Here is a 55,960-nt window from a genome sequence, read left to right on the forward strand (position 1 = left end):
GCGGCGCTGGTCCAGCTCGCTCGGCAGGGCCTCGGGGCCTGGCGTGACGGGCATCGTGAACTGGTGCTCCATGCCCTCGTCCACGGTCTGGAAGGAAGCCGACATCTCGAAAATCACGCGCTCGCCCTGGCGCGCCACCACGTGCCGCGTCGTGAAGCTGCGTCCGTCGCGCACGCGGTCCACCGCATAGTCGATCGGCGCATGCACACCCGGCAGCAGGAAGTAGGCATGCATGGAATGGATCGGCCGGCCGGCATCGACCGTGCGGCTGGCCGCCACCAGGGACTGGCCCAGCACCTGGCCGCCGAACACCGCGGGCGTGCCGATGTCCTCGCTGCGGCCGCGAAAGCGATCGTCGCCCAGCGGCTCCAGCTGCATCAGGTCGACGAGGTCCCCGACGAGGCGGGCGGCGGTGGCGGAGTCTGTCATCTGGAAAGGCGTCGCAAACGAAACGATCCGGCGACGATAGCAAACAGACCGCCCGCCGGCTGTCTCCCGCCCGTCAGCGATCCAGGTCCGCGCCGTCCGCCGCGAGATTCTGTTGCAGCGCCGGCACGTCCACTTGCGCGAAGCGCGCGCCGCCCAGCGCAGCCGCCGCCGTGCCCGCCGCCTGCCCCATGACGAAGCAACCGCCGCTGGCCCGCGCGGCCGATTGGCCCTCGTGCGTCATCGAGGCGCAGCGCCCCGCCACCAGCAGGTTGTCGACGCCCTTGGGCACCAGCATGCGCCAGGGCAGCTGGTTGTAGGTGCGTTGCTCGTCGCGCGGGAAGGCCCACTCGATCTTCCCGGCGGCATGCATCTCCATCGGCCAGGCGTTGATGCCGATGCTGTCGTCGAAGCGCGCCGACGACAGGATGTCCTCGCCGTCCAGCGCATAGAGGCCCTCGATGCGCCGCGTCTCGCGGATGCCCACCTGCGGCGCGATCTCGACGATGGCCGATCCGGCGAAGCCAGGCACCTCGGCCTTGAGAAAGCGGAAGTACTCGACGATCTGGCGCCGGCCCTCGATCTCGCCCTCGCTCAGTTCGCGCGCGTCCACGCCGTTCATCGCATCGCCCCTGGCGTTGCGGATCTGCGTGACGTTGGCACGCCATTCGCGCGGATCGATCTGCGGCCGCAGGATCGCGCCCTCGCGCGGGAAACGGTAGGCCCCGGGATCGCGCGCGAGCGCCTTCGCCATCAGGTCGTTGATGGCCTTGAACTCGCCGACGGCCGCCAGCGCGCTCGGCGCATCCACGTGGCCGACGCGGAACATGGTCGAGGGGAAGAGCCCGCTGCCGTGCCCATCGCCCACCGCGAAAGGCACGCCGGCGAAGGCCGCCACGTCCGCGTCGCCGCTGCCGTCGACGAAGGCGTTGGCGCGAATCGCGACCCGGCCCGATTTGGTTTCGACCACCAGGGCGGCGATGCGCGGCCCCTCCATCACCACCGCGGCCGCCAGCGCATGGAACAGCAGTTCGACGCCGGCGTCGAGCAGCAGCTGGTCGGCCGCGCACTTGTAGACCGAGGTGTCGTACGAGCGCACACGGATGCGGCCCTGCATCCCGTCCTGCGGCTTGTTGAGGCCGCCCAGTGCATCGATGCGCGCCAGCAGCTCGTCGGCCACGCCATGCACCAGTTGCGTCATCTCGCCGCCGCGCTTGCCGTACAGGCCGGCGAAGTTGGTCACGCCGCCGGCCGTGCCCATGCCGCCGAGGAAGCCGTAGCGCTCCACCAGCAGCGTGCGCGCACCGTGGCGCGCCGCGCTCACGGCCGCGGCGATGCCGGCAGGCCCGCCGCCGACCACCACCACGTCGTACTCGCCGTAGACCGGCAGCCTGCGCTGCGGCTCGATGACGGTCGCGCTCATTGGAGTTTGATGCCCTGGCTGGAGATGATCCTGGTCATCAGCGCCGCCTCTTCCTTCACCCGCGTGCGCATGCCGTCGGGCGAGGTGCCCACCGCCTGCCAGCCCTGCTCGAACAGCTTCTGGCGCACCTCGGGCGACTTCATCACGATCGCCAGCTCGCGCGTGATGCGCTCCTGGGCCTGCTTCGAGAGATTGGCCGGGCCCAGCAGCGCGGTCCAGACCTCGAGGTTGAAGTCCTTCACGCCGGCATCGGCCAGCGGTGGGAGCTCGGGCACCAGCGCGCTGCGGCCACTGGTCACGCCGATGGCCTTGACCTTGCCGGCCTTGACCTGGGGCATGGCGATGCCGGGCGGGATCAGGGCCATCTGGATCTGGTTGCCGATCAGGTCGGTCATGACCTGCGGGTTGCCCTGGTAGGGCACGTGCACCGCCTTCATGCCCGGCACGCGGGTCTTGAGCAGCTCCGTGCCCAGGTGGCCCACCGAGCCCACGCCGACCGAGCCGTAGCTCCACTTCTCGCCGCTCTTGCGCGCCGCATCGAAGAAGGCCGCGCCGGCCGGCAGGCTGTTCTGCGCCACCAGCACCAGCGGCGCGGTGGTCAGCAGCGAGAGGTAGGTGAAGTCCTTGGCCGGGTCGTAGGGCAGCTTCGGATAGAGCACCTTCGACGAGGTGAGGTTGCCGTTGATCACCACGCCGAGGGTGTGATCGTCGGTCGCCTTGGCCACCTGGTCGGCTGCGATGTTGCCGGAGGCGCCCGGCTTGTTGTCTACCACGATCGGCTGACCCAGCGCCTTCGCCAGGGGCTCGGCGATGGTGCGCGCGGCGATGTCCGGCGTGGACCCGCCGGGGAAACCGACGACCAGGCGAACCGGCTTGGTGGGCCAGGTGCCCTGCGCGGCGGCAGCGAGCGGGAGGGCACAGGCGGCGATCAGGATGACTCTCTTGGACAGATGCATTGGGTTAGGAGCAGAACGAACAATGGAAGAGCTGAAGGATAAGCCCGTGCCGCGACGGGCCCTGTCCCCTTGCCTCGCAAGGTGTGAATGAATCCGGCGCGCCCGAGCAGGAATGAGCGGGCATGGCGGGTTCGTTCGCACCTTCTCACTCGAGGCTGATGTTGCCGCGCCGCACGAGTTCCCCGTAGACCTTGGACTTGGCCTCCGCCTGCCGCCGGATCTCCTCGGGGGACCAGGCCAGCGGCTCGAAGGCGAAGGTGTCGAAGCGGGCGCGGATCTCCGGGTCGGCGATGACCTTGGCGACGTCCGCGTTGATCTTCGCCTGGATGGCCGGCGGCACGCCCTTGGGCGTGAGGATGGAGACGAAGGAATTCACCTCCAGCCCGGCCGGTCCACCGGCCTCGGCCATGGTCGGCACGTCGGGCATCTGCGGCACGCGCTTGGGGGTGGCCACCGCGATGTAGCGCAGCTTGCCGGCCTTGTAGATGCCCTGGCTCGACGGGATGCTCGCGAAGGCCCAGGGCACCTCGCCGGCGCCCACGTTGGCGTAGAGCTGCGACACCTCGCGATAGGGAATGTGCTGCATCTGCACGCCGGTCAGCGCCTCGAGCTGCTGCGCGCCGAGGTGGCCCGGGCTGCCCACGCCCCACGAGCCGTAGCTCACCGGCGCGGCCTTGGCCGAGGCGACCAGGTCGCTCATGTTCTTCCACTTCGACTCGGTCGGCACCGCCACGAAGAAGGGCGTGCGGAACAGCGAGGCCACCGGATCGAAGTGCTGCAGCGTCACGAAGTTGCGCGACTTGTACAGGTGCGGCAGCGCGGCGATGTGCTCGCTGTCCAGCTGCAGCAGGGTGTAGCCGTCGGGCGCGGCGCGCCGGGCCTGGTCGATCGCGATGAAGCCGCCGCCACCGGGCTTGTTGTCCACCACCACGCGCTGGTTCCAGAGGCGGCCCAGCTTGTCGGCCACCAGGCGCAGCACCGCGTCGGGGCCGCTGCCCGCGGCGAAGGGCGTGACCAGCGTCACCGGCTTGCCAGGGTAGTCGGCCTGGGCCCAGGCGCCCGTGGCGAGAAGGACGCCGGCAACCAGCGAGAGGACGGACTTCATGAAGCTTGTCTCCTTGGACGTGAATGAGGAAGAGGGTTCATCCCGCGACGCGACGCGCGTCGGCAAGGCACTCGGACGGGTTCCAGGCGTACAGCCACTCGACGGCATCGTAGAAGCGCTCCGGCGTGCGCCCGGTCCAGAGGCTGTTGCGCACCAGCCGCTCCACGCCCTTCGCATGGTAGAGACGCCCCATCTCGCGCACCGACAGCACCACCCGGGCGGTGCGCGCCACGCGGGCCGACGAGTACAGCTGGAAGGCGGCCGGCAGGTCGTACCCGCAGGCCTCGACGGCCGCGCCGAGCGTGACCGCATCCTCCAGGGCCATGCAGGCCCCCTGCGCCAGGTACTGCATCATCGGATGCGCGGCATCGCCCAGCAGCGTGGCCGGGCCCTGGCTCCAGTTCTCGACCGGCTCGCGGTCGGCCGTGCTCCAGCGTCGCCAGGAGGTCGGCCGGTCCAGCAGCTGGCGGGGGCGCGCATGGATGCCTTCGAAGTAGGAGAGCACCTCTTCCTTGCTGCCGTCGGTCACGCCCCATTCCTCGTCGTAGCGGCTGTGGAAGGTCACGACCAGGTTGTATTGCTCGCCGTGGCGCAGCGGGTAGTGCACCAGGTGGCAATTCGGACCGGCCCACACCACCGGCGCGTTCCAGCGCAGGTCCTCGGGCATGTCGGCCGTGGGCACGACTGCGCGGTAGACCACGTGGCCCGAGACGCGCGGCGCGTCGCCGATCAGCCTGGCGCGCACCACCGACTTGACGCCATCGCAACCCACGACCGCATCGGCCTGGAAACGCCGCCCGTCGCGCGTGGCGGCGGTGACGCCGCGCTCGCCGATGTCCAGGTCCTGCACCTGCGCCGAGGTATGCAGGCGGATCAGGGGGTGCTGCTTCACTGCCTCGTAAATCGCCCCGTGCAGGTCGGCACGGTGGCTCACCGCGTACGGGTTGCGAAAGCGCGCCCGGAACGCTTCGCCGACGGGGATCGAGGCGACCTCGCTGGCGTCCACCGCGTCCATCATCACCAGGCGTTCGGTGAAGACCGAGCCGCGCCGCACGGCCTCGCCCACGCCCAGCGCGTCGAGCGCCGCGAAGGCATTGGGGCCGAGCTGCAGGCCGGCGCCGATCTCGCCGATGGCGGCGCTCTGCTCCAGCAACTCGACGGGCATGCCCAGGCGCGCCAGCGCCAGCGCGGCCGCCATGCCGCCGATGCCGCCGCCGATCAGCAGCACGGAGGGCTTCTCGTGTCGTGGGGTGCTCATGCTCGTCTGTCTCCGGTGAAGTCGTAGGCAAGGTCGCTCAGTCGACGCGGACGGAGATCGGGGCCAGTCCGTCGATCGCCACCTTCATGGTCTGGCCGCGCTCCACCGCGCCCACGCCCTCGGGCGTGCCGGTGAAGATCAGGTCGCCGGGCTGCAGTGCGAACAGGGTCGAGAGATTCGCGATCACCTCGCTGACGGACCAGATCAGGTTGCGGATGTCGCTCTTCTGCCGCGTCTGGCCGTCCACCTCGAGCGTGATCGCGCCGGCGTCGATCGCACCGCTATCGGCGAAGCGGCGCACCGGGCCGATGGGCGCCGAAAAGTCGAAGGCCTTGCCGATCTCCCATGGCCGGCCGGCCTCGCGCATCTTCATCTGCAAGTCGCGGCGCGTCATGTCCAGGCCGGCCGCGTAGCCGTAGATGTGCTTCGGCGCGTCCTCGACCGCGATGTCGCGGCCGCCCTGCCCGATCAACACCACGAGTTCCGCCTCGTAGTGGTAGTTGGCGGTCTGGCCCGGGTAGGCAATGCCCACCGTCTCGCCCGCCGGCACCGGCACGATGGAGGCGTCGTCGTTGGGCTTGCAGAAGAAGAAAGGCGGCTCGCGGTCCGGGTCGAAGCCCATCTCGCGGGCATGGGCCGCGTAATTGCGGCCGACGCAGTAGACACGGCGCACCGGGAACAGGTCGGACGAGCCGGCGATGGGCAGGCCGACGGTGGCGGGGGGCGTGACGACGTAAGACATGGAAAAAGCTCCTGCCGCAGCTGCGGCACATGGTTTCGAGGGAAGGAAGGAACGCGCGGCGCGCGCGCCGCGGGGTCACTGGCGTACCTCCGCCTGCGCAGCGGCCGTGCGGCTCAGGCGTCCTGCAGGAAGGCCTCGCGCAGCACGCCCATGGCCTGCTGCACCGGGCGGTCGGAGAAGCTGAACAGCACCGCCTCCTCCGAGGCCGAGAGCCGCAGCGGCGCCCACGACGGCACGACGAAGGTGTCGCGCGGGCCGAAGTCGAAGCGCTGGCCGCCGATCTCGGCCGTGCCGCGGCCTTCGACCACGCTGTAGACGGTGCCGTCCGTCGCGCGGTGCGTCTTGCCGGCGAAGCCCCTGGGCAGCAGTTGCAGGTTCGTGCCGATGGTGGGCATCGGCGCGCCGCCGGTCAGCGGGTTGACGTAGCGCAGCTTGTGGCCCAGCCAGGCATCGGGCGCTTCCTGCTTCTGCAGCTGGGCCAGGGCCTCGCGGCTGCGGACATAGGGGTAGTTGAAGATCGGTGAAGTCGGTGCGACGTGGTCGTGCCGCACCGGCACCATGTTGTGGCCGAAGCGGGCCAGGCTGTGGCCCTCGGGCCTGGCCACCTGCTGCACCTTGGCATCGTCGTTCTCGGCGAAGCCGGCGTCGAAGAAGCGCAGCATCGGAATGTCCAGGCCATCGAGCCAGACCACCGGCTCGGCCACGCCCTCGATGCCCTCGTTGCCGTGGTCATGCCAGGCCCACGAGGGCGTGATGATGAAGTCGCCCGGGTACATGGTGGTGCGCTCGCCGCCCACGGTCGTGTAGGCCCCTTTGCCGTCGACGATGAAGCGCAGCGCCGACTGCACGTGCCGGTGCGAGGGCGCGACCTCGCCCGGCATGATCAGCTGCAGGCCCGCATAGAGGGACTGGGTGATCGAGGAGCGGCCCGGGATGGCCGGGTTTTCCAGCACCAGCACGCGGCGCACCGCCTCCTCGGCCGTGATCAACGCGGCGGATTCCATCAGCAGCGGGCGGATCTCGTCGTAGCGCCACAGGGCGGGCACGCACGGCGTCTGCGGCTCGCGCGGCACCAGGGCATGCAGCGACTCCCACAGGGGTGTGAGGTTCAGGGGGCGGATGCGGTCGTAGTAGTCGCGGCGATCGGCGGTGGTGTCGGGCTGGGCCTGGGGGGCGGTGGTCATGAGGGCGTCTCCTGGGCGTCGGTCGCCCTGGAGAGGCATTGTTCGGCCGGACCAGTATTTTCTCAAGGGCTGGAGGCGATAGTTGTCATTGCGTTTTTGAATAGTGAGACGCCTCCCAATCTCAACCCGGGGCTGGACGCCGAGGCGTGAGCGTCCGGCCGTTCCCCTTGACCCACGTCGGAGCCCGATCCTCAAGAGGCGGTCGCGGATCCAACGAGGCAACGCACTCCACGAGGTTGAGGGCGACCATGAGCAGGTATTTCTCGGCCTCGGTGCGTACGCGCAGCAAGTCGTGGTCGCCGAGGTATCCGTAGACGAACGCGAGCAGGTTGCGCTCGAGATGCTCGTCGCAGAATTGCTGGACGACCTGTTGTGCCAGATCGTCCGGCAATCCTTCATTGAAGCGTGCGCGGGCCGTCAAGCGCTGCATGCACGTCTCCTGCATCGCCTCCGTGACCATCGGCCACGCATGACCGCTGCGCTTCATCGCCTGGAACGTCACCAGCAGGATGTGCAGCGGCACCTCCAGTTCCACCATGCCCACGCCCATGCGATGCAGCGCAAGGATCGAGGCGAGCATGTTGGGCTGCTGAGCGAAGACCTCATCGGCCAGGCGCACCTTCTGAGCCTGGTTCATGCCATTGACGTCGATGGCCGCCTGGCCCAGCACAGCCTGGGTGATCACGGCCATGGTCGTCCCACAGGGCTGCCGGCACTCGGCCAGGATCCGCGCCTTGAGCTCGGCACTGTGGACTCGGCGACTGGAAGTATTGGGATGCATAGGCGTCCGCCACAAATAGGTGGACGCCATCCTCGGAAGGCACGGCGTCGGGCGCAAGGTGGGATCGCTGGACGCTCACCCTTTTGCAGCCCAGCGAGACATCTGCGTCCATGAAAGCACTTCAGTTCGATTGCCATTCAGAAACATGCCCACGAAGCACTCAAATTGCCATCGCTGTTGCCTGAGACGATCAAGCCGCGGCCCGCATTGCGTCAGCAGAGCGTCCATCGCATCGATCGCTTCGGCAAGCGACAGATTCTTGTCAGCTTCGATGTCGTAACTCAGCAGCGTGTCCCGATGAGAAGAGCCCATTGCCTGCCATTGGAGGTCACTCGCGGGTCACCTGCCTTATACGAGCGTGACGGCGCGAGTCGCAGCGTCTTTGAGATTTGCTCGGATCTTCATGCGTGTGCCCAGCGCGCAAGGCGACATCGATATGCTCTTGCCTGTACCGTCAGATCTATCCCAGTCACTTGCATCCCCCCATTGAACGGCTTGCCCACCCTCATTGAACGGTTGCCCACCCTCATTGAACGGCTTGCCCACCCTCATTGATCCTGATGTTCCCTTGAGAATCAATTCCGACGCAGTCCTTCGCACCAAGCCCCGTCTTTATGTCGTGAATCAGCCCACGATCGACCCAACAGTCCTACAGGTGTTCGCACCGACACGTAGCTATTGGGAACTGAGGCTCGAACGGCTGCCCCGCCGAAAACGGCGCCCGCACGGACACCGAGCCAGGAGGAATTCCTGCGGCCACCACTACTTCTTGACCATGACGCCCACGAAGCAAGAGCCCACACTCGACAATTACGTCGTCGTCCTCATAGATCAGCTTTTCAGCAGCAACCATGTCGATCGCCGGGATCTTGATTTCGTTCTTCTCGGTCGTAGCAAAAACATCCGGTGGACGATGCGGCACGCAAATATTGAGACTGCCCACTTCCTGCCAGTCGCCCACCTGAGTACAGGCAGAGGAAAACTCAAGGACGAACCCGGAGCCGAAGACAAACGATAACTCCCACGCCGTCTGTAGCGTATGCGCTTCAGGGAGGACATACGCGATTAACTGCTGGCCCTTTAAGCGGGTCCACAGGCCCTTGCACTCCACACCCTCGCACTGATACGTAAAGACCTTTTTTCCGCTTGGCATGATCTCAGGGGTAATGAAGGGTTTCATGCCCGAATGGGTGTTCTGGGCGATCCACTGCGCGCCGATGACGGCCAGGGTCGAACCGAGCAGGGGCTCGGAGGTGTCGGCGGCGCCGCCGGCCTTGAGGTCGCTCAGGGCGCGGCGGTAGTTCTCGGCGGGGCCTCGGCCCGCGGGACCCCAGCCATTGGCAATGAGGAAAGTGTTGCTGCCCCCGCCCTTGATCTTCTGGGTGAAGCTGTGGTTGGCGAAGGTGGAGACGTAGGCGTTGTGGGTGACGGTGGCCGAGCAGAGACAGGACACCGCACACGTTGGCGGTGTTCACGCCCCACCACTCGGCCAACTGGGCGGCGCTGAGCTTGACGATGCCGCGCACGTAGTCGGCCTCGATGCTGGAGGCGCGCAGCAGTTCGACCATCAGGGTGGCCTGGTCGTGGGCGGTGGCCTGGTTGTCGAGAACCGCACCCAGGGCGCCCTTCTGGATGCCGAAGGTGGGGTAGTACTCGACGTTGTTGCGGACGTACTGGTAGATGAGGTCCGGGTGGTTGCGCAGGGACCGGGCCAGTTCGGCGATGGAGGCCGGGCCCAGGGGGCTGGCGTCGCCGGAGATCTTGGCGGAGCGCGTGGAGAGCTTGCCGATGTCGCTCCTGCGCGCCGCGGTGGTGCCCTGGTTGACGTTGGCAGGGAGGGTCCGCGAGGACAGCACGCGCTCGGCCTCGGCGAAGGTGACGGGGGGCATGTTGGCGCGCAGGACGCCGGGGGCGGGGGCGAACTCGGTGCTGGTCGACGTGGTGGCGCCTGTGCCTCGGGTGGTAATGCCAACATCTTTGGCACCCTCCTTGACGGCCTCGCGCCGCACGGGGTCCTTGGTGCTGGGCAGGTCGGCCGCCTGGTACTGCAGCGCCGGCTGACCGCTGGTGAAGGTCACGGGACTGCCCGAGCGTGTCGCCGTGCTGGAAGACGAGCGCTGGCTGAGGTGGGTCTTCGTTGTCGCATTGGAGTTCGCATTGGCAGCGGCTGCCGGAACACCAAGGGCAATGGAAGGCGCTGCAGTCTTGCGAGCATTGCCGCTCTGGATCTGCGCGGCAGCGATGCCGCCTGCAAGCGATGTGGCAACGGCCACGACAACGGCGCAGGCGCGCGCGAGCTTGGGCATGGGAACCCCCTGGAAGTTTTTGTTGGAGAACTGGCTGCACGCACCGCGCGTGCAGCAGCGAGAGCAAGACCAGCCGGTCTGCTAAGGCGTGGTGGTCACCACCGAGCTTCGATTGCCTGCAGCGTCGTAGCTGTAGGTGATCGTGGTGGTGGAAGCGCCGCCGGTGTAGACGGTGCTGGCCAATCGGCCCAGCGCGTCATACGTGAAGTTCACCGAGCCGGCATGGGCGGCGAGCACTGCGGTGCAAAGGCAAGCGGCAAGGACTGTGCGGCTCCACATGCGCGCCGGAAGACGGCGATGCAATGGCATCGATGCGTGCGATCTCGATGCGTGCGCTGGCGACTCAGCCGAGTTTTTGTTTCTCAAGGGGGTCCCTGTTTTTCGACGTGGCGCGGACTGTAGTCCAAACCTCGCCGAAGGAATCTCGCTTTTTGTCGCGCCAATCTCGCCGCAGCAGTCACTCCCTCGGACTCCCTCGCCTGTCTCGATTTTTGATAATGGGGTCCCGCATCCCCAAGGACTCCCCCGCCCCATGGCCAAGCTCGATCTCGAATGGCTCTGCGTTTTCGACGAGATCTACAAGACCGGCAGCGTCTCCCGTGCCGCCGAGCGGCTGGGCCTGGCGCAGGCCGCGGCCAGCACCATGCTGAACAAGCTGCGCGCGCATTTCGACGACCGCCTGTTCGCCCGCACCGCACAGGGCATGCAGCCAACGCCCTACGCGCAACGCATCCTGCCCCACGTGCGCGAGGCGCTCGCGCAGATCGAGCAGGCCCGCGGCAGCCGCAGCAGCTTCGACCCGGCGCGGGCGCAGCGCAACTTCCGCATCTGCATGACGGACATCAGCGAGGTGGTGCTGCTGCCCGGCCTGATCGACCACCTGCGGCGCACGGCGACGGGCGTGCACCTGGAGACCGAGATCATCTCCACCGACAGCGGCCGCCGCCTGGCGGACGGCGAGGTGGACCTCGCGGTCGGCTTCATGCCTCAGCTCGATGCAGGCTTCTATCAGCAGACGCTGTTCATGCAGAACTTCGTCTGCCTGGTCGCGCAGACGCACCCGCGCATCGGCGACCGGCTCACGCGCAAGCGTTTCGAGGCCGAGGCGCATGCGGTGATCTCCTCGTCCGGGACCGGCCATGCGATCGTCGACAAGACCATCGCCCGCCTGGGACTGAAGCGCGACGTGGTGGTGGCGCTGTCCAGCTTCCTGAGCGTGGCGCGCATCGTGGCGCACACCGAGCTGATCGTGATCGTGCCGCGCATCCTCGGCGAGGTGCTGGCCACGCAGGAGCCGGTGAAGCTGCTGGACCCGCCCTTCACACTGCCACCCTACGCAGTCAAGCAGCACTGGCACGAGCGCTTCCATGCCGACCCGGGCAATGCCTGGCTGCGGCGTACGGTGGCGGATCTTTTCTCGGGGGCGAAGGCGGCCGGACGCGCCGCATAATCCGCGGGCATTTTTCCACCGATCGCATGTCCCACGAGGCCCTCCCATGAGCACCATCACCCTGCGCTTCCTCGCCGAACCCAGCACCGTCAACTTCGGCGGCAAGGTGCACGGCGGCACCGTCATGAAATGGATCGACGAGGCCGGCTATGCCTGCGCGACCAGTTGGTCCAAGCGCTACTGCGTGACGGTGTTCATCGGCAGCATCCGCTTCCACCACCCGATCATGATCGGCGACCTGGTCGAGGTGGAGGCCAAGCTGGCCTACACGGGCAACAGCAGCATGAACATCGCCGTCGAGGTGCGCAGCGGCGACATGAAGGGTGGCGAGATGCAGAAGACGGCCGAGTGCCTGATCGTCTTCGTTTCGGTCGACTCGCACGGCCGGCCGCTGCCGGTGGCACCCTATATGCCCGGAACCGACGAGGCGAAGGCACTGGCCGCACAGGCCAAGGCGCACCTGGAAGCCTCGCGCGCGGCTGCCGGCACCGCCTGAGGCGGCTCGCTTTTCGCCGCCGCCGGCGTGCGATCCTGCGCCAGGCGGGCCACGGCGGGCTCACAGCTCATCGGCCAACGACGTGCCGCGTGTCTGCAGGCATACCCAGGCAGCGCGAGAAAGGGAGTCGCCGGCATCGATGCGGCGCGTGAAGCGAAAGCGCATTTCGACCTCGATGTCGCCCGCATCGCTGTTCGCCCTGTGCTGACGGATCAGCGCGTCATACTCAGGCAGGCAGTCCGATGCGAGGCCTTTTGGCCCAAGTTCGAGCACTTGCAGCGGTTCGTGCGAATGGCCCGGGCGGATGAAGGCCACCTCGATCCGGTCCGTTTCGAACCCTGCTGTGGCGGCCTGGTCGACGATGTCCTCGAGAGAATGCCTGCGGAACATCGGCACCTCGGTCTGGGACAGGTGGTACGCCGTGACGAACAGCGCGCCCTTGGGCTTGAGCAGATCGGCCGTGTCCTCGAAGAACTGCGCCAACTCTTCCTCGTTCAGATAAGGCACGACGCGTCTGGCGCGCACGTAGTCCACGCTGGCCGCGGCCTGGCCGGCGTCGCGAGGCCGTCGACCCCGCGCGAAGTGGAACACGCCGCCGAATTCGCTGCGCAGATGGCGAATGACTTCCGCACTCTGGTCCACCACGATCACGCGGCCGCGCGTCAGCACCCCCTGCAGCACCGGCAGCACATCGCCGATGCCAGCACCGAACTCCATCACCGTGGCATCGGGCGGCAAGCCCTCGATCGCATTCAGGTCGGCAGGCGACGGAAGCAGCCCCTCCGAGCGCCAGTACGGCACGACCTGCCACAGCGTCGGGGCGGGTTCGCCCGTTCGCTCGTCCCAGGGGTCCGTGCCGTAGTGGCGGGCCCTGGGCGTGCCAGCTGGGGATCGCAACACATTGACGGATAGGCGTGACAACAGGTGCATTCGAATCCTTTCGAAGTGATCGACATGATCGAGAAGGACATGGGAAGAGCCCCACATCCTTCACTTGTGTCACGAGCAAAAAGGGAACGCTCCATACGCAGTTGTGATATCGATATCCAGCCATCGAGGATCGCGAGTCCCGGTGACCGCGCCGGCGCATCCCGACAGGCCTTGCCAACGGCAGGCCACTGGAGAACCGCCCTGTGCGTTTCGTCTTACGCGGCGTCGGGACCGCGGTCGATACACTCCCCCGGCGAGCTCTGGCTCGACGCTTCTGCAGCGAGCCTATCCCGACAACACCGGAGGCGAAGAGATGAACGTCCTGGACAAATCCATTGCGACCGGGTCGCTCGAGGAAATGGCCATCCTGCTGGAAGCCCTCACGCGCCTGCGCAAGGGGGACGCCCGGGTGCGCCTGCCGCTGCACTGGACCGGCCTGTCGGGCAAGGTGGCCGACGTCTTCAACGACTTGGTCGAGCAGAACGCCATGCTGGCGGCCGAGCTGGTGCGGCTGCGCCAGGTGGTGGGCAGGGAAGGCAAGCTCCGGGAGCGGGCGGCTTTGGGCGAGGCGCGCGGTTTCTGGGGCGAATCGGTCGAATGCGTCAACGCGCTGATCGACGACCTGGTGCATCCGACCACCGAGGTGGCGCGCGTGATCGGCGCCGTGGCCCAGGGCGACCTTTCCAAGAGCATGGCGCTGGACGTGGACGGACGGCCGCTGGAAGGCGAGTTTCTGCGTACCGCCAAGACCATCAACAAGATGGTGGAGCAGCTGGGCAACTTCTCGGCCGAGGTGACGCGGGTGGCGCGCGAGGTGGGCACCGAGGGCAAGCTCGGCGGGCAGGCCAAGGTGAAGGGCGTGGCCGGCACCTGGAAGGACCTGACCGACTCGGTCAACTCCATGGCCGGCAACCTGACCGACCAGGTGCGCAACATCGCCGACGTGACGACCGCCGTGGCCAAGGGCGATCTGTCGAAGAAGATCGACGTGGATGTGAAGGGCGAGTTCCTCACGCTGAAGAACACCATCAACACCATGGTGGACCAGCTGCGCTCCTTCGCGTCCGAGGTGACGCGGGTGGCACGCGAGGTGGGCACCGAAGGCTCGCTGGGCGGGCAGGCGCGGGTGGAAGGCGTCTCCGGCACCTGGAAGGACCTGACGGACTCGGTCAACTCCATGGCCGGCAACCTGACCGCGCAGGTGCGCAACATCGCCGACGTGACCAAGGCGGTGGCGGCGGGCGACCTCTCCAAGAAGATCACGGTGGACGTGAAGGGCGAGATCCTGGAGCTGAAGAACACGGTCAACACCATGGTGGACCAGCTGCGCTCCTTCGCCGCCGAGGTGACGCGCGTGGCGCGCGAGGTGGGCACCGAGGGCAAGCTGGGCGGCCAGGCCGACGTGCAGGGCGTGGCCGGTACCTGGAAGGACCTGACGGAGTCGGTCAACTTCATGGCCGGCAACCTGACCTCGCAGGTGCGCAACATCGCCGAGGTGACGACCGCGGTGGCGGCCGGCGACCTGTCCAAGAAGATCACGGTGGATGTGAAGGGCGAGATCTCCGAACTGAAGAACACCATCAACACCATGGTGGACCAGTTGCGCTCCTTCGCCGCCGAGGTGACGCGGGTGGCACGCGAGGTGGGCACCGAGGGCAAGCTCGGCGGCCAGGCCGACGTGCAGGGCGTGGCCGGCACCTGGGCCGACCTGACGGACTCGGTGAACCTGATGGCTTCCAACCTGACCAGCCAGGTGCGCAACATCGCAGACGTGACGACCGCCGTGGCCCGCGGCGACCTGTCCAAGAAGATCACGGTGGACGTGAAGGGCGAGATCCTGGAGCTCAAGGCCACCATCAACACCATGGTGGACCAGCTTTCTTCCTTCGCGGCCGAAGTCACGCGCGTGGCGCGCGAGGTAGGCACGGAGGGCCGGCTGGGCGGCCAGGCGCAGGTGCGCGACGTCTCGGGCACCTGGAAGGATCTGACCGACAACGTCAACTCCATGGCCGGCAACCTGACCGGCCAGGTGCGCGGCATCGCCAAGGTGGTGACGGCGGTGGCGACGGGCGATCTGCAGCAGAAGCTGACGGTGGAGGCCAAGGGCGAGATCGCCGCGCTGGCCGACACCATCAACAGCATGACCGACACGCTCGCCACTTTCGCCGACCAGGTGACGACGGTGGCCCGCGAGGTGGGCGTGGAAGGCAAGCTCGGCGGCCAGGCCAAGGTGCCGGGCGCGGCCGGCACCTGGAAGGACCTGACCGAAAACGTGAACCAGCTCGCCGCCAACCTCACGACGCAGGTGCGCGCGATCGCGGAGGTGGCCACCGCGGTGACGCAGGGTGACCTGACCCGTTCCATCACGGTCGAGGCGCGCGGCGAGGTGGCGGCCCTGAAGGACACGATCAACGAGATGATCCGCAACCTGAAGGACACGACGCAGAAGAACACGGAACAGGACTGGCTCAAGACCAACCTCGCCAAGTTCAGCCGCATGCTGCAGGGGCAGAAGGACCTGCTGGCCGTCGGGCAGCTGATCCTGTCGGAGCTGGCGCCGGTGGTCGGTGCGCAGCAGGCGGAGTTCTACCTGCTGACACCCACCGGCGGCGCGCCGCGGCTCAAGCTCTTCGCCAGCTATGCCTCGGGCGGCCAGCACGTGCACGGCAAGGAGATCGCGCTGGGGCAGGGCCTGGTCGGCCAGTGCGCGGTGGAGAAGACGAAGATCCTGCTGACCAACGTGCCCAGCACCACCTTCCGCATCGCCACCGGCCTGTCCGAGGGCGCGGCCATGGACGTGATCGTGCTGCCGGTGGTGTTCGAAGGCGAACTGCGCGCGGTGCTGGAGCTCGCCTCGCTGGAGCGCTTCAATCCGACGCATCAGGCCTTTCTGGACCAGCTGACCGAATCGATCGGCATCGTCATCAACACCATCTCGGCCAACATGCGCACGGAAGACCTGCTCAAGCAGTCCCAGTCGCTGGCCGAGGAGCTGCAGAGCCGCCAGCAGGAGCTGCAGCAGACCAACGAGGCGCTCCAGGAAAAGGCACGCCTGCTGGTGCACCAGAACCAGGAAGTCGAGCGCAAGAACCAGGAAGTGGAGCAGGCGCGCCAGGCGCTGGAGGAAAAGGCGGAGCAGCTCGCGCTCACCTCCAAGTACAAGTCCGAGTTCCTGGCCAACATGTCGCACGAGCTGCGCACGCCGCTCAACAGCCTGCTGATCCTGTCGGACCAGCTGTGCAAGAACAACGAGGGCAATCTGACCGCCAGGCAGGTGGAGTTCGCCAAGACCATCCACCTGTCGGGCAATGACCTGCTGATGCTGATCAACGACATCCTGGACCTGTCGAAGATCGAGTCGGGCACGGTGGCGGTGGAGCTGTCCGAGCTGCGGCTGGACGACCTGCAGCGTTCGGTGGAGCGCAGCTTCCGCCACGTGGCGGAGGCCAAGCACGTGGACTTCGACATCCGCGCCAGCGCGCTGCTGCCGGAGACCATCGCCACCGACGTGAAGCGGCTGCAGCAGATCATCAAGAACCTGCTGTCCAACGCCTTCAAGTTCACGCACCAGGGCTCGGTGGCGCTGACCATCGCCGAGGTGGACAGCGGCTGGTCGCCCGACAACGAGAGCCTCGAGCGCGCCAGCCGGGTGATCGCCTTCTCGGTCTCGGACACCGGCATCGGCATCTCGCCCGACAAGCAGCAGATCGTGTTCGAGGCCTTCCAGCAGGCCGACGGCTCCACCTCGCGCAAGTACGGCGGTACCGGGCTGGGCCTGGCGATCAGCCGCGAGCTGGCACGGCTGCTGGGCGGCGAGATCCGCCTGGCCAGCGCGCCCGGGGAAGGCAGCACCTTCACGCTGTACCTGCCGCAAAGCGCCACGCGCAGCGCGCGTCTCGGCCGCCGTCCGACCGAGGGCCGGGCCGAGGCCCGCACGCCGCCGAGGCGCACGCCGGCCGCGACGCCGCCCGTGCCGGCCTCCCTCCCGGCGCCCGCCCATCTGGACGCCGACGGCGTGGCCGAGCTGCCCGCCGGGCTGAACGTCGCCGAGGACGACCGCGACAACATCCTGGCCGGCGAGAAGGTGCTTCTGGTGGTGGAGAACGACCTGGCCTTCGCGAAGATGCTGCTGCAGGCGGCGCGCCGCGGCGGCTTCAAGGGACTGGTGGCCACCAGCGGCGCGGCGGCCCTGGCGCTGGCGCACGACCATCATCCGGCGCTGATCACGCTGGACATCTTCCTGCCCGACATGGAAGGCTGGCGCATCCTCGACCGGCTGAAGGCCGACCTGGCGACGCGGCACATCCCGGTGTGCGTGGTCTCGACCGACGACGCGCGCGAACGCGCGCTGGACTCCGGCGCGATCGGCTTCCTGGCCAAGCCGCTGCAGTCCATCGACGAGGTCGACCTGGCGCTGGTCCCGCTGCGCCGCTACGTCGAGGCACCGGCGCGCCGCTTGCTGGTGGCGATGCCGCCCTCGCCCGTGCGCGACCGTTACCTGGCCGCCCTCGCGGGCGCCGAGGTCGAGGTGGTGCTGGCGGAGAGCGCGGAGGCCGCACGCGAGGCCCTGCGCCTGCAGGCGCTCGACGGCCTGGTCACCGACGGCGGCGTGGCCGGCCTGCGCCGCCAGGACGTGGCCGAGTGGATGGAAGAAGACCGCCGCGAGGCCATCCGGCCGCTGCCGGTTCTGCTGTTCCAGCCCGTATCCGGCCGGCCCGTTCCGGGCTGGGAGCGCGGCGCCGGCAGCCCAGCCCTGCGCGTGGCGGAATCGCCGGAACGGTTGATCGATGCCACCGCCTTCATGCTGCACCGCCCGGCGCAGCGCCTGTCCGAGGCCGAGCGGCAGGCGGTGGAGGCAGTGCACCAGGCCGGAGCTTCGCTCGCCGGCCGCAAGGTGCTGATCGTGGACGACGACATGCGCAACATCTTCGCGCTCGCCGCGGTGCTGGACGCGCAAGGCATGGCGATCGTGTCCGCGGAGAACGGGCGCGATGCGATCCGCCTGGTGCAGCAGGACCCGGACATCGACATCGTCCTGATGGACATCATGATGCCGGAGATGGACGGCATGCAGACCATGCGCGAGCTGCGCCGCCTGCCGCGCGGCAAGGCGCTGCCGCTGGTGGCGGTGACGGCCAAGGCCATGAAGGGTGACCGCGAGAAGTGCATCGAGGCCGGCGCCTGGGACTACCTGTCCAAGCCGGTGGACACGGCCCACCTGCTGGCCGTGCTGCGGGGGTGGCTGTGCCGCTAGACAGCGAGGACGGGCCGGACCTGGCCGTGGTGGAGAAAGCCAGCATCCTGGTGGTGGACGACCTGCCCGAAAAGCTGCTGGTGTTCAAGACCGTGCTCGAGGAGCTGGGGCAGGAGCTGGTGCTGGTGCGCTCCGGCACCGACGCGCTGCGCGAGATCCTGCAGCGCGACTTCGCGGTGATCCTGCTGGACGTCAACATGCCCGGCATCGACGGCTTCGAGACCGCCACGCTGATCCGCCAGCACCGGCGCTGCGCGCACACGCCGATCATCTTCATCACCTCCTACGCCGACGAGATCCAGGCGGCGCGCGGCTACTCGCTGGGCGCGGTGGACTACATCCTGTCGCCGGTCGTGCCGGAAATCCTGCGCAGCAAGGTGTCGGTGTTCGTCTCGCTCTTCCTGATGCAACGGCAGGTGAGGCGGCAGGCGGATGCGCGCGCCGAGATGATGGCGGCGCAGGCGGCACGCCGCGTGGCCGAGGAGAACGACCGGCGCTCGGCCTTCCTGGCGGATGCCAGCCGCGCGCTCGGCAGCTCGCTGGACATCGAGATCGCGATGGAACAGCTCGCGGCCCTGCTGGTGCCGCGGCTGGCGCCCCTGGCGGTCGTGATGGCCAGCGATCCCGAGCTCGGTGCCGGTCGGCTGCGCACGGCGATCCAGTGCCCGGGCGAGGCCCGGCCGAGGCTGGTCGCCGCCTCGGAAGCGGCCCTGCCCTCCGACGTGCGCGCGACGCTGCGCGAGGCGGTGGAAGGCCGCCGGCGCGTGCGCCTCGCGCCGCAGCCGCTGGCCGCGCTCGCGGCCGCCTTCGCCGCCGGACCGGTGGCCCCGCCGCCCTTGCGCACCGGCGAGGCCGTGCCGCTCCTGCGCGGCGAGCGCGCGCTGGGTGCGGTTCTCGTCACGGAGGCGGCAGAAGGCCCGGACCCCGACCCGGGCCTGGTCGACGAACTGGCCGCGCGTGCCGCGGCAGCCTTCGAGAACGCGCGCCTCTACCGCGGGCTGCAGTCCGCACAGGAGGAGCTGCAGCGCGCCAGCCGGCGCAAGGACGAGTTCCTGGCCATGATGTCGCACGAGCTGCGCAACCCGCTGGCCCCCATCCACACGGCCGTGGAGGTGATCCGCCGCGTGGCCGCACCGCATCCCAAGGTGAGCTGGGCGCTGGACATCGCGGAGCGGCAACTGCGGCAGCTGACCCGGCTGATCGAGGAGCTGCTGGACGTCGCCCGCATCAGCCAGGGCAAGGTGGTGCTGAAGCGGGAGACGGTGGACCTTTGCACGGTGATCGCACACAGCGTGGAGACGGTGCAGCCCTTCATCGACAGCCGCCGCCAGCGCCTGGCCGTGACCCTGCCCCGGCACCCCGTCTGGCTGGCGGGCGACGCCGCGCGGCTCACGCAGGTGATCTGCAACCTGCTGCACAACGCCGCGAAATACAGCCCGGAGGAGACCGACATCGCGCTGGCCTGCAGCGTCGCCCCGGAGGGCATCATGGTCTACGTGCGCGACCAGGGCATCGGCATCGACGCCGCGCTGCTGCCGCGCATCTTCGACCTGTTCGAGCAGGGGGAGCGCGGCCTGGACCGGGTCCAGGGCGGGCTGGGCGTGGGGCTGACGCTGGCGCGGCGCCTGACCGAGATGCACGGCGGGCGGATCGAGGCCTTCAGCGAAGGCCACAACCTTGGCTCCGAGTTCAGGTTGCAGCTGCCCGCCACCGCCGGTCCGGCCGAGCCGGGACCAGAGCCAGCCGCGGCATCATCGGGCTCGCGGCCGCAAGCGCTGCGCGTGCTGGTGGTGGACGACAACCACGACGCGGCGGCGGGCCTCGCCACGGTGCTGGAACTGGAGGGACATTCGGTGCGCACCGCGGCGGACGGCAAGGCCGCGCTGGCGGCGCTGGCCGCGCACCGGCCCGAGGTGGTGCTGCTCGACATCGGTCTGCCGGTGATCGACGGCTACGAAGTGGCACGCCGCATGCGCAAGACGCCCGAAGGCCGGGGGCTGCTGCTGATCGCCCTGACCGGCTACGGGCAGCGCGAGGATCGCCAGAGCGCCTTCGACGCCGGCTTCGACCACCACTTCGTCAAGCCGGCCGATGCGCAGGCCCTGCTGGCCTGCATCCGCCAGTGGGCGATCAAGGGTGCAGGGCGCAGCAACAGCAACGGCGCCGCCAGCGCCACCGCCTGAGCGGTCCTCAGCGGACCGCGGACGCCAGCATGCGGTCCAGCGCCTCGAAGTCGATGGGCTTTTGCAGGTGGTGGTCGAACAGGCCGGGCGCCGCGGCATCGCCGGCGTCTTCGAGGCCCAGGCCCGAGACGGCGATCAGCAGCATCGGCCGCCCGCCGGTCGCCGCCCGCAGCCGGCGTGCCAGCTCGGCGCCCGAGAAGTCGGGCAGCACCAGGTCCACCAGGGCGGCATCGAAGTCGGTGGCGGACGCGGCGTCCAGTGCGTCCTGCGCGCAATAGCTGCAATGGACGGTGTGGTCTTCCAGCGCCAGCAGCTCGCGCAACAGATCGGCCGCGGCCTTGTTGTCGTCGACGATGAGCACGTTCACGGCGAGGTTCCTTCAGGCAAGCATCGAAGTATGTGCAAAGCGGCCGGCGGACGGGGTAGGAGGAGGCGCCGTCCGGCGTCGCGATTCGTGTCGTCGCGCGAAGAATCGCGCGACAAAAGACCGGTTTTTTTTAAGCCTGCGTGAGCCCAGAATCCGGCCCGGCAACGGGAGCGAGGCGGTTACGGCGCTGACGCGATGGGCTTGATTTCCTCCTGGGATGCTTTTTCGAGGAGGTTTCATGTCGAAAGTCGGTTCTTCGGTCAGTCCCCTTTCCAAGGCGCAGCCGCGCAAAGCTGCGCGAACGCTGCAGCGCCTGGGCCCGGTGCTCGCAACCCTGGCTGCGGTGGGCCCGACCCTCCCGGCCCACGCCACCTATCCGGGCGAGAACGGCCCCATCGTGTTCACGTCGGTGAGCACATCGCCCGCCACCATTGCCAGGGTTCAGCCCGGCGGCACCGGCATCAGCACGCTGGCCCAGGGCACTTCGCCCAGGGTCTCGCCGAACGGCAAGAAGATCGCCTTTCTGGTGGGAAGCGGGACCAAGAGCGTCTTTGTCATGAACATCGATGGCTCCGATGTGGCTCAACTGACCAGCGGTTTGAACGTGATTGCAGCCACATGGTTGCCCGACGGATCCCGGCTGGCCTACGTCGTGGCGGCGGCCCCCAACCAGTGGGGGACCTCGCTTTGGACCATGAACAACGACGGCACAGACAAGAGCTACGTGCGTGAACTGCGCAACGGTCTCAAATTTTCCGACCTTGCCTGGTCTCCGACGACCGACGCCTTCGCGTATTCCGATGGCAATGGCAACCTCTGGTACGACACGGTCTCCAACCCGTACCCGGTCACCCTGGACGCCGTCACGTACAAGCCATCATGGGCTCCGGACGGTGCATCCATTCTTTATGGCAGCGGCTCAGCCTCGCCGTTCTTGCTGAAGGAATACAGCGGAACGAGCAGTCGCACCATCCAACAGAACGCCGCGCGGTCCCGGACAGCCCTTTCTCCGGATGGCACCTTGTTGACCGGCGGGTTCGGGACGAACATGGCGTTGACGACCCGCGCGCGGGCCGGCACTCCCGTCACGTTCAGCTGGCCCGTCGCGACGGTCGATGCCGACTGGGCCCGCGTGCCGAAGAACTGCCACGCGACCACACCGCAAGGCGGCGGTGGGGTGCTCGGCGGCTATGCGGACTTCTATGCGGAGCAGTGCGTCATTGCCGTGTCGCCCAACCCCGCAGCGGCCGGCGGCGTGCTGGCACTGGCCATGGCCATCGGTCCGGACAAGCGCGTCTACGCCAGTGCGCTGAAGAACGACGCGTCCGGGGCGCCCAAGTGGGGTTCCTACGGTGTCGTGCCGGGCGCGAAAGGCGATGTCGCGGGCATCCAGGCCAACAAGATCGCCGTCGCGGCGGCCAACGACGGCAGCTTCCAGGCGGTCATGACAGACGCAGCCAACAATCGGGTGTACCACGCCATTCAGTACCCCAAAGGGAATTGGTCTGGCTTCGATACACTCCCGGTCACAGGGAAGCCATGGGACGGGACGAATGACGTGGCCATCGCCATCAACGGGAGCTCGTCCACGTCGCCGGGCAAAGCGCAGGTGCTTGCAAGCGCGACGGGCAGCGTGTACTACGTCGAGCGTTCGCCGAACGGCAGTTGGGATTCATCCTATGTCGTGGTGCCCGGGACCTCCCGCACGATGAACCCAGCCGCGCTGGCCATGGCTTCCTCGAACGACGGATACACGAACGTGCTGGCCATCACCACGACGGCCGATGGCACCGGGCAGATGCAGCAGGTTCTGCGCGACCCCCAGGGCAACTGGAGTGGCTGGGTGACGGTGCCCGCCCCGGTGGGCACGACCCTGTCCAAGGACAGCCGCGTGGCGATCGCGCGCACGAGCAGCCAAGCCAGCGTGATGTTCCTTGACGCGGAGAACAGGGCCTACTTCCAAATGCGCGACAACCCGAACCTGGCGTCCTCGTGGCAGACGCAGCTGCCTGCCACCCTGGTCACGACGCAAGGCCGGTCGGTCTCGATCTCCCAGGGGTCGACGAGCCAGGTGCTGGTCACGCGCGTGTACCCGCAGTAGGTCCATGTGGCGCCCATCTCGGGGATGGACGGTGGGCGCCGTGCTGCGTCGGCGACCTACCCGCCCTGCGCCGGCTCCACCGTCCCGCTCACCTCGCCCAGCCCGATGCGCACCGCGCCCTCGCGCTCGCAGAAGCCGCGCAGGATCAGCGTGTCGCCGTCCTCGAGGAAGCTGCGGCGCTCGCCATTGGGGAGTTCGATGGGCTGCTTGCCGCCGAGCGTGAGCTCCAGCAGCGAGCCGGCCTCGTCGGGCCTGGGGCCCGAGAGGGTGCCGGAGCCCAGCAGGTCGCCGGGCTGCAGGTTGCAGCCGTTCACCGTGTGGTGCGTGACGAGCTGCGCCGCGGTCCAGTAGGCGGCGTCGCGCACGTTGACGCGGGTCAGGCGCACCGGCGCTTCGCCGGCCTCGCGCATCTTCGCGGTCTGCAGCAGGACCTCCAGAATGATGTCGAGGGCGCCGGCCGCACGGTTGGACGGTGCGTCCAGGTAGGGCAGCGGCTGCGGGTCCCCGGCGGGCCGCTCGAAGGGCGCGCGGAAGGGGGCCAGCGCCTCCATGGTCACGATCCAGGGCGAGAGCGTGGTGGCGAAGTTTTTGGACAGGAAGGGGCCCAGCGGCTGGTACTCCCAGGCCTGGATGTCGCGCGCCGACCAGTCGTTGAGCAGGGTCACGCCGAACAAGTGAGCCTCGGCCTGCTCGATGGAGATCGGCTGCCCGAGCGCATTGCCCTGGCCGACCAGGAAGCCCAGCTCCAGCTCGTAGTCCAGCCGCTTCGATGGGCCGAAAGCGGGCTCCTTCGCGTCGGCTGCCTTGGTCTGCCCTTGCGGACGCTTGAAGCGCTGGCCCGAGATGCCGATGGAAGAGGCACGGCCGTGGTAGCCGATCGGCACCCACTGGTAGTTGGGCAGCAACGGCGCATCCGGACGGAACAGGCTGCCCACGGTGCGGGCATGGTGGATGCCGGTATAGAAGTCGGTGTAGTCGCCGATGCGGCAGGGCACGGTGAGCTCCACCGCCGACTGCGGCAACAGCGCCTTCGACCAGGCGGCCTGCCTGTCGCTGCCCTGGGCCAGCCCGGCCGAGATGGCGGCGCGCAGACGCTGGCGTGCCTCGCGGGTGTGGCCCATCAGGGCGTTCATGTCCTCGTCGCCAATGAGGCCGGTGGCGCGCAGGTCCAGCACCTGGTCGCCGATGGCGACGCCGATGCGGAAGGCCTCGCTGCTGCCGAAGGGACGGAAGCGGCCGAAGGGCAGGTTCTGGATCGGGAAGTCGCAGCCGGGCACATGGGCCGAGCTCACCCAGCTGCGCAGCGCCGGGTCGTGGGTGGGGTCGAGACGGTCGGGGTTCATGGCTTGAATTGATCCTTGAGGCCGGCCCAGCAGTCGGCGTAGCCGGTGTCCAGCGCGGGACTCTGCATGGCCCACGCGCTGGGAATGAAACGGTAGCGGCTCTCGAACATGAAGGCCAGGGTGTTGTCCAGCTTCTGCGGCTTGAGATCCGCACTGCTGGCCTTCTCGAAGGCCTCCTCGTCGGGGCCGTGCGGCACCATGGCGTTGTGCAGGCTGGCGCCGCCGGGCTTGAAGCCGCCGGGCTTGGCGTCGTACTCGCCGTAGACCAGGCCCATGAACTCGCTCATCAGGTTTCGGTGGTACCAGGGCGGACGGAAGGTGTCCTCCATCACCAGCCAGCGCGGCGGGAAGATCACGAAGTCGCAGTTGGCGGTGCCGGGCGTGTCCGAGGGCGAGGTCAGCACGGTGAAGATCGATGGGTCTGGATGGTCGAAGCTGATCGAGCCGATGGTCATGAAGTTGGCAGTGTCGTACTTCACCGGCGCCAGGTTGCCGTGCCAGGCGACCACGTTGAAGGGCGACTGTTTCATCGGCGCACGCCACAGGCGGCCGGCGGATTTCTTGACCAGCTCGTAGGGCCCCGCGTCGCTCTCGAAGGCCGCCATGGGCGCCTGAAAGTCGCGCGGGTTGGCCAGGCCGTTGGATCCGATCGGGCCCAGCTCGGGCAGGCGGAACTGGGCGCCGTAGTTCTCGCAGAGGTAGCCGCGCGAGGGGCCATCGGGCAGGCCGACCTTGAACACCACGCCGCGCGGCACGAGGGCGATCTCGCCGGGCTTGAGCTCCAGGACACCCATCTCGGTGGTGAGCACCACGCGGCCCTGCTGCGGCACGAACAGCATCTCGCCGTCGGCATTGACGAAGGCGCGGCGCTCCATCGAGCGGTTCGCCAGGTACACGTGCGCGGCGATGCCCGACTGGGCCTCGGCATCGCCGTTGGCCGCGAGCGTGCGCACGCCGTCGACGAAGTCCACCTCGGCGTTCTCCAAAGGGATCGGGTGCCAGCGCAGCGGCTCGGGCGCGAGGATGACCTCGCGGTCCGGCCCGGTCTGCCAGTAAGGCTGCGCGTAGGCCTGGTAGCGGCCCGACACGACCGAGGGCTGGCGGCGGTAGAGCCAGCTGCGCCGGTTCTCGTGGCGCGGTGCCGTGAAGGCGGTGCCCGAGATGAGCTCGGGGTACAGGTCATGGGGCGCGCGCTGCGGGCTGTTGCGGCCCTGCGGGAGGGCGCCCGGGACGGCCTCGGTGGCGTATTCGTTGCCGAAGCCGCTCTGGTAGCGCAATGGTTCGGTGCTCATGGGACTCCTTTTCGTCCGGTTGAATCGTCGTGAATGGTGCGGGCCTGGATCAGGCGCGGGCCGCCTCGAGGGCCTCGCGCAGCACGGGCAGCGCGCCGATGTGATTGGCCAGCACCAGCACGAGGCGGGCATTGAAAGCCTGGCTTTCCTCGAGCGACAGGCCCTGGTGGGCGTCGAGCAGGGCTTCGTAGAAGTCGTCGGGTGCGTCGAGGTTGGGCGCCAGGATGAGGTGGGGCTCGGACATGGTTGCGGTCATTTCAGGCCTTGGCGAGGGCGCGGGCGTGGGCGGTGCGGATCTGCGCGGCGGTGGGGCCGCGCCAGCGGGCGCACACATGCTGATCCGGGCGCAAGAGGTAGGTGGTGCCAGGCTTCGCGTCGTAGCGCTGCGCGGCCAGGGCATGGGCCTCGTCGAGCGGGATGCGCACGACGGTGGCGGGCACGCCGGACGCGGCCAGCGCGCGCAGGCTGGCCTCGGCCGCGGGCCCGTCGCCGAACACCAGCGCGGCAAAGCCACCGTCGCTGCCGATCGTGTTCAGCAGCCAGCCCCCCGCAGCGAGGGGCGCATCGGCCGCCACCGCGCCGGGCACCATGCGCCCTTCGAAGGGCTCGCCATCCGGCGTGTTGAGCGTCGAGCCGTGCAGCGTGGCGGGCACCGACAGCCGCCCGCTGTTGACCAGCCTTTGCGCGAAGCCGTGGCGGCGGGCGAGCTGCAGCGCGGCATCGCGGAACAGCCGGCTCACTTCGCTCTTGGGCGTGATGAAGTCGGTGGCCCGCGTGGAATTGAGGATGTTCTCGTCGGCCGCGTACTCGCGCTCGCGGGCGTAGCTGTCGAGCAGCGCATCGGGCGCGTCGCCGCGCAGCACGGCGGCCAGCTTCCAGCCCAGGTTGTCGGCGTCCTGCACGCCCGAGTTGGCGCCGCGCGCGCCGAAGGGCGAGACACCGTGCGCCGAGTCGCCGGCGAACAGCACGCGTCCATGGCGGAAGGCGTCCATGCGCTGGCAGGCGAAGGTGTAGACGCTGGCCCATTCGAGCTCGAATTCCGCGTCCTTGAAGGGCGAGGCCGCGAGCAGCGCCTTGACGCGCGGGATGATGTTCTCGGGCTTTTTCTCAATCTCCGGGTCGGCGTCCCAGCCGAGCTGGAAGTCCACGCGCCACACGCCGTCGGGCTGCATGTGCAGCAGCACGCTCTGGTTGCGGTGAAAGGGCGGGTCGAACCAGAACCAGCGCTCGGCCGGGAAGTCGGCCTTCATCTTCACGTCGGCGATGAGAAAGCGGTCCTTGAAGACGCGGCCCTTGCTTTCCTGGCCGATCAACTGGCGCACCGCCGAGCGGGAGCCGTCGCAGGCGGCCAGCCAGGCGGCCTGCAGGCGGTAGTTGCCCTCGGGCGTCTCGACCGTCAGCAAGGCGTGGTCTTCATGCTGCTCGACGCCGGTCACCTTGTGGTTCCAGCGGATGTCCACCAGCGGCAGTTCTGCCGCGCGTTCCGCCAGGTAGCCCTCGACGTAGTACTGCTGCAGGTTGATGAAGGCCGGGCGGTGGTGGCCGGCTTCGGGCAGCAGGTCAAATTCGTAGATCTGCGCGTCCTGCAGGAACACGCGGCCCAGCTTCCAGGACACGCCCTTGGATGTCATGCGCTCGCCGCAGCCGAGCCGGTCGAAGATCTCCAGCGAACGCTTGGAAAAGCAGATGGCACGCGAGCCGGTGGACAGCCTGTTGTCGTTGTCCAGCAGCACCACCGGCACCTGGCGCTGCGCCAGGTCGATGGCGAGCGCCAGGCCGACCGGGCCGGCGCCGACCACGACCACCGGGTGGCGCGCCGGCGTGGCCGCATCCTGGTCGGGATGGCGGCGGTAGTCGAAGGTCACTTTCTGATAGTCGAGCGGTTCCCCGCCAACCGACGCAAGGTCGTTCAACTTCACGCGGGTCTCCTGGGGATGCGCTCAGCCTTCCAGCGTCTTCCACATCTCGACGTCGCGCTCGGCGGTCCACACGCGCGGGTCGGGGTACTTCGTGGCCTCGTCGTAGCAGCGCGTCACGTCGAAGGGCATGCAGTGGTCGAAGATCACCCAGTGGCCGTACTTGGGCTTGAGCTTCGCGTAGGTGTCCTTGTAGACGGTGTTCAGGTCCTTGCCGGCCTTCGCGCCCTCGGACACGCTGGTATAGACGTCGGCGATGAACTCGCGCGTGCCGGCCAGGCCCTTGGCCACCGCCTCGGGCGTGGTGAGCGCCGCGCCGCGGCCGGGGACCAGGGCCCTGGGCTGCAGGGCCGCGATGTTGTCCAGGGTCTGGGGCCAGTCCTTGAAATAGGCGTCGCCGGCGTAGGGCGTGGCGTCGAACTCGACCAGGTCGCCCGACAGCAGGGTCTTCTCGCCGGGCAGCCACACCACCGTGTCGCCCTTCGTGTGGCCACGGCCCAGCTGCAGCAGCTGCACCTCGAGCTTGCCCAGCCACAGGGTCATCTTGCCGGTGAAGGTCATGGTCGGCCAGGTCATGCCGGGGGGCACGGTCTCGACGTTCTGGAACAGGCGCGGGAAGCGGCCGATCTCGCTGGCCTTGTCGGCCTCGCCGCGCTCGACGATCAGGTCGTAGGTGTCCTGGCTCGCGATGATCTGCTGGGGCGCGTAGGCGCTGGCGCCGAGCACGCGCACGGCGTGGTAGTGGGTGAGCACGACGTACCGGATGGGCTTGTCGGTGACCTCGCGGATGCGGCGGATCACGTCGGCCGCCATCGCCGGGGTGGCCTGGGTGTCGGCCACCAGGACGGCGTCGTCGCCGATGACGATTCCCGTGTTCGGGTCCCCCTCGGCCGTGTAGGCCCAGGCGTGCTCCGAGATCTGGCTGAAGGTGACTTTCTTCTCTTCGAGGTCGGCCTGGCTGGCGAATGCCTTGGTGGACTGGATCATCGGGGGTCTCCTGTTAATTCGTCTAAAACAAATCGATTTGCGAGGATCGAATTCGCGCAGTGTACTCAGCTTGTTGGATCATGTCTAATGCCTTCTACATGAACGAACGAGGATGGACAGGCGATGGCTTCCAGCAACCCTTCCGACAAGGCGGCTGACGGCACCGACCGCGCCCAGCGCGGCATCCAGAGCATCGAAGTGGGCGGCCAGCTGTTGCGTGCCCTGGTGCACCACGGCCGGCCGATGGCCTTGAAGGACCTCGCGCGCGAGGCCGAGATGTCGCCTGCCAAGGCGCACCCCTACATGGTCAGCTTCGGCCGGCTCGGCTTGATCGAACAGGACCGCGCCAGCGGCCACTATCTGCTGGGCCCGCTCGCCTTGCAATTGGGGTTGATCAGCCTGCAGCAGGCCGACCCCGTGCACCTGGCGACGCCGCTGGTGAGCGCGCTGGCGCAGGAAATCGGCCACACGACGGCGATCGCGGTGTGGGGCGACCGGGGCGCCACCATCGTGCGGGTGGCCGAGTCGCCCGCGGCGCTGCACATGAGCATGCGCCACGGCACGGTGTTCTCGCTCACCAGCACGGCTTCGGGACGGCTGTTCGGCGCCTACCTGCCGACCAAGGAAGTGAAGCGCATGCTGGAGAAGGAGCGCCGCCGCGAGAAGAGCGGCGGGCCGGCGCCCGAAAGCCATGTCGGCATGCCGCCGGCGCCGCCCCTGCCGGACTGGAAGGACTTCGAGGCGCAATTGCATGCGGTGCGCGAGCACGGCATGAGCCGCTCCGACGGCGAGATCGTGCCGGGGGTGAGCGCGATGTCGGCGCCGGTGTTCGACCACACGGGCGCGATCGCGCTGGCGATCACCGCGATCGGCACCACGGCGGTGTTCGATGCGCGCTGGGACGGGCCGGTGGCGCGGGCGCTGAAGCGATGTGCGCAGGAGCTGTCGGGGCGGCTGGGGGCCCTTCCGCGCTGAAGCGGGGGCTCAGGTGCCGGCAGCAGCAGCGCGCGCAGCCTTGAGCGCCCGCCCGCGTTCCAGGCTCTCGGCCGGCCAGTACTCCGCGCTGCGGTAGTACTCGTGCACCGCAGGGACCCCCTCCGGCAACTGCACCCACGGCTGCTTCGACATCGTGAAGATGTGGATGTCCGGCGGCAGGTGGTCCGGCATGTCCAGCGTGCCCACGCGCACGAAGGACACGGCCTCGCCGGAACCGGCGTAATGGCTCCACAGCGCCACGCGGCACTGCGGGCAGCGCGCGATCTTCTGGCCCTTGCCGCTGAGCGAAGGCGTGTCGACCAGTTCCACCTCGCCCTGCAGCCGCTCGATGCGGTCGGCCTCGATCATCGCGTTGAGGGCGAAGGCGCTGCCGGATTCGCGCTGGCACCAGCGGCAATGGCAGCAGTGGACGAAGAGCGGGCGCGTCGTCATCCGGTAACGCACCGCACGGCAGGTGCAACCGCCTTCGAGTGGATAGGGAGGCTGCAGCTTCACTTGGAGCGCCCGTCGAAATGCTGCACCGGCACCTTCTCGAGGTCGATGCCTTCCACGCAGCGGATGTTGATGGCCGCCATTTTGTTGCCCTTCGGATCGGTGCCCTCGCCGAAGGGATGGATGCCGCAGACCGGGCAGAAGCGGTGCGAGATCACGTGCTTGTTGAACAGATAGGTGCTCATGTCCTCGGGCGGGGTCTTGAGCACCAGCTTGTCGTGCGGCACGAACCACATCAAAGAGCCCTTGCGCTGACAGATGGAGCAGTTGCACGCCATCGCGCCATGGATCTCGCCCTCGACTTCGAAGGCGATCCGGCCGCAGTGGCAGCTTCCTTGGTATTTCATCGTTGTCTCCAAAAAAGAAATGCGCGGACCGCCGAGTATGCGGACCACGCGCTGCGGTGTCTGTAGGCGGCCTCAAGTCATGAAGCCGATGTTCTTCGGGTCGTCGATGCAGTTCACGCTGCCGCCGAAGTGGCTGCCGCTCGCCGTCGCCCAGGAGCGTGGTCAGCGCTTGGCCTGCTCGAGGCTGTCGCGAGTGCGGATGGCCTCTTGGCGCGCCACCGCCGCGAAATCCTCGCCGTCCGAGGCGTAGCAGATGGCCCGGGAGGAATTGACCACGATGGGTGCATCGGCCCGCCAGCCCGCGCGCACGGTGGCGACCGCATCGCCGCCCTGTGCGCCGACGCCCGGAATCAGCAGCGGCACCGTGGGCGCCAGCGCCCGCACCCGCTCGATCTCGGCCGGGTAGGTGGCCCCGACCACCAGGCCGAGTTGGCCGTTCAGGTTCCACGGGCCCTGGGCCAGGCGCGCGACGTGCTCGTAAAGGAAGGGCTGGCCGTCGATGTCGGCCAGGCGCTGGGCCTGCAGGTCATCGCCGCCGGGGTTGCTGGTGCGGCACAGCAGGAAGGCGCCCTTCCCCTCGTAGCGCAGGTAGGGCGCGACCGAATCGAAACCCATGAAGGGCGAGAGCGTGACGGCGTCGGCGCCGTAGCGATCGAAGGCCTCGCGCGCGTACTGTTCGGCGGTGGAGCCGATGTCGCCGCGCTTGGCGTCCAGGATCACGGGCACGTCAGGGGCGTTGCGGCGCAGGTGCTCCATCAGCTTCTCGAGCTGGTCCTCGGCGCGGTGAGCGGCGAAGTAGGCGATCTGGGGCTTGAAGGCGATCGCCAGGTCGGCGGTGGCATCGACGATGGCGGCGCAGAAGTCGTAGATCCGGCGAGGGTCGCCCTTCATGCGGGCGGGAAACCTGGTGGGTTCGGGGTCCAGGCCCACGCACAGCAGCGAGCCGTTGCGGCGCTCGGCGGCGCGCAGCTTGTCCAGAAAGGTCATGGAAGGAATTCTAGGAGCGGCCTACGAGGCAGGGCCGAGCAGCTCCGCCGCCAGGCACAGGTCGGCCCAGACGCGGGCCTTGTCGGCCGGATTGCGCAGCAGGTAGGCGGGGTGGTAGGTGGCGACCAGCGGGACCGCCTCCCAGCCCGGCTGCCGGACCCGCCCGGCCCGGCCGCGCAAGCGGCCGAGCGGCTCGCCGCTTTGCAGCAGCGACTGCGACGCCAGCGGGCCCATGGCCAGCACCACCTGGGGAAGGACCGCCGGCACGGCCAGGCCCTCGGCGATCGGGCGCGGGCTGCCGGGTTGGCCGGAGGCCACGCCGCGGTGGGTGCGCATGAGCTGCACCGGCACGGCCCCCGTCTGCAGTTGCAGCGCGCGCAGCATGGCCTCGAGCAGGCGGCCGGCGTCGCCGTCGAACGGCTCGGTGTGGCGGCCGTCGAGGCCCGGCGGCATGTCGGCGACGATCAGCCAGCCGCCCTGGGCGGCCCCGCCTTCGGGGCCGAAGAGCCGCTGGGGCACTTCGACGAGGACGCTGGCGGCCGAGGGCGCCGCTGCAGGACGGGTGACGACCGGCGGCGCGGGCGTGGGCACGGGCGCGGCGGGCGGCGTGCTCGCCCGGGGAGGCTGCGCTGGCGCCGCCGGGACCGGCGTTTCCGATGCCCGGCGGGCTGCGGCCGCCGCCACGACGGGCGGCGGCGCCTCGGCCGGTGCCGCCATGGGCCACCAGACCTTCACGCCCATCTCGTCCAGCATCGCGCGCTGGCGCGCGTCCAGGTGCAGGCTGTCCTCGTTCACTTCAGGGAGCCCCAGGCGCTGGGGGATTCGTTGAGGCGCATGCTCATCACCACCGCGTCTTCCCGCGAATGGCCTTCGGCCGGGTAGTAGCCCTTGCGCATGCCCACGCGGCGGAAGCCCTGGCGCTGGTAGATGGAGAGCGCGCGAAGGTTGCTGGCGCGCACCTCCAGCCAGAGCCACTGGGCGTTCTGGCCGCGCGACCAGCCGGCCAACGCCTCCAGCATCAGCGGCGCCCAGCCCTGCCCCTGGAAGGCGGGCGCGACGGTGATGTTGAGCAGGTGCACCTCGTCGACGCCCTTCATGGCGATGAAGTAGCCGATCAGCACCTCGCCACCAGGCTGCGCAACCAGCCGGCCCCACAGCGCACGCGGCCGCGGCATCCGCGCGGGCTCACCCGGCGGGGTGATCGCCGGGGCTACCAGGCACTGGCAGTGGTAACCGGCGGCCAGGGAGTCGGTGAAGTTGGCGGGGGTCCAGGGGTGGGTATAGGCGCTGCGCTCGATCGTGCAGACGGCCGGGATCCGCTCGAGCGTGATCGGCTCGAGGCGGGCTTCTCGCGGCTGCAGGACGGCGCTCATGGCAAAAAAACCTCCGCGGGGGCGCTACGGTGTTCGTCTGGAATGGCCCGAACCTTCATGGCGTCTGCGGGCCCGGCGACGCCTTCAGGGCGGCGCGTTCTTCCGTGGTTTGTGCGACTTTATCGCGAACATAGAGCGGCCAGGCCTGCGCCGGCTCAACTGCCCTGCCGGCAGCGAGCAATTCCGGGGCCAGTCGCAGCATCGCCTCGGCCGTGGGCAGGGCCTCGTGCCGGGCTGCGGCGGGCGGCAGGCGCTCGCCGTAAACGGCGAACACGTTGCCGGCCAGAACCCAGTCCGGCGCGACCTGCACGTGCTCGGGCGCCATCAGCTGCGGCTCGGCGCCCGCCTGCCCGGGTTGCCCGAAGTCGTAGCGGGCCGCGTAGACCTCGTCCATGCGCGCATCGAGCAGCGCCAGCACACGGGTGGCGCCGAAGCGGTGGCGCGCCTCCTCGGCCACTGCGTGCAGGGTGTCCACCGGCAGCAGCGGGACGCCGGCGCCGAAGCCCAGCCCCTGCGCGACGGAACAGGCCGTGCGCAGGCCGGTGAAGGAGCCGGGCCCACGGCCGAAGGCGATGGCGTCGAGTTGCGCCAGCGTGAGGCCGGCCTGGGCCAGCAGTTGCTCGATCGTCGGGATCAGCGTGCTGGAGGCCTGCGCCCCGCCCGCGCCCGTGTGGGTGAGCAGCAGCTCGCCATGGCGCACGGCGACCGACAGGACCTCGGTGCTGGTATCGAAGGCAAGCAGGCGGGTGGCAGCGATCGTCATCGGCCTCACCCACGCGCGGCCACCGCCGCACCCACGCCGCCCGTGCGCATGCGCTGCACGCCGAACAATATGCCGACGGTGACCAGCACCACGCCCGCGACGAGATTCCAGTACAGCGGCTCATCCAGGAACAGCACCGCGCCCAGCGCCGACAGGCCCGGCACCAGCGCGGTGATCATGGTGGTGCGCACCGGCCCGAAGTACTCGATCATGCGGGTGAAGGTGATGCCGGCAACGACCACCGAGCTTACCCCCTGGAACAGCAACTGGAAGGCGATCTCGCCCCACGGTGCGCTCCCGAGCCGGCTGGCAACCCAGCCGAGGCCGGCCAGCAGGGCATAGGCGGGCACGAAGGCCAGGAAGGCGAAGGCGGTGACGGCGATGGTCGCGCGCACCGCGTCCAGCCCCTCGCGCCGCACCACCACGCTGTAACAGGCCCATGAAAAGGCCGCGCCCATGAACATCAGGTCGCCCTTCCAGAGCTCGCCTCCGTCGAAGGCACGCAGCAGGCTGGCGCCGCCCACCAGCAGGTCGCCCAGCACGATCATCGCCAGGCCGAACAGGCGCATGGGCGTGAGGCGGTCGTGCAGCACCGCGGCCGCGAGCAACGCGGTCCACAACGGCAGGCTGCCGGGCATCAGCACCGAGGCGTGGGTGGCCGGCGCATAGAAGAAACCGGTGTAGGCCAGCAAGGGGTAGCCCAGCCCGCCGAAGATGCCTGTGACGGCAGTGATCCGCAGCGCGAGCGGCGACAGCCCGAACAGCGAGCCCTGCGTGGGATCGCGCCGCCGCGCCTGCGCCACGTGCCAGGCGCCCCAGGGCACCAGCACCAGCCCGGCGCCGAAAATGCGCGTGAAGGCGATGTCGAAGGGCGTGAGCGAATGGGCGGCCGAGGCCCGCGCGATGACGATGAAGGCAGTCCAGACCAGGACGGTGACGACCGCCGCGCCGATGCCGATTGCGCGGGGAGACAGGCGGGAGGCGGCGGGCATCGGGCGATTATGGAGGGGCGGCCATGCACCGCGCCGCGGCAGGCCCTTGTGTGCCGGACGCACCGCGGGTGCCCGGGATAATCGCGCGATGCCTGCTGCCTCGAAGCCTTCCGCGCGCCGTGCCCCGCGCCCGTTCCGCCTGTTTCTTCTGCTCGCCGCGCTCGCTTCGGCCCCGGCCATGGCGCAGGATCTCCCGCCCGAGGTCGAGGCCGCGCTGGCCCGCGCCAAGGTGCCGCGCGAGGCCGTCACGATGCTGGTGGCGGATGCCGAGGGCGTTCGGCCGCCCCGGCTGGCCTGGCGGCCGCAGGCGCCCATGAACCCGGCCTCGGTGATGAAGCTGGTCACCACCTACGCCGCACTGGACCTGCTGGGGCCGGCCTTCACCTGGCGCACGCCGGTGTACGTCGACGGGCCGGTGCAGGGCGGCGTGCTGGCCGGCAATCTCTACATCAAGGGCCAGGGCGATCCGAAACTGGTGATCGAGCGCCTGTGGCTGCTGCTGCGGCGCGTGCAGGGCCTGGGCATCCACACGATCCGTGGCGACATCGTGCTGGACCGCGGCGCCTTCGAGGCGGCGGAGACGGACCCCTCGGCCTTCGACGGCGAGGGCCAGCGGCCGTACAACGCCGCGCCGGATGCGCTGCTGATCAACTTCCGGTCGGTGGTCATGACCTTCCTGCCCAACCGCGACGGCCGGACCGCGCAGGTCAGCTACGAACCCGCGCTGAGCGGGGTCGGCCTGCAAGCCACCGTGCCGCTGGAAGCCGGCGCCTGCGGCGACTGGCGCGCCGCGCTGGCGCCGGCCTTCACCGACCCGGCGCGCATCGGCTTCGCCGGCAGCTATCCCGCCGACTGCGGCGAAAAGAGCTGGGCCGTGGCCTACGCGGACCCGCGCAGCTACGCCGTGCGCGCCGTGGGCGGCATGTGGGCCGAAATGGGCGCGAAGCTGCAGGGCCAGGTGCGGGAGGGCCCGGTGCCGGCCGGCCTGCGCCCGGCCTTCGAGGCCGCCTCGCCGCCGCTGGCCGAGGTGGTGCGCGACATCAACAAGTACAGCAACAACGTGATGGCACAGCAGCTGTTCCTCACGCTGGGGCTGCAGCAGAAGCGGCGCGGCACGCCGGAGGCAGCGCGCGCCGTGCTGCGCCAATGGTGGAACGAACGCATCGGCACCGGCGAAGGGCAGCCGGCGTTCGACAACGGCTCGGGCCTGTCGCGCGAGGAGCGCATCAGCGCGGCCGCGCTGGCGAAGATGCTGCAGGTGGCCTGGCGCTCGCCGCTGATGCCGGAGCTGGTCGCTTCACTGCCGGCCATGGGCGTGGACGGCACGCTGCGCAGGCGCGCGCTGCGCTCGAACGGCGCGGCGCATCTCAAGACGGGCAGCCTGCGCGACTCGGCCGGCATCGCGGGTTACGTGCATGGGGCCAGCGGCCGGCGCTGGGTGGTGGTGGCGATTGCCAATCACGGCAGTGCCAATGCCGCGCGGCCGGCATTCGATGCGCTGGTCGACTGGGCGGCGCAGGACAACTGAGCAGGCGGGGCAACCGGGCAACCGGACCATCGCGCGGTCGCCCAGGCGACTGCGGCCCGGACGCGGCTCGGGGTTTCCCTTGGTCCGGGTCGGCCTGGCGCGGGCCTAGGATCGTTCGCGTTCTGTTCGCCTTCCTCTTCACGACAACACCCACATCCGGAGACAAGCCATGAATCGTCGTCTTTATCTGCTCGGCGCCGTCGCCACGGCCAGCCTGCTCGCGGCCTGCGGCGGCGGGGGTGGCGGGGGCGGCGTCCCCCTCATCGGCGTCGGCACCGGCTCCGGCGGCGGCAGCAGCGGACCGGGCACCGGAGCGCTGCGAGAGCCCCCGGTGATCGTGACCACGCTGACCACGGCCCAGATCGACGGCGCCAGCGCGCAGAGCGGCCTGCAGGCACTCAGCGGCAAGGCCAAGTGCGACGTGAACGTGGTCTCGCTCAACTACAGCACCGTGGGGCCCAAGGGCGAAGTCACCAATGCCTCGGGCGTGCTGCTGATGCCGGCCGGCAGCTGCGCCACCGCGGCGCCGCTGGTGGCCTATGCCAAGGGCACCGACGTGCAGAAGCCGCGCACGCTGGTGAACCCGCAGGATCCGGAAACCTTCCTGCTCACCGCGATGTACGCGGCGCAGGGCTACGCGGTCGTGGCGACCGACTACCTGGGCTACGCCAAGTCCACCTTTCCGTACCACCCCTACCTGCATGCCGATTCCGAGGCGCGCACGGTGCTGGATTCGGTGCGCGCGGCGCGGGCGGCCGTGCAGAGCGCCGGCGGAACGCTCTCGGGCAAGGTGATGTTCACGGGCTATTCGCAGGGTGGCCACTCCTCGATGGCGGCGCACCGCGCGGCCGAGCGCGACAACGCGGCGGAGATCAACGTGGTGGCCGGCGCGCACCTGGCGGGACCCTACAACCTCTCGGGCTCCTTCAAGCTGACCCAGGCCATCGCGGGCTACCAGTTCTTCGTGCCCTTCATCGTCAATTCGTACCAGAAGGTGTACGGCGACGTCTACACCGACGTGAACACGGTCTACAAGCAGCCGTACGCCAGCTACATCGAGAACCTGCTGCCGAGCCCGACGCTGAACTACACCACGCTGGTGACCAGCGGGAGCCTGCCGGGCGCCAACGGCGAGACGCCGGCCCAGGCGCGCGACGCGATCTTCCAGAGCGCCTTCATCACGGACGTGCAGACCAACCCGAACAACACGCTCTTCCTCGACGCGAAGAAGAATGACCTGTTCGGCTGGAACCCGCGGGCCAAGACGCTGCTGTGCGGCGGCGCCGGCGACCCGACCGTGCCGCCGGCCGTGCACATGGTGCCCATGAAGGCGGACTTCGACTCGCGCGGCGTGACCACGGTGACGACCGTGGACGTCGACGCCCAGATCCAGGCCACCTACGGGCCTGGCGGCAAGGCACCCACCGATCCGACGACGCCGGCCTTCGCCACCTACTACGGCGCCTACCACGGCACCTACGAGCCGCCGTTCTGCCATGCGCGCGCACGCGCGCTCTTCGACACGGTGAGGTGACGTTCAGGCCGCGGCCGCTCTCTGCAGGCGGTCGTGCACGCCTTCCCATTCGGGGCCGGGCGGCGGGGTCTCGACCCAGATCAGCTTGACGCCCTCGTCGTCGAAGGCGCGCAGGGTGGCGAACAACTGTCGCGCGACGGCGGCCGCATCGTCGGGCATGCGCCGCAGCAGCACACGCTGCGAGCGGCTCTTGATGGCGCAGCGCGACCACACGGCGATGTGCGCCGCATTCGGGCCCAGCACGTCCAGGCCGGTCTGCAGCGCCTTGGCATCCATCAGGCGCAGCTTGGCGCTGGGCGCGTAGTGCGCCTCCAGCGTGCCGGAGGCGCGCGGATCGGGCGCGGCCAGTTCGTGCCTGTCGCGCAGGGTCTCGCCGCAGGCCGCTTCGATCTGCGTGCGGGTGATCGCGCCGGGGCGCAGCAGCACGGGCTGGCCGCGGCTGCAGTCGACGATGGTGGACTCGATGCCGACGTCGCAGGGGCCGCCGTCGATCACCAGCAGTTCGTCGCCGAACTCCTGCCGCACGTGCTCCGCGAGAGTCGGACTGACGCGGCCGAAGCGATTGGCGCTCGGCCCGGCAATACCGGCCACGCCATGTTCGGCACAGGCCACGAGCAGAGCCTGCGCCACCGGATGCGCCGGGCAGCGCAGGCCGATGGTGTCCTGCCCGCCCGCGGCTGCAGCGGCCACGCCCGGCTGGCGGGTGACGATCAGGGTCAGCGGGCCCGGCCAGAAGGCCTGCACCAGCTTCTGCGCGAAGGGCGGCAGCGGCTGGGCGAAACGCGAGAGCGCCTCGGTGCCCTTCATGCCGGCGGCCACGTGCACGATCAGCGGATGGTTGCTGGGCCGCCCCTTGGCCTTGAAGATGCCCGCCACCGCCTCGTCGCTGGCGGCGTCGGCTCCCAGGCCATAGACCGTCTCGGTGGGAAAGGCGACCAGGCCGCCGGCGCGCAGGGTGCGCGCGGCTTCTTCGATGGCATCGGGCGAGCGGCCGTCGCGGATCGGCATGGCGCTTATTCGGAAAGAGGAATGGGCAGGCCCAGCAGCGCGGCGGCGAAATCGGCCGTGCTGCGCACGGTGTCGATGTCCTTGCCGGTGATGGTGAGATGGCCCATCTTGCGCCCGCGCCGAGGCTCGGTCTTGCCGTAGAGGTGCAGGTGCGCGCCCGGCAGCGCGAGCACGTCGGCCCAGCGCGGCTCGACCGGTGCGTCGGCACCGCGCGGCGAGCCGACCGTGTCGAGGTCGGGGAACCACAGGTCGCCCAGCAGGTTGAGCATGAGCGCCGGGCTGTGCTGGCGCGGCGTGGTGAGCGGCAGGCCGGCGAGGGTGCGCACCTGCAGCTCGAACTGCGAGACGTCACAGGCGTCGAGGGTCCAGTGGCCGCTGTTGTGCGGGCGCGGCGCCATCTCGTTGACCACCAGCGCACCATCGGCCAGGACGAAGAACTCCACGCACAGCACGCCTACGTACTGCAGGCCCTCCGCGATGGCGATGGCCGAGTTCACCGCCAGCCGGCCCACGGACTCGGGGATGTTCTGCGGATGCACCTCGGTCACCGCGAGGATGCCGTTGCGGTGGAGGTTGCGCTGCGCCGGGAAATGCACGATCTGCCCGTCCTGGCCGCGGGCGACGATGACCGAGCATTCGTAGTCCAGCGGCATCAGCTTCTCGAGCACGCAGGGCACCTGGCCGGCGCGCTCCCATGCGGCCGCGAGTTCCTCGCGCGTACTCACGCGCTGCTGGCCCTTGCCGTCGTAGCCCAGGCGCGCGGTCTTCAGGATGCCGGGCAGCAGGTTGGCAGGCACGAGCGGGATCTGCTCGGCCGCATCGATGGCCGCGTAGGGCGCGCAGTCGACACCGCAGCCGACGAAGTGGTTCTTCTCGCGCAGGCGGTCCTGCGCGATCGACACCGCGGCGGCGGCCGGCCGCACCGGGCGGGCCACTGCCAGGTGATCGAGCGAGGGCGCCGGCACGTTCTCGAACTCGGTGGTGATGGCGTCCGCCAGGCCCGCCAGCCGGGCGAGGCCGTCGACGTCGTTGTAGTCGGTGTGGATGTGGTGGTGGCTCACCCGGCCGGCCGGACTGTCGGCGTCCGGGTCGAGCACGGCGGTGAGGTAGCCCATGCGCTGGGCGGCATGGGCGAACATGCGGCCCAGCTGGCCGCCGCCGATCACGCCGAGGGTGGCGCCAGGCAGGATCGCGCTCACAGCGCACCCCCGCCCTGCGGCGAAAAGGGCGACGCGGCCGGCGCATCCTCCGGTGGCAGCGTCATCGCGCGCGCCGCCTCGGTCTGGCGGGCTCGGAAGGCGCCGAGCCGCTCGCGCAGTGCCGGATCGGACCCGGCGAGCATCGCGACCGCGAACAGGGCGGCATTGGCCGCGCCCGCATTCCCGATGGCGAAGGTGGCGACCGGAACCCCCTTGGGCATCTGCACGATGCTGTAGAGGGAATCCACCCCCTGGAGGTGGCGGCTGGCGACGGGCACGCCGAGCACCGGCACCGTGGTCTTGGCGGCCAGCATGCCGGGCAGGTGCGCGGCGCCGCCGGCGCCGGCGATGATGGCCGCCAGGCCGCGCCCGGCGGCGCTTTCCGCGTAGGCGAACAGTTCGTCCGGCATGCGGTGGGCGGAGACCACCCGCGCCTCATGCGCGATGCCGAATTGCTGGAGAATCTCGACCGCGTTGCGCATCGTCTCCCAATCGGAGTTCGAGCCCATCACCACACCGACCTGAATGGCTTGCTTCATGGTTTCAATTTTACGTTTCACCCTCATCTCCCCACGATGATCGACATCACCCTCGAAAACTTCCAGACCGAGCTGATCGAAGGCTCGATGACCACCCCGGTGCTGCTCGACATCTGGGCCGAATGGTGCGGACCCTGCAAGCAGCTCGGCCCGGTGCTCGAAAAGCTTGAAGTCGAATACGGCGGGCGTTTCACGCTGGCCAAGCTCGATGCAGACAAGGTGCCGCAGATCTCGCAGCAGCTGAGCCAGATGTTCGGTGTGCGCAGCATCCCCTTCTGCGTGATGTTCAAGGGCGGGCAGCCGGTGGACGGCTTCGTCGGCGCCGTTCCCGCCGACCAGGTGCGCGCCTTCCTCGACAAGCACGTGCCGGGCGCGGACGAACTCGAAGCGGCCGAGCACGAGGAAGCCGCGCAGGACGCTCTCGCCGAAGGCGACACTGAAGGCGCTCTCGAGAAGCTCCAGCATGCGGTGGCCACCGACCCGGCGAACGACGATGCGCGCTTCGACTACGTGAAGCTGCTGCTGCAACAGGGCCGCACCGACGACGCCAAGGTCGCCTTCGCGCCGGTGATCGCCAAGGCATCGGCAGTGCGCCGCTTCGACGCCCTGCAGCGCTGGATGGAGGCCCTCGACTTCGCCGCGCCGGCCGCCGGCGGGGCGCCGACGATGGCGGATGCCGAGGCGCGCATCGCCGCCGACAAACGCGACTTCCAGGCCCGATTCGACCGGGCCCGCCTGCTGATGGCGGTACAGCGCTGGACCGACGCCATGGACGAGCTGCTGGACATCCTGATGCGCGACAAGGGCTGGAACGAGGACCTGGCGCGCAAGACCTACATCGCCATCCTCGAGATCATCGAGCCGCCGAAGCCCAAGGTGGCCGACGGCCAGATCCCCCCGGACGATCCGACCGTGGCGACCTACCGGCGGCGGCTGAGCAGCGTGGTGCTGAGCTAGGACTTTCCGCAAGGGGCCGGAGGCTCGCATTACGATTGGCGGGTTTCATTGCGTTGCAGAAGGAAAGTCCGGCCATGCGCTTCCTCCCCCTGACCGCGGCCCTGCTGGCTTCCGCGCTGATGTCCGGCTGCGGCAGCGGCATCAGTCTCGACGAGCCGATCGAAGGCCCCATTTGGCAGCTGGAGCAGCTCGGCAGCGAGCTGATCGAACCGAGCAGCGACCCTCGGCGCAACCCCCAGATCCAGTTCGAACGCGGCAGCGGCAGGGTGAGCGGCACGGGCGGCTGCAACCGCGTCACCGGTACCTACGAGCGCAACGGCAGCATGCTGCGCCTGCGCCAGTTGGGCGCCACCCGCATGGCCTGCCCCAACGAGGCCAGCACCATCAACGAGACCCAGTTCTTCGCTGCGCTGCAGGCGACGGCCAGCTACCGCCTGCAGGGGGGTTCGAAGCTGTCGCTGCTGGATGCGAACGGGCGAACCGTGGCGACGTTGAGCAACGGCAGCGCGCGCTGATGCGCACCCTTCACGCCCGGCTCACCACTTGGGCGGCAAGGCCTTGAGCAGCAGCAGGCGCGGCCCGTTCGCCGCCACGTAGCCGCCGGTCTCCAGGTCCTTCAGCAGCCGGCTCACCATCTCGCGCGAGCATCCGATTTCGCTGGCGATGGCTTGATGGGTGAGCCGTTCCATCTGCCAGCCGCCCTCGGGCAGCGGCTGCGACCGCGTCTCCAGCAGCGCCTTGAGCCGGCTGTAGACATCGAGCAGGGCCATGTTGCGCGCGCTCTGCGTCGCCAGCCGCGCTCGCCGGATCAGCCGCTCGATCAGCGCCATCGCGAACTCCGGCTCCTGTGCGATGTGCTTGAGCACGGTCTCCCGCGTCACCACGGCGCAGACCGATGTCTCCACGGCCTGCACGCTCGCCGAGCGCGGCCCGCCATCGAGCGACATCTCGCCGACGTACTCTCCCGGCCCGTGCAGGCCCAGCGTCACCTCGCGCCCGCGCGCATCCGAGACAAAGGCGCGCAGGCGGCCCGAGAGCACGATATAGACGGAGCCGCCCGCGTCGCCCTCCTCGATCAGCATGGCATGGGTGCGGTAGCGACGCTGAACCCCGAGGGCCGCGAGGCGGCGCAGCGGTGGCGGCAGGGGGTCGAGGGCATCGGCGCGGGGGACGACGGTCGTCGGCAGCATGCGCGGACTATACGGCCCGCGCAAGCGCTGGCGGGCGGCCGCCTGCGCATCGGAGAACGCCGTCGGACGGCCTCTGCGCACCCGCTCGTTCAGTCCGACCCCACCAGCCGCAGCGCCGAGACGATCTGCGGCATGCGAGAGAGCTCACGCACGATCTCGCGCACGCTGCCGCGGCCGGTCTTCTGCCGCACGTTCTTGATGTGGGTGCGCACGGTGGAGACGCGGATGCCCTGCAGACAGGCGATCTCCTGGGCACCGCGCCCGGCGCACAGTTGGGTCAGCACCGCCTGCTCGGCCGGCGTCAGGTGCTTGGCGCGGGCGAACATCTGCATGGTGAGGGTCTCGCAGGTGGAGCGCCGGCTGGTCATGATCAGCACCGTGTCGACGGTGGCGCTGCCGTGGTGCATCGCCAGCGGCACGAAGGCCAGGGTCAGCGGCTCGCCCTCGGCGTCGAGCTCCACGATGCTGCGGCAGTCGCGCTCCGCGTCCTTGAGGGCCTGGCGGATGCGCGCCTGCCACGCCGGGAGCGCAGTTGCCAGCATGCCGTCGACTTCGCGCAATGCGCGCCCGCCCGCGAGTTCGCGCCGCGCAGGCCGGTTGGCATGCAGGAGGCGGCCCGTCAGGTCCACCAGCAGCAGGCCATGGTCGATTTCGTCGAGCACGCGCGCCAGGAGGCCGGCTTGCAGGGCCTCGGGCGGTGCGTCGTGGCGTGGAACGGGCGATGCGGGGGCGGTCACGTTCATGGCACTTCCTCATCCTTCGGTCTTCATGAGAGGACAGTTTGAACAAGCCGGGCCCGGCCGGGCGGTGACTATTGCCACCGCATTTGTGACTTATTCACGTCGGACGGCCGCCGGGCGTCCCGGGCAGGCGGCCGGTCAGCCGGTCAGCCGCTGGAGCGCCTCGCGGTACTTGGCGGCGGTTTTTTCGATCACATCGGTAGGCAGGCGGGGCGCCGGCGGGGTCTTGTCCCAGGGCTTGCCGTTGATCTTGACGGTCTCCAGCCAGTCGCGCACGAACTGCTTGTCGTAGCTTGGAGGATTGGCGCCGGCGGCCAGCGCGGCCTGGTAGCCCTCGACGGGCCAGTAGCGCGAGCTGTCGGGGGTGAGCACCTCGTCCATCAGCACCAGGGTGCCGGCTTCGTCGAGGCCGAATTCGAACTTGGTGTCGGCAATGATCATGCCCTTGGTCAGGGCGATGGCAGCCGCCGTCTCGTAGATCGCGATGCTGGTGTCGCGGATCTGCTGGGCAAGCGCGGGGCCGACGATCTCGACCACGCGCTCATAGCTGATGTTCTCGTCGTGCGCGCCCGCGGCCGCCTTGGCCGCCGGCGTGAAGATCGGCCGGGGGAGCTGACTGGCATTGCCCAGACCTTCGGGCAGCGGCACGCCGCAGACCGCGCGGCTTTCCTGGTACTCCTTCCAGCCGCTGCCGGCCAGGTAGCCGCGCACCACGGCCTCGACGGGGATCGGCTTGAGGCGCTTGACCAGCATCGAGCGGTCCTTCACCTGGGGGATTTCGGCCGGAGCCACCACGCTCTCGGGCGCCTCGCCGGTGAGGTGGTTGGGACAGATGTGGCCGAGCCGGTCGAACCACCACAAAGCCATCTGCGTGAGGATCACGCCCTTGCCGGGGATCGGCTCGCCCATGATCACGTCGAAGGCGGACAGGCGGTCGCTGGCCACCATCAGGATGCGGTCTTCGCCGACGGCGTAGTTGTCGCGTACCTTGCCGCGCGCGAGCAGGGGCAGGCTCTGGATGGAGGAGGTGTGGACGGTGGTCATGGCGGGGATGGGAACGGCGTGAGCAGAAGACGACAGCGATTGTGCGCGATCGGGATAGGGGCCGGTCAATGCAGACCGGACCCCTCCCCCACCACCCGGCATGCGGGTCCGCACCGGGCGGTTCGAGAGTTTGAGGTCATGAGAGTCTGGGCAGGCCCAGGCGGTCAAACCAGGCGATGGTCAGCACGCTGTTGAGCAGCTTGGCGCTATTGCGCCACCAGCGGCGGCTGTTGGCCGCCACCCGTTGCGCCACCACAGGAACTTGCGCCCGAACGCACCGGCAACCACGCTCTTGGTCTCGTTGACCTTCAAGCGCAGCTTGTCATACAGCCGCCGCAGCGGCGCCATCACCCGCTCGCCCGCCCGGCGACTGCGGACGTACACGTTGCGGTCATCGGCGTAGCGCACGAAGCAATGGCCCCGGCGCTCCAGTTCCGCCCATGCTGGGCGCACCAGAAAAAAAGCCACCGCGAAGGTGGCTCTGGCTGGAGAAGGAAAGGATCAGACCACTTCCTGCGCCAGCTCGCCCTTTGCGTACTTGGCGGCCACGACCTGCAGGGTGTCGCCCTTGATCTTGGCGGCCTGGCCTTCGCAGCCGAATTCGATGTAGCGCTGCTTGCAGATCTTCTTGGCGGCCTCGCGGGCGGGCTTGAGCCATTCGCGCGCATCGAACTTGTCCGGATTCTCGGCCATGAACTTGCGCACCGCGCCGGTCATCGCCAGGCGGATGTCGGTGTCGATGTTGATCTTGCGCACGCCGTACTTGATGGCTTCCTGGATTTCCTCGACCGGCACACCATAGGTTTCCTTCATCTTGCCGCCGTACTGGTTGATGATGGCCAGCAGGTCCTGCGGCACGGAGGAGGAGCCGTGCATCACCAGGTGGGTGTTGGGAATGCGGCGGTGGATTTCCTTGATGCGGTCGATCGCCAGGATGTCGCCGGTGGGCTTGCGGCTGAACTTGTAGGCGCCGTGGCTGGTACCGATGGCGATGGCCAGGGCGTCCAGCTGGGTCCTCTTGACGAAGTCGGCGGCCTGCTCGGGGTCGGTGAGCAGCTGCTCGCGCGTCATGGTGGCGTCGGTGCCGTGGCCGTCTTCCTTGTCGCCCTTCATGGTTTCGAGCGAACCGAGGCAGCCCAGTTCGCCTTCGACCGTCACGCCGACCTTGTGCGCCATGTCCACCACCTTGCGGGTGACGTCGACGTTGTAGTCGTAGCTGGCGATGGTCTTGCCGTCGGCTTCGAGCGAGCCGTCCATCATCACCGAGGAGAAGCCCAGGTTGATCGCCCCCTGGCACACGTCGGGGCTCTGGCCGTGGTCCTGGTGCATGACCAGCGGGATGTCGGGATAGGCCTCGATGGCGGCGAGGATGAGGTGCTTGATGAAAGGCTCGCCCGCGTACTTGCGCGCGCCGGCACTGGCCTGCAGGATCACCGGTGCGCCGGTTTCCTTGGCCGCCTCCATCACGGCCTGCACCTGCTCCAGGTTGTTGACGTTGAAAGCAGGAATGCCGTAGCCATTGGCGGCGGCGTGGTCGAGCAGTTCGCGCATCGAAACGAGTGCCATGGGAATACCTCGCGGGGGGAAGAATTAAGAAGTAAAAACTACAGCGATTCTACCGAGCCCCCTTGTCGGACAGGACTGACGCCCCCCGATGCGACCGGGAGGCGAGCGAAGCGCGAAGGCCGGCGGGCTCAGAAACAGACGCGCACGGCTTCTCAGCTGACTCGGCAGATCTTGAGCATGTTGGTGCCCCCCGGCGCACCCATCGGCTCGCCGCAGGTGATGGCGTAAATATCGCCGGTCTGCACGATGCCGCGCTTCTTCAGGTGGGCCTCCGCGCGCTCCAGCGCGGTGTCACGGTCGGTTTCTGCGTCCATGAGCAGCGGACGCACGTTGCGGTACAGGGCCATCTTGCGCTGGGTGGCCAGGCGAGAGGTCAGGGCGTACATGGCGATGTGGGCGCGATGGCGGCTCATCCACAAGGGGGTCGAGCCGGATTCGGTCAGGGCGACGATCGCCTTGGCGCCCAGATGGTGCGCGGTGAACAGGGCGCCCATCGCGATCGACTGATCGATGCGGCTGTAGGTCTGGCCGCTGAAGTCGGCGTCGAGGTGCTTGTCCTCGGCCTGCTCGGCGGCCTCGCAGATGCGGCTCATTTCCTGCACGGTTTCCAACGGGTAGCGGCCGGAGGCCGTTTCGGCCGAGAGCATCACGGCGTCGGTGCCGTCGAGCACCGCGTTGGCCACGTCGCTGACCTCGGCGCGGGTCGGCACCGGGTTGCTGATCATGGACTCCATCATCTGGGTGGCGGTGATGACCACCTTGTCCATCTCGCGCGCCATGCGGATCATCTTCTTCTGCAGCGCCGGCACCGCGGCGTTGCCCACTTCGACCGCGAGGTCGCCGCGCGCGACCATGATGCCGTCGCTGGCGCGCAGGATTTCCTCCAGCTTCGGAATCGCCTCGGCGCGCTCGATCTTGGCGATCATGCCGGGCTTGTGGCCGAACTCGGCCGCCGCCACGTTGCACAACTGGCGCGCCATTTCCATGTCGGTCGCGTTCTTGGGAAAACTCACGGCCACGTAGTCGGCCTGGAAGCTCATGGCGGTCTTGATGTCCTCCATGTCCTTGGCCGTCAGCGCCGGAGCCGTGAGGCCCCCGCCCTGCTTGTTGATGCCCTTGTTGTTCGAAAGCTCGCCGCCCAGGCGCACGGTGGTGTGCACCGCCTCGCCCTTCACGGCGTCGACGCCCAGCACGATCAGGCCATCGTTCAGTAGCAGCCGGTCGCCCGGCTTCACATCGCGCGGCAGGTCCTTGTAGTCCAGGCCCACGGCGTCGACATCGCCCAGCTCGGTGCGCGAGGCGTCCAGCACGAACTTGGCGCCGGCCTCCAGCACGACCTTGCCCTCGGTGAATCTGCCGACGCGGATCTTCGGCCCCTGCAGGTCGGCCATGATGGCCACTTCCCGGCCGGCCCGTCGCGCGGCCTCGCGCACCATGGCGGCGCGGTTGATGTGGTCCTGCGCCGTGCCGTGGCTGAAATTGAGGCGCACCACGCTCACCTTGTGATGGATCATCTGCTCCAGCAGCTCGGGCGAACTGGAGGCGGGCCCGAGGGTGGCGACGATCTTGGTGGCATGACGGGGTAAGCGGGGCGTGCTCATTCATTGTCTCCGGGTTGTATGCCTAACTGTATACACTTTTCAGGGCGCGCGATAGCCCCTCGGGTACTTCGGCGCGCTCGCCGACTGCCGTCAGCCCGCCGCTCTCTTCTGCAGGATTTCGAATGCCGGCAGGGTTTTTCCTTCGAGCACTTCGAGGAAAGCGCCACCACCGGTCGAGATGTAGCCCACCTGATTCTCGATACCGTACTTGGCGATGGCTGCCAGCGTGTCGCCGCCCCCGGCGATCGAGAAGGCGCTGCTGTCGGCGATGGCGCGTGCAATGGCTTCCGTGCCCTTGGAGAAGGCGTCGAACTCGAACACGCCCACCGGGCCATTCCAGACGATGGTGCCGGCCTCGCGCAACTGCGCGGCCAGTTGCGCGGCGGTCCTGGGGCCGATGTCGAGGATCAGGTCGTCCTCGGCCACGGCGGTCGCGTCCTTGACGGTGGCGGGCGCGTCCGCGGCGAAGGTCTTGGCGGTGACCACGTCGACCGGGATCGGCACCGCGGCGCCGCGCGCGCGCATGGCCTCGATCACGGCACGGGCCTGGTCCTGCAGGTCCGGCTCGGCCAGCGACTTGCCGATGGGCAGGCCCGAGGCAAGCATGAAGGTGTTGGCGATGCCGCCGCCGACGATCAGCTGGTCGACCTTGCCGGCCAGGCTCTCGAGGATGGTGAGCTTGGTGCTGACCTTGGAGCCGGCGACGATGGCGACCAGCGGCCGCTTGGGATCGGCCAGCGCCTTCGTGATGGCGTCGATCTCGGCCGCCAGCAGCGGCCCGGCGCAGGCGACCTTGGCGAACTGGGCGATGCCGTAGGTGGTGGCCTCGGCGCGGTGCGCGGTGCCGAAGGCGTCGTTCACGTAGATGTCGGTCAGCGCGGCCAGCTTGCGGGCCAGCGCCTCGTCGTTCTTCTTCTCGCCCTTGTTGAGGCGGCAGTTTTCCAGCAGCACGACCTGGCCGGGGTTGACGTCGACGCCGTCGACCCAGTTCGACACCAGCGGTACCTCGCGGCCCAGCAGCTCGCCCAGGCGCTTGGCCACGGGCGCCAGCGAGTCCTCTGGCTTGAACTGGCCCTCGGTGGGGCGGCCCAGGTGCGAGGTGACCATCACCGCCGCGCCCGCCTCCAGCGCCTGCCGGATGCATGGCACCGAGGCGCGGATGCGGGTGTCCTCGGTGATGTTGCCCGCATCGTCCTGCGGCACGTTGAGGTCGGCACGGATGAACACGCGCTGGCCGCTGGCTTTGCCTTGCGCTGCGAGGTCGGTGAATCGAAGGATGTTCATGGGGTCGGGCGGGGTGAAGCGAAAGAGAGGCGCCTCTCGAAGAGGCAAGGAAGGCAAGCGGCGATTGTAGGTTTGGCGCCGGGGCGGCCTGTATCAGCGGGCAAGCTCAGCCGGCCAGTGCCGGCTGCTGCGCAAAGCGCTGCAGGATCTCGACGAAGCCCGCGGCCGCCGGCGAGAGCGAGCGCCGCGCGGCCGCGTACACGCACACCTCGCGATGGAAGTCGGGGCGATCGAGCGCCACCATCTGGAGCCCATGGGCACGCACCAGTGAGGCGGAGTAGGTCGGGCAGACCGTCAGCCCGAGGCCGGCGGCGACCATGCCGAGCGCGGTGGTCATGTACGACACCTCCTGCGTCGAGGCCCGCTGGAGAAAACCCCGCGCCTCGGCCTCCAGCTCGGGCAGCACGCGTTGGCGAAAGTCGCGCGTGGGCGCGATGAAGGTGTGGGGGCCGAGCTCGCTCCAGCGAACCTTGCGCCGGCGCGCGAGGGCGTGGTCCGGTGGACAGATCAGCCAGTGGCGGTCGCGGAACAGGGTGCGGCGCTCGATGGCGGCGGGTTCCACCGCGACGTCCTGGCCCACCGCGAGCTCCGCCTCGCCGGATGACAGAGATCGGCCAACAGGCGCTGCACCGAAGGCTGGAAGGCGCGGCCGGCTTCCGACAACAGCACGCGCCGCGTGTGGCGGTCGAACAGCTGCACGCCCATCTCGCGCTCCAGCTCGCGCACCAGCTCGCGCACCAGCACGCTGAGCGCCGACTGCGTCAGGTGCAGGCGCGCGGCCGCGGCGGTGAAGCAGCCGGTCTCCGCCACCGCGTCGAAGGCGCGCAGCTGGCGCAGCGTCAGATTCATGGTCGCAGTTCATCAATCAATGAACTTATTTCGATTGAATCGAAAGAAGAAGCGAGGCCCAATCCACACGTTTGCCCGGAGACCTCCATGCCCCCTGCCGAGACCGACACACACGCCGACACGGCGCTGCCCGCGCCCGCTGGCGTACCCGTGCGCGGCCTGCACCACTTCGCCTGGCGCTGCCGCGACAGCGAGGAGACACGCCGCTTCTACGAGGACCTGCTGGGCCTGCCGCTGGTGCACGTGATCAAGAGCGACCACGTGCCCAGCACCGGCGAGTACTGCCCTTACGTCCACATCTTCTTCCAGATGCGTGACGGCTCGTACATCGCCTTCTTCGACCTCGGCGACGACACGGCCGCGCTGCCCTCGCCCAACACGCCCGCCTGGGTCAACCACCTCGCCCTGCGGGTGGACTCGGTGGCCGACCTGGTGGCCGCCAAGGCACGGCTGGAAGCGGCCGGCATCGAGGTGCTGGGACCGACCGACCACCACATCATCGCGTCGATCTATTTCTTCGACCCGAACGGCCTTCGCGTGGAGCTGACCACGCCGACAGCGCCGGCGGCCGAGATGGAGGCCCATGCCCGGCGCGCCCGTGCCGAGCTGGATGCATGGACCGAGCGGAATGCCCAACTGCGCGCGAAGGCGGCGGCATGACGGCGCTGCAGCTCGCCGTCATCGACGTGAAGCCCGGCGCCGCGCTGGAAAGCCAGTCGGGCCTGCAAATGCTGCGCCCGCGCATCTACGGCGCCTACCGCGCGCCGTCCGGCCCGAAGCGGATCGCGGCGCTGGTGATGCACCCCACGAGCAATTTCATGGGCCACTACCTGATCGAGCCGCTGGCCGCCCGCGGCATCTGCTGCATGGGCCTGAACTCCCGCTACATGGGCAACGACACGGTGCTGCTCATGGAGCGCGCCATCCAGGACATGGGCGCCGGCGTGCGCTTCCTGCGCGACCTGGGCTACGAAAAGGTGGTGCTGATCGGCAATTCGGGTGGCGCGGCGCTCGCGAGCTTCTACCAGGCCCAGGCCGACGACCTGACGGCGCACCACTTACCGGACGGCGATCCAAGCCACCTGCATCCGGATGACCTGCCGCCGGCAGATGGCATCGCGCTGTGCGCAGCGCACCTGGGCCGCTCACGGCTGATGCGCGAATGGATCGACCCCTCGGTGACCGACGAGCGCGATCCGCTGTCGGTGGACCCCGAACTCGACATGTACGACCCGCGCCATCGCGTTCCTTACGACGCGGCGTTCCTCGCGCGCTTCAGCGCGGCGCAGAAGGCACGGCTGGACCGTCTGGAAAACTGGACCCTGGAGCGGCTGCGCCTGTTGCGCGCCACGCCCGGCGCGCCGCGCGACCAGGCCTTCGTCATCTATCGCACCCATGCCGATCCGCGCTGCGTGGACCTCTCGATCGATCCCAACGACCGCGCACCGGGGAGCGTCTGGGGCGATGCGCGGCAGGTCAACGACTCGGCCAACGCGATGGGCCGCACCACTTCGCTGACCGCCTTCCTCTCGCAGTGGTCCTCGCGCTCGCAGGCCGACGGCCCTGCGAACCTGGCGCGCACGCGTTGCCCCAAGCTGCTGTTGACCTACACGGCCGACCAGTCGACCTTCCCGAGCACGCGCGACGCATGGCTCGCGGCCGGCGGCGATCGCATAAGAAACGTCGACATCGTCGGCGGCAACCACTATCTCGCCGGCCAGCCCGAGCTGGTGCCGCAAGCGGCCGATGCGATCGCCGAATGGGCCCGCGCACTGTGAGCGACGCATGGCCGTCCGAGCGCGCGAAGGCTTACCAGCCCAGGCCCAGGTGCAGCGGAAGGTAGACCGCCATCCCTGCCGTCATCGTCCCCAGGATGCCGTGCCGCCAGAAGAAGTAGGCAGCGCCGGCGGCCGCGCCATACAGGCGCGCGTCCTGCCAGGTCGTGATCAGGTGGCCCTGCGTCATCACGATCTCCGGGATGATCACCGCGGCGAGTGCCGCCACCGGCGCATAGTGCAGCGCGCGGTGCGCCCACTCGGGCAGGCCCCAGGGCCGGTCGAGGATGAAGAAGAAGCAGCGCGTGAGCACGGTCACGCCGGCCAGGCCGATGATCACGGCCAGGGTCCACAGGTCTGTCGTCTCGCCGTTGCCGAACGTCACCTGTCGTCCTCCGCATCCGGGTCCAGCCCGAACCGCTTTTCGAGCCAGAAGCACAGCAGCACCGCCACGCCGATGGCGGCGACGATGTTGAGCCGCAGCGGCAGCGCATAGGCCGCCACGGCCGTGGCGCCGGCGATCAGGGCCGCCAGCATGCGCAGGCGCGTCGTCACCATCGAGCAGACCACGGCGACGAGGCAGAGCACGCCGGCAAAGCCCAGGCCCCAGCTTTGCGGGATCAGGTTGGCCAACATGATGCCCAGCAGGCTCATGGCCATCCAGGAGCACCAGGTCATGCAGTAGTTGCCGGTGAGGTACGCCTCCTGCGCGCGCTTCTCGGCTTCGTCGGCGGGCGGCTGCTCGTAGCGGCGGGTGAAGAAGGCGTAGGTCATGTCGGCCGTGAGGTAGCCGTGCGTCATGCGGCGCCAGCGCGGCATGTGCATGAGATAAGGCCGCAAATGCAGGCTGAAGACGACGAAGCGCAGGTTGACGCAGAAGCCGGTGGCCAGGATCACCCAGGCCGGCGCACCGGCGATCAGGAGCGGAATGGCGGCCAGTTGCGAGCTGCCGGCGTAGACCAGCAAGGTCATCGCGATGGCCTCGAACACGCTCATGCCGGACTTCACCATGGCGACGCCGGTCATCAGACCCCAGGCACCGGTGCCGACGGCGACCGACGACATGTCGCGCATGCCCTCGGCGAACTCCGGTTGGCTGCGGATGGAGGACGAGAGGAACATCAGCCGAAGACCTGCCCCGGCTTCACATCGAAGCCGCGCAAGAAATCGGCTACCGGCAGGCGCTTGCCGCCGGAACGCTGCAGTTCGGTGAGCATGACGACCCCGTCCTTGGCCGCGACCGCCACGCCCGATGGGCTGACGGCGAGCACCGTGCCGGGCGGGTCGGCCGGCATGCCGGACTGCAGGCGCGCGGCCCATAGCTTGAGGGTCTCGCCATTCAGAGTACTGGCGGCGCCGGGGAAGGGGTCGAAAGCGCGGATGCGGCGCACGATGGCGGCCGACGCCTGCGACCAATCGATCCGCGCCTCCGCTTTCTCCACCTTGTGGGCATAGGTCGCCCCTTCGGTCGGCTGGGGCACCGGCTGCAGGGTGCCAGCCTGCGCCTGTTGCAGTGCATCCACCGCCAGGCGCGCGCCCACGGCGGCGAGGCGGTCGTGCAGCAGCGCAGTGCTGTCTTCGCCGATCGGCAGCGATTCGCGCAGCAGCATGTCGCCGGTGTCCAGGCCGGCATCCATTTGCATGATGGTGACGCCGGTCTCCGTGTCCCCGGCCTCGATGGCGCGGTGGATGGGCGCGGCACCGCGCCAACGCGGAAGCAGGCTCGCGTGGATGTTGAGGCAGCCCAGGCGGGGTGCATCGAGCACCCACTGCGGCAGGATCAGGCCATAGGCCGCGACCACCATGGCGTCGGCCTGGGCACCGAGGATGGCCGACTGCGCCGCCGCCGCGTCTTCGGGGTACTTGCCGTCCAGGCGCAGGCTGCGCGGCTGTGCGAGCGGCCAGTGCCGCGCGACCGCCAACTGCTTCACTGGCGAGGCGTGCAGCTTCATGCCGCGGCCCGCCGGGCGGTCCGGCTGCGTCAGCACCAGCACGATCTCGAAACCCGCCTCCGCTATGGCCTCGAGCGCGACACTGGCGAACTCGGGTGTCCCCGCGAATGCGATCCTCATGCGGACCTCACAACGGCGCCAGCAACTCGAGCATCAGGTCGTCGCCGGTGTGGTAGCGCTGCACCACGCCGTTCGGATCGATGTAGATGTAGAGCAGGCGAGGCGTGTTCTGCCACTTGTAGCGCCAGGTCCAGATGTTGCCGTCGAAGGAGCCCACCTGCGTGATCTCGAAAGGCCGGCCATAAGTGCGCAGCACGTCGTCCGTGCGCCAGGTGCCCACGCCCGGCTGGATGGTGCGGTCGAACAGGCGCTCGTCCAGTTCCTGCCTCACCGCAACCACGCGCCCACCCGCATCGAGGTCGACGTTGTTGACCTCGAAACCGGCCGGGGCACGCGAGTACTGCAGGCGCTCGCCGCCTCCCGGCAGGGCATAAGTGGCAGTGGGCGTGCCGAGCTGCCGCAGGGCATCCTCGCGCGACGTGCCCGTGGCCAGGCGGGTCGGCTCGCCGGCACAGGCGGCCAGCAACGCGGCGGTCACCAACAGCCCGGCCGCGCCGGTTCGGAAGCACAGGGTCAACGCCGGCCTTCCCGCTGCTCGAGGCGCTGGTCCTCGCGCTGCTGCTTGAGCAGCTTGCTCTTGATGCGGTTGCGCTTCAGGGGCGAAAGGTATTCGACGAAGACCTTCCCCAGGAGGTGGTCGAGTTCGTGCTGGATACAGACTGCCAGCAGGCCCTCGGCTTCGATCGTCCGGAGTTCGCCCTCGGCATCGAGGGCCGTCACCCGCACCGCAGTCGAGCGTTCGACGCCATCGTAAATCCCGGGAACGGAGAGACATCCTTCCTCATTGAGGACTTTTTCGTCGCTCGCCCAGACGATGTCGGGGTTGATCAAAACCAGCGGCTGGTTACGCTCCTCGGATACGTCGATCACGACCAGACGCTCGTGCACGTCGATCTGGGTGGCGGCCAGGCCAATGCCGTTGGCGTCGTACATGGTTTCGAGCATGTCGGCGACCAGGGTCTTGATGCGCGCATCGACGCCCTGAACCGGCTTGGCGACCTTGTGCAAGCGAGGGTCCGGATAGCTCAGGATGGTTCTTTTGGCCATGAACGGGAGGAAAAGTTGTCGCTATTTTCGCCATTTCCGCGACGGCTCCAGCGTCAGCCGCTTGATAAACGTTGCCCGCTCCAGGGCTTCGGCGCAAAATTCGTAGCAAATTGTGAGTATTTGTATGCCCTTCGGGCCCGCATGCGTGCACACCACCATACGACCATGACACACCGCATCCAAGACAGCCTGCGCCCGCATCTCCTCGCCACGCTGGCGTCCCTCGCGATGGCGGGCCTGGCCACCAACGCCCTGGCGCAGAACTATCCCGTCACGCCGCAGCAGCGCAGCACCGCCCAGCAGACGGCGCAAACCGGGGTGCCGCTGTCAGAGCTGGCACCGAATGCGCCGGACGAATACACCGTCAAACCGCGCGATACGCTCTGGGCCATCTCCCGCCTTTACCTGCGCAGCCCCTGGCGCTGGCCCGAGCTCTGGGGCATGAACATGGCGGAGATCCAGAACCCGCACCGCATCTACCCCGGGCAGGTGCTGTACCTGGACAAGAGCGGCGGCCGTGCCCGCCTGGCACTGCGCCGCGGCGGTAGCGGCATGCCGGAGGGCGGCACCATCAAGCTGTCGCCCCGCACCCGCTACGAATCGCTGGCCGACATGGCGCTCCCGACGCTCAACCCCAGCCTGATCGAACCCTTCCTCGCCGAGCCCATCGTGGTGGACGCGGAGACCCTGACGATGGCACCGCGCATCGTGGCCGGCAACGAGAGCCGCGTGGTGCTGGCGCGAGGCGACCGGATCTATGCGCGCGGCGAGGCCAAATCGCCACTTGTCGAGACGGCCGGCCCCATCCAGACGTACCGCGTCTTCCGCAACGCCACCCCGCTCAAAGACCCCGGCACGGGCGAGACCCTCGGCTACGAAGCCCAGTACGTCGGAAAGGCCCAACTGCAGCGCGGCGAATCGACGGCCAAGGAAGAAGTCGACGGCAAGGAAGTCGTATACCCGGTACCCGCCACCCTCGACATCGTGGCGACGCGCGAGGAAATCCGGGCCGGCGACCGCCTGCTGCCCGAGCCGCCGCGCCAGTTGTTGAGCTACGTGCCGCGCGCACCTGCCCAGGCCATCGCCGATGGTCGCATCGTCTCGGTCTATGGCAACGCGGTCCAGTTCGCAGCCCAGAACCAGGTGGTGGCCATCAACAAAGGCACGATCGACGGCATCGAGAATGGCCACGTGCTGGCCATCCTCAAGAACGGCGACACCATCATCGACAAGACGAGCGGCACGAAGGAAACGATGAAGCTGCCGAACGAGCGCATCGGCCTGCTGATGGTGTTCCGGCCCTTCGAGCGCGTGTCGTACGCCCTGGTGCTCGAGATCAATGACGCGCCGCGCGTCGGCGACTTGCTCGCCAATCCCTGAGATTCCTGTTGCGGTCTCGTGGAGCCTGAGGAACTCGCGGGCTGGCTGCGGCTCACGCTGACGCCGGGCATCGGGCCGACGGCCGCCCGCCGGCTGCTCGCCGCCTTCGGACTGCCGGCGGCGGTCTTCCAGCAGTCGCCGGAAGCGCTAAGGCAAGTGGTGAGCGAAGCGCATGCGACGGCCTTGCTCACGCCGCC

Annotated in this window: 54 protein-coding genes and 2 pseudogenes (2 of these 56 cut by a window edge); 14 read left to right on the top strand and 42 right to left on the bottom strand. The window is 68.9% G+C overall.

Going from position 1 to position 55,960, the window contains the following annotated elements:
- From ABEA07_RS27470 to ABEA07_RS27525, 12 genes are all read right to left on the bottom strand, one after another.
- On the bottom strand, positions 1-429 hold the beginning of the coding sequence (locus tag ABEA07_RS27470) for an acyl-CoA thioesterase (protein WP_345541896.1). 492 nt of this gene lie to the left of the window's left edge; the window shows 429 of its 921 coding nt (coding positions 1-429); the start codon lies at positions 427-429; its stop codon lies beyond the left edge, outside the window.
- Positions 430-502: 73 nt separating this feature from the next.
- Positions 503-1,849 (bottom strand): FAD-dependent oxidoreductase, encoded by a 1,347-nt coding sequence (locus ABEA07_RS27475; RefSeq protein ID WP_345541898.1) that lies wholly within the window; start codon positions 1,847-1,849, stop codon positions 503-505.
- The gene (locus ABEA07_RS27480) at positions 1,846-2,805 is read right to left on the bottom strand and encodes a Bug family tripartite tricarboxylate transporter substrate binding protein (RefSeq protein WP_345541899.1); all 960 of its coding nucleotides are present in this window, start codon (positions 2,803-2,805) and stop codon (positions 1,846-1,848) included. Before ABEA07_RS27480 ends, ABEA07_RS27475 begins: the two co-directional genes overlap by 4 nt.
- A 145-nt stretch (positions 2,806-2,950) precedes the next feature.
- Entirely contained in the window at positions 2,951-3,910 is a 960-nt protein-coding gene (locus ABEA07_RS27485) for a Bug family tripartite tricarboxylate transporter substrate binding protein (RefSeq protein WP_345541900.1), read from the bottom strand.
- Positions 3,911-3,947: 37 nt separating this feature from the next.
- Entirely contained in the window at positions 3,948-5,168 is a 1,221-nt protein-coding gene (locus ABEA07_RS27490; RefSeq protein WP_345541902.1) for a 3-hydroxybenzoate 6-monooxygenase, read from the bottom strand.
- 37 nt (positions 5,169-5,205) lie between these two features.
- Positions 5,206-5,910, bottom strand: coding sequence for a fumarylacetoacetate hydrolase family protein (locus ABEA07_RS27495; RefSeq protein ID WP_345541903.1), 705 nt, complete (start codon positions 5,908-5,910; stop codon positions 5,206-5,208).
- Between the two features lie 113 nt (positions 5,911-6,023).
- The gene (gene gtdA / locus ABEA07_RS27500) at positions 6,024-7,094 is read right to left on the bottom strand and encodes a gentisate 1,2-dioxygenase (RefSeq protein ID WP_345541904.1); all 1,071 of its coding nucleotides are present in this window, start codon (positions 7,092-7,094) and stop codon (positions 6,024-6,026) included.
- Positions 7,095-7,215: 121 nt separating this feature from the next.
- The gene (locus tag ABEA07_RS27505; RefSeq protein ID WP_345541905.1) at positions 7,216-7,785 is read right to left on the bottom strand and encodes a hypothetical protein; all 570 of its coding nucleotides are present in this window, start codon (positions 7,783-7,785) and stop codon (positions 7,216-7,218) included.
- A gap of 165 nt (positions 7,786-7,950) precedes the next feature.
- The gene (locus ABEA07_RS27510; RefSeq protein ID WP_345541906.1) at positions 7,951-8,187 is read right to left on the bottom strand and encodes a hypothetical protein; all 237 of its coding nucleotides are present in this window, start codon (positions 8,185-8,187) and stop codon (positions 7,951-7,953) included.
- A gap of 337 nt (positions 8,188-8,524) precedes the next feature.
- Complete coding sequence (locus ABEA07_RS27515) at positions 8,525-9,055, bottom strand: hypothetical protein (protein ID WP_345541907.1); 531 nt, start codon at positions 9,053-9,055, stop codon at positions 8,525-8,527.
- Complete coding sequence (locus ABEA07_RS27520) at positions 9,033-10,181, bottom strand: transglutaminase domain-containing protein (protein WP_345541908.1); 1,149 nt, start codon at positions 10,179-10,181, stop codon at positions 9,033-9,035. The genes ABEA07_RS27515 and ABEA07_RS27520 overlap by 23 nt, the downstream gene beginning before the upstream one ends.
- Before the next feature lie 81 nt (positions 10,182-10,262).
- Complete coding sequence (locus ABEA07_RS27525) at positions 10,263-10,394, bottom strand: RHS repeat domain-containing protein (RefSeq protein WP_345541910.1); 132 nt, start codon at positions 10,392-10,394, stop codon at positions 10,263-10,265.
- Positions 10,395-10,713: 319 nt separating this feature from the next.
- On the opposite strand from ABEA07_RS27525, the gene ABEA07_RS27530 reads away from it, so the two are divergent.
- Together ABEA07_RS27530 and ABEA07_RS27535 are read left to right on the top strand one after the other, a co-directional pair.
- Positions 10,714-11,631: a LysR family transcriptional regulator gene (locus ABEA07_RS27530; protein ID WP_345541911.1), complete on the top strand. Its 918-nt coding sequence runs from the start codon at positions 10,714-10,716 to the stop codon at positions 11,629-11,631.
- A gap of 46 nt (positions 11,632-11,677) precedes the next feature.
- Positions 11,678-12,127 carry an acyl-CoA thioesterase gene (locus ABEA07_RS27535; protein WP_345541912.1) on the top strand — a complete coding sequence of 150 codons (450 nt, stop codon included), beginning with the start codon at positions 11,678-11,680 and terminating at the stop codon, positions 12,125-12,127.
- A gap of 60 nt (positions 12,128-12,187) precedes the next feature.
- On the opposite strand, the gene ABEA07_RS27540 is transcribed toward ABEA07_RS27535, so the two are convergent.
- Positions 12,188-13,114 carry a class I SAM-dependent methyltransferase gene (locus ABEA07_RS27540; protein ID WP_345541913.1) on the bottom strand — a complete coding sequence of 309 codons (927 nt, stop codon included), beginning with the start codon at positions 13,112-13,114 and terminating at the stop codon, positions 12,188-12,190.
- Positions 13,115-13,370: 256 nt separating this feature from the next.
- Between ABEA07_RS27540 and ABEA07_RS27545 the strand changes: the two genes are divergently transcribed.
- Positions 13,371-18,311, top strand: coding sequence for a HAMP domain-containing protein (locus tag ABEA07_RS27545; RefSeq protein ID WP_345541915.1), 4,941 nt, complete (start codon positions 13,371-13,373; stop codon positions 18,309-18,311).
- The gene (locus ABEA07_RS27550; protein ID WP_345541917.1) at positions 18,296-20,494 is read left to right on the top strand and encodes a response regulator; all 2,199 of its coding nucleotides are present in this window, start codon (positions 18,296-18,298) and stop codon (positions 20,492-20,494) included. The genes ABEA07_RS27545 and ABEA07_RS27550 overlap by 16 nt, the downstream gene beginning before the upstream one ends.
- 7 nt (positions 20,495-20,501) lie before the next feature.
- On the opposite strand, the gene ABEA07_RS27555 is transcribed toward ABEA07_RS27550, so the two are convergent.
- Entirely contained in the window at positions 20,502-20,861 is a 360-nt protein-coding gene (locus tag ABEA07_RS27555; protein ID WP_345541918.1) for a response regulator, read from the bottom strand.
- Positions 20,862-21,099: 238 nt separating this feature from the next.
- Between ABEA07_RS27555 and ABEA07_RS27560 the strand changes: the two genes are divergently transcribed.
- On the top strand, positions 21,100-22,962 hold the full coding sequence (locus tag ABEA07_RS27560) for a TolB family protein (RefSeq protein ID WP_345541920.1): 1,863 nt from the start codon (positions 21,100-21,102) through the stop codon (positions 22,960-22,962).
- Between the two features lie 56 nt (positions 22,963-23,018).
- Here ABEA07_RS27560 and fahA read toward each other — a convergent pair whose 3' ends face one another.
- From fahA to ABEA07_RS27585, 5 genes are read right to left on the bottom strand one after another with little or no spacing between them, the layout of a single operon-like run.
- Positions 23,019-24,305 (bottom strand): fumarylacetoacetase, encoded by a 1,287-nt coding sequence (gene fahA / locus ABEA07_RS27565; protein WP_345541922.1) that lies wholly within the window; start codon positions 24,303-24,305, stop codon positions 23,019-23,021.
- Positions 24,302-25,597, bottom strand: coding sequence for a homogentisate 1,2-dioxygenase (hmgA, locus tag ABEA07_RS27570; RefSeq protein WP_345541924.1), 1,296 nt, complete (start codon positions 25,595-25,597; stop codon positions 24,302-24,304). The genes fahA and hmgA overlap by 4 nt, the downstream gene beginning before the upstream one ends.
- A 49-nt stretch (positions 25,598-25,646) precedes the next feature.
- Positions 25,647-25,841, bottom strand: a complete 195-nt coding sequence (locus ABEA07_RS27575) for a DUF2783 domain-containing protein (RefSeq protein ID WP_345541925.1) — start codon at positions 25,839-25,841, stop codon at positions 25,647-25,649.
- Between the two features lie 13 nt (positions 25,842-25,854).
- Positions 25,855-27,516, bottom strand: coding sequence for an FAD-dependent oxidoreductase (locus ABEA07_RS27580; protein ID WP_425584177.1), 1,662 nt, complete (start codon positions 27,514-27,516; stop codon positions 25,855-25,857).
- Between the two features lie 21 nt (positions 27,517-27,537).
- On the bottom strand, positions 27,538-28,500 hold the full coding sequence (locus ABEA07_RS27585) for an MBL fold metallo-hydrolase (RefSeq protein WP_345541926.1): 963 nt from the start codon (positions 28,498-28,500) through the stop codon (positions 27,538-27,540).
- A gap of 123 nt (positions 28,501-28,623) precedes the next feature.
- Between ABEA07_RS27585 and ABEA07_RS27590 the strand changes: the two genes are divergently transcribed.
- Positions 28,624-29,475, top strand: coding sequence for an IclR family transcriptional regulator (locus ABEA07_RS27590; protein ID WP_345541927.1), 852 nt, complete (start codon positions 28,624-28,626; stop codon positions 29,473-29,475).
- A 9-nt stretch (positions 29,476-29,484) separates the two neighbouring features.
- On the opposite strand, the gene ABEA07_RS27595 is transcribed toward ABEA07_RS27590, so the two are convergent.
- The 7 genes from ABEA07_RS27595 to ABEA07_RS27625 all read right to left on the bottom strand — a co-directional run bounded on the left by ABEA07_RS27595 (position 29,485) and on the right by ABEA07_RS27625 (position 34,450).
- Positions 29,485-29,991, bottom strand: a complete 507-nt coding sequence (locus tag ABEA07_RS27595; RefSeq protein WP_486392576.1) for a GFA family protein — start codon at positions 29,989-29,991, stop codon at positions 29,485-29,487.
- Positions 29,988-30,335, bottom strand: a complete 348-nt coding sequence (locus tag ABEA07_RS27600; protein ID WP_345541928.1) for a GFA family protein — start codon at positions 30,333-30,335, stop codon at positions 29,988-29,990. The genes ABEA07_RS27595 and ABEA07_RS27600 overlap by 4 nt, the downstream gene beginning before the upstream one ends.
- Before the next feature lie 162 nt (positions 30,336-30,497).
- Positions 30,498-31,322 (bottom strand): orotidine-5'-phosphate decarboxylase, encoded by an 825-nt coding sequence (gene pyrF, locus ABEA07_RS27605; RefSeq protein ID WP_345541930.1) that lies wholly within the window; start codon positions 31,320-31,322, stop codon positions 30,498-30,500.
- Positions 31,323-31,343: 21 nt separating this feature from the next.
- A complete protein-coding gene (locus ABEA07_RS27610) occupies positions 31,344-32,117 on the bottom strand; it encodes a uracil-DNA glycosylase family protein (RefSeq protein WP_345541931.1) in 774 nt (257 codons plus the stop codon).
- Positions 32,114-32,695: a GNAT family N-acetyltransferase gene (locus ABEA07_RS27615; RefSeq protein WP_345541933.1), complete on the bottom strand. Its 582-nt coding sequence runs from the start codon at positions 32,693-32,695 to the stop codon at positions 32,114-32,116. The genes ABEA07_RS27610 and ABEA07_RS27615 overlap by 4 nt, the downstream gene beginning before the upstream one ends.
- Before the next feature lie 55 nt (positions 32,696-32,750).
- Complete coding sequence (gene tsaB / locus ABEA07_RS27620; RefSeq protein WP_345541934.1) at positions 32,751-33,458, bottom strand: tRNA (adenosine(37)-N6)-threonylcarbamoyltransferase complex dimerization subunit type 1 TsaB; 708 nt, start codon at positions 33,456-33,458, stop codon at positions 32,751-32,753.
- A 5-nt stretch (positions 33,459-33,463) separates the two neighbouring features.
- Positions 33,464-34,450, bottom strand: coding sequence for a DMT family transporter (locus ABEA07_RS27625; protein WP_345541935.1), 987 nt, complete (start codon positions 34,448-34,450; stop codon positions 33,464-33,466).
- Positions 34,451-34,628: 178 nt separating this feature from the next.
- Between ABEA07_RS27625 and dacB the strand changes: the two genes are divergently transcribed.
- Complete coding sequence (gene dacB / locus ABEA07_RS27630) at positions 34,629-35,978, top strand: D-alanyl-D-alanine carboxypeptidase/D-alanyl-D-alanine endopeptidase (RefSeq protein ID WP_345542219.1); 1,350 nt, start codon at positions 34,629-34,631, stop codon at positions 35,976-35,978.
- A 169-nt stretch (positions 35,979-36,147) separates the two neighbouring features.
- Positions 36,148-37,512: a lipase family protein gene (locus ABEA07_RS27635; RefSeq protein ID WP_345541936.1), complete on the top strand. Its 1,365-nt coding sequence runs from the start codon at positions 36,148-36,150 to the stop codon at positions 37,510-37,512.
- A 3-nt stretch (positions 37,513-37,515) separates the two neighbouring features.
- Here the strand turns inward: ABEA07_RS27635 and ABEA07_RS27640 are convergent, their stop codons facing one another.
- The 3 genes from ABEA07_RS27640 to purE are packed head-to-tail and all read right to left on the bottom strand — an operon-like array spanning position 37,516 to position 40,258.
- Entirely contained in the window at positions 37,516-38,520 is a 1,005-nt protein-coding gene (locus tag ABEA07_RS27640; RefSeq protein WP_345541937.1) for an L-threonylcarbamoyladenylate synthase, read from the bottom strand.
- 5 nt (positions 38,521-38,525) lie between these two features.
- Complete coding sequence (locus ABEA07_RS27645; RefSeq protein ID WP_345541938.1) at positions 38,526-39,719, bottom strand: 5-(carboxyamino)imidazole ribonucleotide synthase; 1,194 nt, start codon at positions 39,717-39,719, stop codon at positions 38,526-38,528.
- On the bottom strand, positions 39,716-40,258 hold the full coding sequence (gene purE, locus ABEA07_RS27650; protein WP_345541939.1) for a 5-(carboxyamino)imidazole ribonucleotide mutase: 543 nt from the start codon (positions 40,256-40,258) through the stop codon (positions 39,716-39,718). The genes ABEA07_RS27645 and purE overlap by 4 nt, the downstream gene beginning before the upstream one ends.
- A 36-nt stretch (positions 40,259-40,294) precedes the next feature.
- Between purE and ABEA07_RS27655 the strand changes: the two genes are divergently transcribed.
- Positions 40,295-41,215, top strand: a complete 921-nt coding sequence (locus ABEA07_RS27655; protein WP_345541941.1) for a tetratricopeptide repeat protein — start codon at positions 40,295-40,297, stop codon at positions 41,213-41,215.
- Between the two features lie 74 nt (positions 41,216-41,289).
- Positions 41,290-41,730: an META domain-containing protein gene (locus tag ABEA07_RS27660; RefSeq protein ID WP_345541942.1), complete on the top strand. Its 441-nt coding sequence runs from the start codon at positions 41,290-41,292 to the stop codon at positions 41,728-41,730.
- A gap of 21 nt (positions 41,731-41,751) precedes the next feature.
- On the opposite strand, the gene ABEA07_RS27665 is transcribed toward ABEA07_RS27660, so the two are convergent.
- The 8 genes and pseudogenes from ABEA07_RS27665 to ABEA07_RS28710 all read right to left on the bottom strand — a co-directional run bounded on the left by ABEA07_RS27665 (position 41,752) and on the right by ABEA07_RS28710 (position 49,489).
- Positions 41,752-42,405: a Crp/Fnr family transcriptional regulator gene (locus ABEA07_RS27665; protein WP_345541943.1), complete on the bottom strand. Its 654-nt coding sequence runs from the start codon at positions 42,403-42,405 to the stop codon at positions 41,752-41,754.
- Between the two features lie 89 nt (positions 42,406-42,494).
- Entirely contained in the window at positions 42,495-43,148 is a 654-nt protein-coding gene (locus ABEA07_RS27670; RefSeq protein ID WP_345541944.1) for a helix-turn-helix transcriptional regulator, read from the bottom strand.
- A gap of 135 nt (positions 43,149-43,283) precedes the next feature.
- A complete protein-coding gene (locus ABEA07_RS27675; protein WP_345541945.1) occupies positions 43,284-44,189 on the bottom strand; it encodes a phosphoribosylaminoimidazolesuccinocarboxamide synthase in 906 nt (301 codons plus the stop codon).
- A 136-nt stretch (positions 44,190-44,325) separates the two neighbouring features.
- Positions 44,326-44,624, bottom strand: a pseudogene (locus ABEA07_RS27680) (group II intron reverse transcriptase/maturase); the annotation flags it as partial.
- 66 nt (positions 44,625-44,690) lie between these two features.
- Positions 44,691-45,755, bottom strand: coding sequence for a class II fructose-bisphosphate aldolase (gene fba / locus ABEA07_RS27685; RefSeq protein ID WP_345541946.1), 1,065 nt, complete (start codon positions 45,753-45,755; stop codon positions 44,691-44,693).
- 152 nt (positions 45,756-45,907) lie between these two features.
- Positions 45,908-47,356, bottom strand: a complete 1,449-nt coding sequence (gene pyk / locus ABEA07_RS27690) for a pyruvate kinase (protein ID WP_345541947.1) — start codon at positions 47,354-47,356, stop codon at positions 45,908-45,910.
- A 90-nt stretch (positions 47,357-47,446) separates the two neighbouring features.
- Complete coding sequence (locus tag ABEA07_RS27695; RefSeq protein WP_345541948.1) at positions 47,447-48,640, bottom strand: phosphoglycerate kinase; 1,194 nt, start codon at positions 48,638-48,640, stop codon at positions 47,447-47,449.
- A 106-nt stretch (positions 48,641-48,746) separates the two neighbouring features.
- Positions 48,747-49,489 (bottom strand): annotated as a pseudogene (locus ABEA07_RS28710) (LysR family transcriptional regulator).
- 87 nt (positions 49,490-49,576) lie between these two features.
- Between ABEA07_RS28710 and ABEA07_RS27710 the strand changes: the two are divergent.
- Both ABEA07_RS27710 and ABEA07_RS27715 read left to right on the top strand, forming a co-directional pair.
- Positions 49,577-50,149, top strand: a complete 573-nt coding sequence (locus ABEA07_RS27710; protein ID WP_345541951.1) for a VOC family protein — start codon at positions 49,577-49,579, stop codon at positions 50,147-50,149.
- Positions 50,146-51,267, top strand: a complete 1,122-nt coding sequence (locus ABEA07_RS27715) for an alpha/beta fold hydrolase (protein WP_345541953.1) — start codon at positions 50,146-50,148, stop codon at positions 51,265-51,267. Before ABEA07_RS27710 ends, ABEA07_RS27715 begins: the two co-directional genes overlap by 4 nt.
- Before the next feature lie 31 nt (positions 51,268-51,298).
- Here ABEA07_RS27715 and ABEA07_RS27720 read toward each other — a convergent pair whose 3' ends face one another.
- From ABEA07_RS27720 to def, 5 genes are read right to left on the bottom strand one after another with little or no spacing between them, the layout of a single operon-like run.
- A complete protein-coding gene (locus tag ABEA07_RS27720; protein ID WP_345541955.1) occupies positions 51,299-51,649 on the bottom strand; it encodes an AzlD domain-containing protein in 351 nt (116 codons plus the stop codon).
- Positions 51,646-52,386 (bottom strand): AzlC family ABC transporter permease, encoded by a 741-nt coding sequence (locus ABEA07_RS27725; protein WP_345541956.1) that lies wholly within the window; start codon positions 52,384-52,386, stop codon positions 51,646-51,648. The genes ABEA07_RS27720 and ABEA07_RS27725 overlap by 4 nt, the downstream gene beginning before the upstream one ends.
- Complete coding sequence (fmt, locus tag ABEA07_RS27730; protein ID WP_345541957.1) at positions 52,386-53,336, bottom strand: methionyl-tRNA formyltransferase; 951 nt, start codon at positions 53,334-53,336, stop codon at positions 52,386-52,388. Before fmt ends, ABEA07_RS27725 begins: the two co-directional genes overlap by 1 nt.
- Before the next feature lie 7 nt (positions 53,337-53,343).
- Positions 53,344-53,853: a hypothetical protein gene (locus tag ABEA07_RS27735; RefSeq protein ID WP_345541958.1), complete on the bottom strand. Its 510-nt coding sequence runs from the start codon at positions 53,851-53,853 to the stop codon at positions 53,344-53,346.
- Entirely contained in the window at positions 53,850-54,383 is a 534-nt protein-coding gene (gene def / locus ABEA07_RS27740) for a peptide deformylase (RefSeq protein ID WP_345541959.1), read from the bottom strand. Before def ends, ABEA07_RS27735 begins: the two co-directional genes overlap by 4 nt.
- A 165-nt stretch (positions 54,384-54,548) precedes the next feature.
- Between def and ABEA07_RS27745 the strand changes: the two genes are divergently transcribed.
- The gene (locus ABEA07_RS27745; protein WP_345541960.1) at positions 54,549-55,763 is read left to right on the top strand and encodes a LysM peptidoglycan-binding domain-containing protein; all 1,215 of its coding nucleotides are present in this window, start codon (positions 54,549-54,551) and stop codon (positions 55,761-55,763) included.
- An 18-nt stretch (positions 55,764-55,781) separates the two neighbouring features.
- Positions 55,782-55,960, top strand: partial view of a DNA-processing protein DprA gene (gene dprA / locus ABEA07_RS27750; protein ID WP_345541961.1) — the beginning only. The gene runs 952 nt beyond the window's last position; only the first 179 of its 1,131 coding nucleotides appear in the window; it begins with the start codon at positions 55,782-55,784; its stop codon lies beyond the right edge, outside the window.

The sequence above is a fragment of the Variovorax defluvii genome (genome assembly GCF_039541515.1).
In the GTDB taxonomy this organism is placed as follows: domain Bacteria; phylum Pseudomonadota; class Gammaproteobacteria; order Burkholderiales; family Burkholderiaceae_C; genus Variovorax; species Variovorax defluvii.

Coding starts and splice junctions, on each gene's coding strand:
- ABEA07_RS27540 (WP_345541913.1), bottom strand. CDS start 13,114: ATGTGGGGCTCTTCCCATGTCCTTCTCGATCATGTCGATCACTTCGAA.
- ABEA07_RS27715 (WP_345541953.1), top strand. CDS start 50,146: ATGACGGCGCTGCAGCTCGCCGTCATCGACGTGAAGCCCGGCGCCGCG.
- ABEA07_RS27670 (WP_345541944.1), bottom strand. CDS start 43,148: ATGAACGTGACCGCCCCCGCATCGCCCGTTCCACGCCACGACGCACCG.
- ABEA07_RS27510 (WP_345541906.1), bottom strand. CDS start 8,187: ATGGGCTCTTCTCATCGGGACACGCTGCTGAGTTACGACATCGAAGCT.
- ABEA07_RS27480 (WP_345541899.1), bottom strand. CDS start 2,805: ATGCATCTGTCCAAGAGAGTCATCCTGATCGCCGCCTGTGCCCTCCCG.
- ABEA07_RS27535 (WP_345541912.1), top strand. CDS start 11,678: ATGAGCACCATCACCCTGCGCTTCCTCGCCGAACCCAGCACCGTCAAC.
- dacB (WP_345542219.1), top strand. CDS start 34,629: ATGGCGCAGGATCTCCCGCCCGAGGTCGAGGCCGCGCTGGCCCGCGCC.
- ABEA07_RS27490 (WP_345541902.1), bottom strand. CDS start 5,168: ATGAGCACCCCACGACACGAGAAGCCCTCCGTGCTGCTGATCGGCGGC.
- ABEA07_RS27530 (WP_345541911.1), top strand. CDS start 10,714: ATGGCCAAGCTCGATCTCGAATGGCTCTGCGTTTTCGACGAGATCTAC.
- purE (WP_345541939.1), bottom strand. CDS start 40,258: ATGAAGCAAGCCATTCAGGTCGGTGTGGTGATGGGCTCGAACTCCGAT.
- fba (WP_345541946.1), bottom strand. CDS start 45,755: ATGGCACTCGTTTCGATGCGCGAACTGCTCGACCACGCCGCCGCCAAT.
- ABEA07_RS27590 (WP_345541927.1), top strand. CDS start 28,624: ATGGCTTCCAGCAACCCTTCCGACAAGGCGGCTGACGGCACCGACCGC.
- pyk (WP_345541947.1), bottom strand. CDS start 47,356: ATGAGCACGCCCCGCTTACCCCGTCATGCCACCAAGATCGTCGCCACC.
- hmgA (WP_345541924.1), bottom strand. CDS start 25,597: ATGAGCACCGAACCATTGCGCTACCAGAGCGGCTTCGGCAACGAATAC.
- ABEA07_RS27675 (WP_345541945.1), bottom strand. CDS start 44,189: ATGACCACCGTCCACACCTCCTCCATCCAGAGCCTGCCCCTGCTCGCG.
- tsaB (WP_345541934.1), bottom strand. CDS start 33,458: ATGACGATCGCTGCCACCCGCCTGCTTGCCTTCGATACCAGCACCGAG.
- ABEA07_RS27575 (WP_345541925.1), bottom strand. CDS start 25,841: ATGTCCGAGCCCCACCTCATCCTGGCGCCCAACCTCGACGCACCCGAC.
- ABEA07_RS27585 (WP_345541926.1), bottom strand. CDS start 28,500: ATGATCCAGTCCACCAAGGCATTCGCCAGCCAGGCCGACCTCGAAGAG.
- ABEA07_RS27710 (WP_345541951.1), top strand. CDS start 49,577: ATGCCCCCTGCCGAGACCGACACACACGCCGACACGGCGCTGCCCGCG.
- ABEA07_RS27655 (WP_345541941.1), top strand. CDS start 40,295: ATGATCGACATCACCCTCGAAAACTTCCAGACCGAGCTGATCGAAGGC.
- pyrF (WP_345541930.1), bottom strand. CDS start 31,322: ATGACCTTTCTGGACAAGCTGCGCGCCGCCGAGCGCCGCAACGGCTCG.
- ABEA07_RS27505 (WP_345541905.1), bottom strand. CDS start 7,785: ATGGCCGTGATCACCCAGGCTGTGCTGGGCCAGGCGGCCATCGACGTC.
- fmt (WP_345541957.1), bottom strand. CDS start 53,336: ATGAGGATCGCATTCGCGGGGACACCCGAGTTCGCCAGTGTCGCGCTC.
- ABEA07_RS27600 (WP_345541928.1), bottom strand. CDS start 30,335: ATGAAATACCAAGGAAGCTGCCACTGCGGCCGGATCGCCTTCGAAGTC.
- ABEA07_RS27520 (WP_345541908.1), bottom strand. CDS start 10,181: ATGCCCAAGCTCGCGCGCGCCTGCGCCGTTGTCGTGGCCGTTGCCACA.
- ABEA07_RS27660 (WP_345541942.1), top strand. CDS start 41,290: ATGCGCTTCCTCCCCCTGACCGCGGCCCTGCTGGCTTCCGCGCTGATG.
- ABEA07_RS27495 (WP_345541903.1), bottom strand. CDS start 5,910: ATGTCTTACGTCGTCACGCCCCCCGCCACCGTCGGCCTGCCCATCGCC.
- ABEA07_RS27725 (WP_345541956.1), bottom strand. CDS start 52,386: ATGTTCCTCTCGTCCTCCATCCGCAGCCAACCGGAGTTCGCCGAGGGC.
- fahA (WP_345541922.1), bottom strand. CDS start 24,305: ATGAACCCCGACCGTCTCGACCCCACCCACGACCCGGCGCTGCGCAGC.
- ABEA07_RS27695 (WP_345541948.1), bottom strand. CDS start 48,640: ATGAACATCCTTCGATTCACCGACCTCGCAGCGCAAGGCAAAGCCAGC.
- gtdA (WP_345541904.1), bottom strand. CDS start 7,094: ATGACCACCGCCCCCCAGGCCCAGCCCGACACCACCGCCGATCGCCGC.
- ABEA07_RS27545 (WP_345541915.1), top strand. CDS start 13,371: ATGAACGTCCTGGACAAATCCATTGCGACCGGGTCGCTCGAGGAAATG.
- ABEA07_RS27640 (WP_345541937.1), bottom strand. CDS start 38,520: ATGCCGATCCGCGACGGCCGCTCGCCCGATGCCATCGAAGAAGCCGCG.
- ABEA07_RS27625 (WP_345541935.1), bottom strand. CDS start 34,450: ATGCCCGCCGCCTCCCGCCTGTCTCCCCGCGCAATCGGCATCGGCGCG.
- ABEA07_RS27485 (WP_345541900.1), bottom strand. CDS start 3,910: ATGAAGTCCGTCCTCTCGCTGGTTGCCGGCGTCCTTCTCGCCACGGGC.
- def (WP_345541959.1), bottom strand. CDS start 54,383: ATGGCCAAAAGAACCATCCTGAGCTATCCGGACCCTCGCTTGCACAAG.
- ABEA07_RS27560 (WP_345541920.1), top strand. CDS start 21,100: ATGTCGAAAGTCGGTTCTTCGGTCAGTCCCCTTTCCAAGGCGCAGCCG.
- ABEA07_RS27665 (WP_345541943.1), bottom strand. CDS start 42,405: ATGCTGCCGACGACCGTCGTCCCCCGCGCCGATGCCCTCGACCCCCTG.
- ABEA07_RS27515 (WP_345541907.1), bottom strand. CDS start 9,055: ATGAAACCCTTCATTACCCCTGAGATCATGCCAAGCGGAAAAAAGGTC.
- ABEA07_RS27475 (WP_345541898.1), bottom strand. CDS start 1,849: ATGAGCGCGACCGTCATCGAGCCGCAGCGCAGGCTGCCGGTCTACGGC.
- ABEA07_RS27615 (WP_345541933.1), bottom strand. CDS start 32,695: ATGAGCGCCGTCCTGCAGCCGCGAGAAGCCCGCCTCGAGCCGATCACG.
- ABEA07_RS27745 (WP_345541960.1), top strand. CDS start 54,549: ATGACACACCGCATCCAAGACAGCCTGCGCCCGCATCTCCTCGCCACG.
- ABEA07_RS27635 (WP_345541936.1), top strand. CDS start 36,148: ATGAATCGTCGTCTTTATCTGCTCGGCGCCGTCGCCACGGCCAGCCTG.